Origin of the sequence: Chromobacterium haemolyticum DSM 19808, assembly GCF_000711885.1 — a bacterium.
GTDB classification, from domain to species: Bacteria; Pseudomonadota; Gammaproteobacteria; order Burkholderiales; family Chromobacteriaceae; genus Chromobacterium; species Chromobacterium haemolyticum.
Genome location: NZ_JONK01000004.1, coordinates 279,684 through 333,186 on the forward strand (window position 1 = coordinate 279,684; position 53,503 = coordinate 333,186).

General features: G+C 60.4%; 64 protein-coding genes and 2 tRNA genes (2 of these 66 only partly in view). 17 read left to right on the forward strand and 49 right to left on the reverse strand.

Annotated elements, in window-relative coordinates; translation table 11 throughout:
• The 6 genes from glyS to mpl all read left to right on the forward strand — a co-directional run.
• Positions 1–359 carry the final stretch of a glycine--tRNA ligase subunit beta gene (gene glyS / locus BR71_RS03395; protein ID WP_043632588.1) on the forward strand. Its footprint begins 1,702 nt before the window's first position, so 359 of the gene's 2,061 nt are visible here — the last part of the coding sequence; its start codon lies beyond the left edge, outside the window; the stop codon is at positions 357–359.
• Positions 360–408: 49 nt separating this feature from the next.
• On the forward strand, positions 409–954 hold the full coding sequence (gmhB, locus tag BR71_RS03400) for a D-glycero-beta-D-manno-heptose 1,7-bisphosphate 7-phosphatase (protein ID WP_019103520.1): 546 nt from the start codon (positions 409–411) through the stop codon (positions 952–954).
• Positions 955–980: 26 nt separating this feature from the next.
• Complete coding sequence (locus BR71_RS03405; RefSeq protein ID WP_019103521.1) at positions 981–1,757, forward strand: lysophospholipid acyltransferase family protein; 777 nt, start codon at positions 981–983, stop codon at positions 1,755–1,757.
• A complete protein-coding gene (locus BR71_RS03410) occupies positions 1,717–2,427 on the forward strand; it encodes a M48 family metallopeptidase (protein ID WP_244269580.1) in 711 nt (236 codons plus the stop codon). Before BR71_RS03405 ends, BR71_RS03410 begins: the two co-directional genes overlap by 41 nt.
• A 526-nt stretch (positions 2,428–2,953) precedes the next feature.
• The gene (locus BR71_RS03415) at positions 2,954–4,363 is read left to right on the forward strand and encodes a sodium:proton antiporter (RefSeq protein WP_043632591.1); all 1,410 of its coding nucleotides are present in this window, start codon (positions 2,954–2,956) and stop codon (positions 4,361–4,363) included.
• A gap of 133 nt (positions 4,364–4,496) precedes the next feature.
• Positions 4,497–5,876, forward strand: a complete 1,380-nt coding sequence (mpl, locus tag BR71_RS03420) for a UDP-N-acetylmuramate:L-alanyl-gamma-D-glutamyl-meso-diaminopimelate ligase (RefSeq protein ID WP_043632854.1) — start codon at positions 4,497–4,499, stop codon at positions 5,874–5,876.
• Between the two features lie 79 nt (positions 5,877–5,955).
• Here mpl and BR71_RS03425 read toward each other — a convergent pair whose 3' ends face one another.
• Together BR71_RS03425 and aceA are read right to left on the reverse strand one after the other, a co-directional pair.
• On the reverse strand, positions 5,956–6,510 hold the full coding sequence (locus BR71_RS03425) for a flavodoxin family protein (protein ID WP_019101048.1): 555 nt from the start codon (positions 6,508–6,510) through the stop codon (positions 5,956–5,958).
• Positions 6,511–6,771: 261 nt separating this feature from the next.
• Positions 6,772–8,070 carry an isocitrate lyase gene (aceA, locus tag BR71_RS03430; protein ID WP_019101049.1) on the reverse strand — a complete coding sequence of 433 codons (1,299 nt, stop codon included), beginning with the start codon at positions 8,068–8,070 and terminating at the stop codon, positions 6,772–6,774.
• Between the two features lie 463 nt (positions 8,071–8,533).
• On the opposite strand from aceA, the gene grpE reads away from it, so the two are divergent.
• The 6 genes from grpE to BR71_RS03460 all read left to right on the forward strand — a co-directional run bounded on the left by grpE (position 8,534) and on the right by BR71_RS03460 (position 15,586).
• Entirely contained in the window at positions 8,534–9,082 is a 549-nt protein-coding gene (gene grpE / locus BR71_RS03435) for a nucleotide exchange factor GrpE (protein WP_043632594.1), read from the forward strand.
• Between the two features lie 116 nt (positions 9,083–9,198).
• Positions 9,199–11,130, forward strand: a complete 1,932-nt coding sequence (gene dnaK, locus BR71_RS03440; RefSeq protein WP_019101051.1) for a molecular chaperone DnaK — start codon at positions 9,199–9,201, stop codon at positions 11,128–11,130.
• A 143-nt stretch (positions 11,131–11,273) separates the two neighbouring features.
• A complete protein-coding gene (gene dnaJ, locus BR71_RS03445; RefSeq protein ID WP_043632597.1) occupies positions 11,274–12,395 on the forward strand; it encodes a molecular chaperone DnaJ in 1,122 nt (373 codons plus the stop codon).
• Between the two features lie 273 nt (positions 12,396–12,668).
• Positions 12,669–14,180 carry an alanine/glycine:cation symporter family protein gene (locus tag BR71_RS03450; RefSeq protein ID WP_052370295.1) on the forward strand — a complete coding sequence of 504 codons (1,512 nt, stop codon included), beginning with the start codon at positions 12,669–12,671 and terminating at the stop codon, positions 14,178–14,180.
• A 151-nt stretch (positions 14,181–14,331) separates the two neighbouring features.
• Positions 14,332–15,336, forward strand: a complete 1,005-nt coding sequence (gene hemB, locus BR71_RS03455) for a porphobilinogen synthase (RefSeq protein ID WP_043632600.1) — start codon at positions 14,332–14,334, stop codon at positions 15,334–15,336.
• Between the two features lie 61 nt (positions 15,337–15,397).
• Entirely contained in the window at positions 15,398–15,586 is a 189-nt protein-coding gene (locus tag BR71_RS03460; protein ID WP_043632603.1) for a hypothetical protein, read from the forward strand.
• On the opposite strand, the gene BR71_RS03465 is transcribed toward BR71_RS03460, so the two are convergent.
• A complete protein-coding gene (locus BR71_RS03465) occupies positions 15,583–16,362 on the reverse strand; it encodes a DODA-type extradiol aromatic ring-opening family dioxygenase (protein ID WP_043632606.1) in 780 nt (259 codons plus the stop codon). The two genes, BR71_RS03460 and BR71_RS03465, sit on opposite strands and share 4 nt — an antisense overlap.
• 667 nt (positions 16,363–17,029) lie before the next feature.
• Positions 17,030–18,010, reverse strand: a complete 981-nt coding sequence (locus BR71_RS03470; protein ID WP_043632609.1) for a recombination-associated protein RdgC — start codon at positions 18,008–18,010, stop codon at positions 17,030–17,032.
• Positions 18,011–18,103: 93 nt separating this feature from the next.
• Here BR71_RS03470 and BR71_RS03475 point away from each other — a divergent pair.
• From BR71_RS03475 to BR71_RS03485, 3 genes are all read left to right on the forward strand, one after another.
• Positions 18,104–18,180, forward strand: a tRNA-Pro gene (locus BR71_RS03475).
• 153 nt (positions 18,181–18,333) lie between these two features.
• Positions 18,334–18,409 (forward strand) — tRNA-Thr (locus tag BR71_RS03480).
• A 337-nt stretch (positions 18,410–18,746) separates the two neighbouring features.
• Positions 18,747–19,499: a class I SAM-dependent methyltransferase gene (locus BR71_RS03485; RefSeq protein ID WP_052370296.1), complete on the forward strand. Its 753-nt coding sequence runs from the start codon at positions 18,747–18,749 to the stop codon at positions 19,497–19,499.
• Positions 19,500–19,640: 141 nt separating this feature from the next.
• Here BR71_RS03485 and BR71_RS03490 read toward each other — a convergent pair whose 3' ends face one another.
• The 3 genes from BR71_RS03490 to tadA are packed head-to-tail and all read right to left on the reverse strand — an operon-like array spanning position 19,641 to position 21,482.
• On the reverse strand, positions 19,641–20,054 hold the full coding sequence (locus tag BR71_RS03490; protein WP_043632611.1) for a DUF2721 domain-containing protein: 414 nt from the start codon (positions 20,052–20,054) through the stop codon (positions 19,641–19,643).
• Positions 20,054–20,710: a L,D-transpeptidase gene (locus BR71_RS03495; RefSeq protein ID WP_043632614.1), complete on the reverse strand. Its 657-nt coding sequence runs from the start codon at positions 20,708–20,710 to the stop codon at positions 20,054–20,056. The genes BR71_RS03490 and BR71_RS03495 overlap by 1 nt, the downstream gene beginning before the upstream one ends.
• Before the next feature lie 4 nt (positions 20,711–20,714).
• Positions 20,715–21,482 carry a tRNA adenosine(34) deaminase TadA gene (tadA, locus tag BR71_RS03500; protein ID WP_052370297.1) on the reverse strand — a complete coding sequence of 256 codons (768 nt, stop codon included), beginning with the start codon at positions 21,480–21,482 and terminating at the stop codon, positions 20,715–20,717.
• Positions 21,483–21,553: 71 nt separating this feature from the next.
• Here tadA and BR71_RS03505 point away from each other — a divergent pair, with 71 nt between their 5' ends.
• Complete coding sequence (locus BR71_RS03505) at positions 21,554–22,531, forward strand: hypothetical protein (protein WP_043632617.1); 978 nt, start codon at positions 21,554–21,556, stop codon at positions 22,529–22,531.
• Here BR71_RS03505 and BR71_RS03510 read toward each other — a convergent pair whose 3' ends face one another.
• The 17 genes from BR71_RS03510 to BR71_RS03580 form a co-directional block, all read right to left on the reverse strand.
• Positions 22,532–22,813: a hypothetical protein gene (locus BR71_RS03510; RefSeq protein ID WP_019103536.1), complete on the reverse strand. Its 282-nt coding sequence runs from the start codon at positions 22,811–22,813 to the stop codon at positions 22,532–22,534.
• Positions 22,810–23,199: a phage holin family protein gene (locus BR71_RS03515; RefSeq protein WP_043632621.1), complete on the reverse strand. Its 390-nt coding sequence runs from the start codon at positions 23,197–23,199 to the stop codon at positions 22,810–22,812. Before BR71_RS03515 ends, BR71_RS03510 begins: the two co-directional genes overlap by 4 nt.
• A 3-nt stretch (positions 23,200–23,202) precedes the next feature.
• Positions 23,203–23,520, reverse strand: a complete 318-nt coding sequence (locus BR71_RS03520) for an ElaB/YgaM/YqjD family protein (RefSeq protein WP_019103538.1) — start codon at positions 23,518–23,520, stop codon at positions 23,203–23,205.
• Between the two features lie 136 nt (positions 23,521–23,656).
• Positions 23,657–24,964, reverse strand: a complete 1,308-nt coding sequence (locus BR71_RS03525; RefSeq protein ID WP_019103539.1) for an MFS transporter — start codon at positions 24,962–24,964, stop codon at positions 23,657–23,659.
• A 356-nt stretch (positions 24,965–25,320) separates the two neighbouring features.
• A complete protein-coding gene (locus tag BR71_RS03530) occupies positions 25,321–25,653 on the reverse strand; it encodes a hypothetical protein (RefSeq protein WP_043632624.1) in 333 nt (110 codons plus the stop codon).
• A gap of 37 nt (positions 25,654–25,690) precedes the next feature.
• Positions 25,691–26,188 (reverse strand): hypothetical protein, encoded by a 498-nt coding sequence (locus BR71_RS03535; protein WP_043632627.1) that lies wholly within the window; start codon positions 26,186–26,188, stop codon positions 25,691–25,693.
• A gap of 1 nt (position 26,189) precedes the next feature.
• Complete coding sequence (locus BR71_RS03540) at positions 26,190–26,621, reverse strand: lysozyme (protein ID WP_043632630.1); 432 nt, start codon at positions 26,619–26,621, stop codon at positions 26,190–26,192.
• Positions 26,618–26,830: a hypothetical protein gene (locus tag BR71_RS03545; protein WP_043632632.1), complete on the reverse strand. Its 213-nt coding sequence runs from the start codon at positions 26,828–26,830 to the stop codon at positions 26,618–26,620. The genes BR71_RS03540 and BR71_RS03545 overlap by 4 nt, the downstream gene beginning before the upstream one ends.
• Complete coding sequence (locus tag BR71_RS03550; RefSeq protein ID WP_052370298.1) at positions 26,814–27,551, reverse strand: hypothetical protein; 738 nt, start codon at positions 27,549–27,551, stop codon at positions 26,814–26,816. The genes BR71_RS03545 and BR71_RS03550 overlap by 17 nt, the downstream gene beginning before the upstream one ends.
• A 56-nt stretch (positions 27,552–27,607) precedes the next feature.
• On the reverse strand, positions 27,608–27,895 hold the full coding sequence (locus BR71_RS03555; RefSeq protein ID WP_043632635.1) for a hypothetical protein: 288 nt from the start codon (positions 27,893–27,895) through the stop codon (positions 27,608–27,610).
• 64 nt (positions 27,896–27,959) lie between these two features.
• Positions 27,960–28,676 (reverse strand): hypothetical protein, encoded by a 717-nt coding sequence (locus BR71_RS23980; protein WP_156038777.1) that lies wholly within the window; start codon positions 28,674–28,676, stop codon positions 27,960–27,962.
• A 9-nt stretch (positions 28,677–28,685) separates the two neighbouring features.
• Positions 28,686–30,230, reverse strand: coding sequence for a phage tail protein (locus BR71_RS24590; RefSeq protein ID WP_208854829.1), 1,545 nt, complete (start codon positions 30,228–30,230; stop codon positions 28,686–28,688).
• A 7-nt stretch (positions 30,231–30,237) separates the two neighbouring features.
• On the reverse strand, positions 30,238–30,837 hold the full coding sequence (locus tag BR71_RS03560; protein ID WP_043632638.1) for a YmfQ family protein: 600 nt from the start codon (positions 30,835–30,837) through the stop codon (positions 30,238–30,240).
• 6 nt (positions 30,838–30,843) lie between these two features.
• A complete protein-coding gene (locus tag BR71_RS03565; protein WP_043632641.1) occupies positions 30,844–31,980 on the reverse strand; it encodes a baseplate J/gp47 family protein in 1,137 nt (378 codons plus the stop codon).
• Positions 31,980–32,414 (reverse strand): phage GP46 family protein, encoded by a 435-nt coding sequence (locus BR71_RS03570; protein ID WP_043632643.1) that lies wholly within the window; start codon positions 32,412–32,414, stop codon positions 31,980–31,982. The genes BR71_RS03565 and BR71_RS03570 overlap by 1 nt, the downstream gene beginning before the upstream one ends.
• Positions 32,415–32,416: 2 nt before the next feature.
• Positions 32,417–33,025 carry a phage baseplate assembly protein V gene (locus BR71_RS03575; protein ID WP_043632646.1) on the reverse strand — a complete coding sequence of 203 codons (609 nt, stop codon included), beginning with the start codon at positions 33,023–33,025 and terminating at the stop codon, positions 32,417–32,419.
• Positions 33,022–34,107: a phage baseplate assembly protein gene (locus tag BR71_RS03580; RefSeq protein WP_043632649.1), complete on the reverse strand. Its 1,086-nt coding sequence runs from the start codon at positions 34,105–34,107 to the stop codon at positions 33,022–33,024. The genes BR71_RS03575 and BR71_RS03580 overlap by 4 nt, the downstream gene beginning before the upstream one ends.
• A 32-nt stretch (positions 34,108–34,139) precedes the next feature.
• Here BR71_RS03580 and BR71_RS03585 point away from each other — a divergent pair, with 32 nt between their 5' ends.
• Entirely contained in the window at positions 34,140–34,448 is a 309-nt protein-coding gene (locus tag BR71_RS03585) for a hypothetical protein (protein ID WP_043632652.1), read from the forward strand.
• Here BR71_RS03585 and BR71_RS03590 read toward each other — a convergent pair.
• From BR71_RS03590 to BR71_RS23990, 25 genes are all read right to left on the reverse strand, one after another.
• On the reverse strand, positions 34,429–35,871 hold the full coding sequence (locus BR71_RS03590) for a DNA circularization protein (RefSeq protein WP_043632655.1): 1,443 nt from the start codon (positions 35,869–35,871) through the stop codon (positions 34,429–34,431). The two genes, BR71_RS03585 and BR71_RS03590, sit on opposite strands and share 20 nt — an antisense overlap.
• On the reverse strand, positions 35,868–38,012 hold the full coding sequence (locus tag BR71_RS24595) for a hypothetical protein (RefSeq protein ID WP_043632658.1): 2,145 nt from the start codon (positions 38,010–38,012) through the stop codon (positions 35,868–35,870). Before BR71_RS24595 ends, BR71_RS03590 begins: the two co-directional genes overlap by 4 nt.
• A gap of 144 nt (positions 38,013–38,156) precedes the next feature.
• A complete protein-coding gene (locus BR71_RS03600; protein WP_052370300.1) occupies positions 38,157–38,432 on the reverse strand; it encodes a phage tail assembly protein in 276 nt (91 codons plus the stop codon).
• Positions 38,432–38,803 (reverse strand): phage tail tube protein, encoded by a 372-nt coding sequence (locus BR71_RS03605; RefSeq protein ID WP_043632661.1) that lies wholly within the window; start codon positions 38,801–38,803, stop codon positions 38,432–38,434. Before BR71_RS03605 ends, BR71_RS03600 begins: the two co-directional genes overlap by 1 nt.
• Positions 38,804–38,857: 54 nt before the next feature.
• Positions 38,858–40,354: a phage tail sheath subtilisin-like domain-containing protein gene (locus BR71_RS03610; protein ID WP_043632665.1), complete on the reverse strand. Its 1,497-nt coding sequence runs from the start codon at positions 40,352–40,354 to the stop codon at positions 38,858–38,860.
• The gene (locus BR71_RS03615) at positions 40,351–40,542 is read right to left on the reverse strand and encodes a DUF2635 domain-containing protein (RefSeq protein WP_043632668.1); all 192 of its coding nucleotides are present in this window, start codon (positions 40,540–40,542) and stop codon (positions 40,351–40,353) included. The genes BR71_RS03610 and BR71_RS03615 overlap by 4 nt, the downstream gene beginning before the upstream one ends.
• A 3-nt stretch (positions 40,543–40,545) precedes the next feature.
• The gene (locus BR71_RS22715; RefSeq protein ID WP_052370301.1) at positions 40,546–41,082 is read right to left on the reverse strand and encodes a hypothetical protein; all 537 of its coding nucleotides are present in this window, start codon (positions 41,080–41,082) and stop codon (positions 40,546–40,548) included.
• Between the two features lies 1 nt (position 41,083).
• Positions 41,084–41,410, reverse strand: coding sequence for a head-tail joining protein (locus BR71_RS03625; protein WP_052370302.1), 327 nt, complete (start codon positions 41,408–41,410; stop codon positions 41,084–41,086).
• A gap of 2 nt (positions 41,411–41,412) precedes the next feature.
• A complete protein-coding gene (locus BR71_RS03630) occupies positions 41,413–42,459 on the reverse strand; it encodes a major capsid protein (protein WP_043632674.1) in 1,047 nt (348 codons plus the stop codon).
• A gap of 66 nt (positions 42,460–42,525) precedes the next feature.
• On the reverse strand, positions 42,526–43,197 hold the full coding sequence (locus BR71_RS22720; RefSeq protein WP_081862528.1) for a head decoration protein: 672 nt from the start codon (positions 43,195–43,197) through the stop codon (positions 42,526–42,528).
• Between the two features lie 27 nt (positions 43,198–43,224).
• Positions 43,225–43,896, reverse strand: a complete 672-nt coding sequence (locus BR71_RS03640; RefSeq protein ID WP_052370304.1) for a hypothetical protein — start codon at positions 43,894–43,896, stop codon at positions 43,225–43,227.
• A gap of 16 nt (positions 43,897–43,912) precedes the next feature.
• Complete coding sequence (locus BR71_RS03645; protein ID WP_043632677.1) at positions 43,913–44,776, reverse strand: S49 family peptidase; 864 nt, start codon at positions 44,774–44,776, stop codon at positions 43,913–43,915.
• Positions 44,773–46,281: a phage portal protein gene (locus BR71_RS03650; RefSeq protein ID WP_208854830.1), complete on the reverse strand. Its 1,509-nt coding sequence runs from the start codon at positions 46,279–46,281 to the stop codon at positions 44,773–44,775. The genes BR71_RS03645 and BR71_RS03650 overlap by 4 nt, the downstream gene beginning before the upstream one ends.
• Before the next feature lie 152 nt (positions 46,282–46,433).
• Positions 46,434–46,688, reverse strand: a complete 255-nt coding sequence (gpW, locus tag BR71_RS25090) for a gpW family head-tail joining protein (protein ID WP_208854831.1) — start codon at positions 46,686–46,688, stop codon at positions 46,434–46,436.
• Positions 46,689–46,696: 8 nt separating this feature from the next.
• The gene (locus tag BR71_RS03660) at positions 46,697–48,766 is read right to left on the reverse strand and encodes a phage terminase large subunit family protein (protein ID WP_043632686.1); all 2,070 of its coding nucleotides are present in this window, start codon (positions 48,764–48,766) and stop codon (positions 46,697–46,699) included.
• The gene (locus BR71_RS03665) at positions 48,705–49,295 is read right to left on the reverse strand and encodes a hypothetical protein (RefSeq protein ID WP_043632689.1); all 591 of its coding nucleotides are present in this window, start codon (positions 49,293–49,295) and stop codon (positions 48,705–48,707) included. Before BR71_RS03665 ends, BR71_RS03660 begins: the two co-directional genes overlap by 62 nt.
• A gap of 94 nt (positions 49,296–49,389) precedes the next feature.
• The gene (locus BR71_RS23275; protein WP_081862529.1) at positions 49,390–49,839 is read right to left on the reverse strand and encodes an HNH endonuclease; all 450 of its coding nucleotides are present in this window, start codon (positions 49,837–49,839) and stop codon (positions 49,390–49,392) included.
• A 4-nt stretch (positions 49,840–49,843) separates the two neighbouring features.
• Entirely contained in the window at positions 49,844–50,470 is a 627-nt protein-coding gene (locus BR71_RS03675) for a hypothetical protein (RefSeq protein WP_208854832.1), read from the reverse strand.
• Positions 50,471–50,602: 132 nt separating this feature from the next.
• Entirely contained in the window at positions 50,603–50,776 is a 174-nt protein-coding gene (locus BR71_RS23985) for a hypothetical protein (protein WP_156038778.1), read from the reverse strand.
• A gap of 15 nt (positions 50,777–50,791) precedes the next feature.
• Positions 50,792–50,992 carry a hypothetical protein gene (locus tag BR71_RS03680; protein WP_043632695.1) on the reverse strand — a complete coding sequence of 67 codons (201 nt, stop codon included), beginning with the start codon at positions 50,990–50,992 and terminating at the stop codon, positions 50,792–50,794.
• A gap of 2 nt (positions 50,993–50,994) precedes the next feature.
• Positions 50,995–51,129 (reverse strand): hypothetical protein, encoded by a 135-nt coding sequence (locus BR71_RS24945; protein ID WP_279625724.1) that lies wholly within the window; start codon positions 51,127–51,129, stop codon positions 50,995–50,997.
• 106 nt (positions 51,130–51,235) lie between these two features.
• Positions 51,236–51,763 carry a hypothetical protein gene (locus BR71_RS03685; protein ID WP_043632699.1) on the reverse strand — a complete coding sequence of 176 codons (528 nt, stop codon included), beginning with the start codon at positions 51,761–51,763 and terminating at the stop codon, positions 51,236–51,238.
• Between the two features lie 28 nt (positions 51,764–51,791).
• Positions 51,792–52,256, reverse strand: a complete 465-nt coding sequence (locus BR71_RS03690) for a RusA family crossover junction endodeoxyribonuclease (RefSeq protein WP_043632702.1) — start codon at positions 52,254–52,256, stop codon at positions 51,792–51,794.
• The gene (locus BR71_RS03695) at positions 52,253–52,834 is read right to left on the reverse strand and encodes a hypothetical protein (RefSeq protein WP_043632705.1); all 582 of its coding nucleotides are present in this window, start codon (positions 52,832–52,834) and stop codon (positions 52,253–52,255) included. Before BR71_RS03695 ends, BR71_RS03690 begins: the two co-directional genes overlap by 4 nt.
• Positions 52,821–53,503: the 3' portion of a hypothetical protein gene (locus BR71_RS23990; RefSeq protein ID WP_156038782.1), read on the reverse strand. Its footprint extends 220 nt past the window's final position; 683 of the gene's 903 nt are visible here — the last part of the coding sequence; its start codon lies off the right edge, out of view; its stop codon occupies positions 52,821–52,823. The genes BR71_RS03695 and BR71_RS23990 overlap by 14 nt, the downstream gene beginning before the upstream one ends.

Below are 53,503 nucleotides of genomic sequence, written 5' to 3' on the forward strand. Positions count from 1 at the left end.
AGGCCTTGCCGGAAGCGTCCGCGCTGGCCGCCGCCAACAAGCGGGTGAAGAACATCCTGAAGAAGGCCGAAGGCGAAGTGGGCGCGGTGAATCCCGCGCTGCTGAGCGAAGCGGCCGAGCAGGCGCTGTTCGCCGCCGTCGAGCAGCTGGCGCCGCAGGTGGACGGCCAATTCGCCGCCCGCGATTTCGCCGCCGCGCTGACCCAGTTGGCTTCGCTGCGCGCGCCGGTGGACGCTTTCTTTGACGGCGTGATGGTGATGGCGGACGACGCCGCGGTGCGCAACAACCGCATCGCCCTGCTGGCGCGTCTGGCCGGCTTGTTCAACCGCGTGGCGGACATCTCGCTGCTGGCGGAGTGATTCGATGGGGCGGCCTGCGGCCGCCCCGGCGCTCTAGACGGGGACAACCGTGAAACTAGTGATACTCGACCGCGACGGCGTGATCAACGAGGACCGCGACGATTTCGTCAAATCGCCGGCGGAGTGGGTGCCGATCGAACACAGCTTGGAGGCGATCGCCAACCTGACCCAGTCCGGCTGGCGGGTGGTGGTGGCCACCAATCAATCCGGCATCGGCCGCGGGCTGTTCGACATGCAAGCGCTTAACGCCATGCATGAGAAAATGCACAGGCTGGTGGGCCAGGCCGGCGGCCGCATCGATGCGGTGCTGTTCTGTCCGCACGGCCCCAGCGCCGGCTGCGACTGCCGCAAACCGTTGCCGGGCATGGTGCTGGAGATTGCGGAGCGCTTCAATGTGAAACTGGACGGCTTGCCGCTGATCGGCGACAGCCGCCGCGATCTTGAGTCGGTGGCGGCGGTGGGCGGCTTGCCCATCTTGGTCAAGACCGGCAAGGGGGCCAAGACGCTGGCCGACGGCGAGCTGCCGGCCGGCACCCTGGTGTTCGACGATTTGTACGACGCCGCGGAATATCTGATCGATTCCCGCGAACGTTGACTTCAGAAAAGGATAGTGTTCCAAGCATGCTGAGTTTATGGCTTCGTAACCTGCTGTATTGGCTGGTGCTGATCATCATCACGCCGCTCTTCTTCTTTCTGCTGCTGCTGTCCGCGCCGCTGCCGCGCCGCGCGCGCCATGTGTTCGGCGTCAGCTGGGCCTTGAGCCTGTTGTGGATGCTGGAGCACGTGATCGGCTTGAAATACAAGGTGCTGGGCGCGGAAAATCTGCCTGAGCAGCCGTCGGTGATCTGTTCCAAGCACCAGTCCGGTTGGGAAACCTTGGCCTTGCAGAAGATTTTCCCGTGGCAAGTGTACGTGGCCAAGCGAGAGCTGACCTGGATTCCGGTATTCGGCTGGGGTTTGGTGCTGATGAACCCCATCATCATCAACCGCTCCGACCGCGCCAACGCCAACCAGCGTCTGCTGGAGCAGGGCTTGGAGCGCAAACGCCACCGTTTCTGGATCACGGTCTTCCCGGAGGGCACTCGCACCAAGCCGGGCGTGGCGGGCAAATACAAGCTGGGCGCCGCGCGCATGGCCAAGCAGTTCGACATGCCGCTGGTGCCGGTGGCGCACAACGCCGGCGAGTTCTGGCCGCGCAACGCCTTCCTGAAATACCCCGGTGAAATCACCGTGGTGGTGGGCCAGCCCATTGTGCCGAGCGAAGAGCTGGGGCCGGAGGCGATGATGAAAGAGGCCGAGCAGTGGATCGAGGCGCGCCAGCGCGAGATCGGCGGCGTCGGCCCGTTTGCGGACGAGGATGAAAAGCGCAAGCGTCTGGCTGCGTCTGCCGCTGCCTGACGGCGAGGTGGATGTGGTGCTGACCCGTCGTCCGCGCAAGAGCGTGGGCATTAGGGTGAGCGCGGGCAGGGTGGAGCTGGTGGCTCATCCGGCGGTTAGCGCCGCCCGTCTGCGCGAAGTGTTGTTGGAGCGTCGAGACTGGATCGCCGGTCATGTGGCGCGACAGAGGCTAGAGCGGCGGCAAGCCGAAGATCTCAGCCAGCTGCGCTGGCGGGGGGAAGCGCTGCCCATCGTGCTGACGGCCGGCGTGAGGCGCACGGCCAGACTGACGGCGGAAGGGTTGATTGTTACCGGTATCGAGCACGGCGACGCGGCGGCCTTGAAGCAGGCGGTCCGCCGTTTCTTCAAGCGAGAGGCTGCTTTGCGGTTTCCGGCTCGGATGGCGGAACTAGCGCGCGGCTGTCGTCGCCAGCCCTGCGGCCTGCAGCTGTCGTCGGCGCGCACGCGTTGGGGCAGTTGCACCGCCGCCGGGATCATCCGGCTGAACTGGCGCTTGCTGCAAGCCCCGCCGATGGTGCTGGACTATGTGATCGCCCATGAACTGGCCCATCTGGAACACATGAACCATTCGCCCGCCTTCTGGGCGGAGACTGCGCGTCTATACCCGGACTGGCAGGCGGCACGGCGTTGGCTGAAGCTGCGCGGCGCCGAGCTGTTCCATTTTGATTAATGAATAAAGAACCGGTTCATGATCTTGCTAGCTAAGGCGAGACAAGGCGAAAATGGTTTCGAAATGCTCATGTACCGTATGTACACTCCGCTTTCTCAGCCATTTTCGCCTTGTCTCGCCTTAGCTCGCGAGATTGTGAATAGGCCCTAAGCATTCTTGTTCGAGGTCCCTTGAACAACTTTCAAGACAAGGCCGGCGGCAATGAGCCGCCGGCCTTGTTTCATCAAATGCTTAATTAGCGTGGCAATTGCGCAAAAACTCTTGGTTCCGATTCCGGTTTTCCTTGTCCGGACTGCCCGAGTTATGGGACGATGTAACGCTTTGTAACCGTTCTGGCCGAAACGGAGGCGCCGCTTCCACGGAGACGAGATCCGCGCCGGCCTGACGGCTAAGCGTCAGCGCAACGGCATCCGGCTGCCGTTTCGCGTCGATAACACTGCCGGAATCCACTCTTTGCATAGCCTGCCCTCACGCGGCGCAGGCGATGGCGCTTTTATCAATGGGCGTCATGCCCTCGGGAAGATAGATGACCAAAAAACTCTTTAGCGCCGCCGCGCTGGCCCTGCTGCCGACGCTGGCGCAAGCCGCTGAACTGGACGGCGCCACCTTGAGCCTGGCCTGGGGACTGCCGTTTGCCGGCATTTTGCTGTCCATCGCGCTGTTCCCCATATTCGCGCCGGGTATCTGGCACCACCACTTCGGCAAGATCACCGCGGTCTGGACCGTGCTATTCCTGGCGCCCTTCGCGGTGGCATATGGCCTGGGCACTTCTATGGCGCTGATCGTTCACGCCCTGTTCGCCGAATATATTCCCTTCATCGTGCTGCTGTTTTCGCTGTACACAGTGTCCGGCGGCATTCTGGTGTGGGGCTCGCTGCACGGCTCGCCTAAGCTCAATACCGCCATCTTGGCGATCGGCACCGCGCTGGCCTCCATCATGGGCACCACCGGCGCGGCGATGCTGTTGATCCGCCCCTTGCTGCGCGCCAATGAAAAGCGCAAGCACAATGTGCACGTGGTGGTGTTCTTCATTTTCCTGGTGGCGAATATCGGCGGCGGCCTGACTCCGCTGGGCGACCCGCCGCTGTTTCTCGGCTTCCTCAAGGGCGTGAGCTTCGGCTGGACGGTGCAGCACATGGCGCTGCCGGTATTGGTGTTGTCGCTGGCGCTGCTTGCCATTTTCTACGTGTTGGACAGCTATCTCTTCAAGAAAGAAGCCCAGGCGGGCACGCTGCCGGAGGTGGATCGCTCCAAGGACAAGCCGATCAAGCTGCATGGCAAGCGTAATCTGTTCCTGCTGGCCGGCATTGTCGGCGCGGTGTTGATGTCCGGCGTTTGGAAGCCGGGCGTGGAGTTCGACATCATGGGCACGCATGTCGAGCTGCAGAACATCATTCGCGATCTGGCACTGATCGGCCTGGCCTTCGCCTCGCTGTGGATCACTCCCAAGCAAGTGCGCGCCGGCAACGAGTTCAACTGGGATCCCATTCTGGAAGTGGGCAAGTTGTTCGCCGGCATCTTCGTCACCATCGGCCCGGTGATCGCCATTCTGCGCGCCGGCGCCGACGGCCACTTGGCCGGCCTGGTGCGCATGGTGTCCGATGCCAACGGCCAGCCGGTGAACATGATGTATTTCTGGATGACCGGCATTCTGTCCAGCTTCCTGGACAATGCGCCCACCTATCTGGTGTTCTTCAACCTGGCGCATGGCGACGCTCAGGTGCTGATGGGCCCGATGGCGGACACCCTGCTGGCGATCTCCATGGGTGCTGTGTTCATGGGCGCCAATACGTATATCGGCAACGCGCCCAACTTCATGGTCAAGGCCATCGCCGAGCATCGTCATGTGAAGATGCCGAGCTTCTTCGGCTATCTGGGCTGGTCCTGCGCCATTCTGTTGCCCTTGTTTGTGCTGATGACGCTGATTTTCTTCTGAACCCGCCGTCCTGTTGTAGACAAAGCCCGCTGCCGCGGGCTTTGTCTTGTTCGAGCCGGAGGGCATGGATGTCGGCCCCGCCGCTTTCCGGTATGCTTGCCGTTTTGCCGTTTTCAATACGCTGAACCAAACTATGCACATCCATATCCTGGGCATTTGCGGCACCTTCATGGGGGGCATCGCCGCTATCGCCAAACAGGCCGGCCACAAGGTCACCGGCTGCGACGCCAATGTATACCCGCCGATGAGCACCCAGCTGGAAGCCATGGGCATCGAGCTGATCCAAGGCTTCGGCGCGGAGCAGGCCGACATCGGCGCGGACATCTTCGTGGTGGGCAATGTGGTGACGCGCGGCAAGCCGCTGATGGAGGAAATCCTCAATCGCGGGCTGCCTTATATCTCCGGCCCGCAGTGGCTGGCGGAAAACGTGCTCAAGGATTTATGGGTGCTGGCGGTGGCTGGCACTCACGGCAAAACCACCACCAGTTCGATGCTGGCTTGGATCTTGGAAGATGCCGGCCTGGCGCCGGGCTTCCTGATCGGCGGCATTCCGCAGAACTTTGGCGTGTCGGCGCGCCTGCCTGGCGCGCCGCGTCAGGACGCGGCGAGCGTCAGCCCCTTCTTTGTGATTGAGGCTGACGAATACGATACCGCCTTCTTCGACAAGCGCTCCAAATTCGTCCATTACCGGCCGCGCACCGCAGTGTTGAACAACCTGGAGTTTGACCACGCCGACATCTTCGCCGACCTGACGGCGATAGAAACTCAGTTCCACCACCTGGTGCGCACCGTGCCGGGCCAGGGCCTGATCGTCAGCAATGGCCGGGAGGCGAGCTTGGATCGGGTGCTGGAGCGCGGCTGCTGGACGCCGGTGGAGCGCTTTGGCGCGGACGCCGGCTGGCAGCTGGGCGCGCTGGAGGACAATGGCCATTTCGATGTGCTGCTCAACGGCCAGATTCAGGGCCGGGTGCGTTGGGATTTGATGGGCGAACACAACCGTCTCAACGCCTTGGCGGCAATCGCCGCCGCTCGCCATGTCGGCGTGGCAGTGAGCCAGGCCATTGATGCATTGTCGCGCTTTCAAAACGTAAAGCGGCGTATGGAGGTGCGCGGCGTGGCGGCCGGAGTCACGGTGTACGACGATTTCGCCCATCATCCCACCGCCATCGCAACCACCCTGGCCGGCCTGCGCCACAAGGCAGGCGGGGCGCGCATCCTGGCGGTGCTGGAGCCGCGCTCCAACACCATGAAGCTGGGCACGATGAAGGCTGCGCTGCCGGCCTCTCTGGCCGATGCCGACCTGGTGTTCTGTTCCGCCGCCAATCTGGGGTGGAACCCCGGCGAGGCCTTGGCAGAGCTGGGCGACCGCGCGCAAACCTTCGACAATTTCGACGCGCTGCTGCAAGCGGTGGTGGCCGCGGCGCGCCCGGGCGACCATGTGCTGGTGATGAGTAACGGGGGCTTCGGCGGCATTCATCAGAAGCTGCTGGACCAACTGGCCATGCGCGGCTGAGCGACAAGCGTCGACGCAAGAAAGGGGGCCGTTGGCCCCCTTTGTCTTTTACGACGCGGAGTTTATCGTAAACAGGTTCTTAGCCGCGCAGTTTGGCGGCAATGCCGGCCACGCGCTGGCCGTAGGCCTTGGCGGTGTCCAGATCGCCCTGCGGGATTTCGTCGACGCTGGCGTCGGACGGCGATTGCACCAGCAGGCCTACCGAGCCGCCCAGATTGTTGATGTCCTCGCGGCTGGCGTTCTTGGCGTTGCTGGGCAGCAAGCCCAGGCTGACCCACAGACCGCCGTGCTGAGAGGCCAGGGTTTGCAGATAAATCAGCGAAACCTGTTTGTCGCCGTTCAGGCTGGCGCTGTTGGTGAAGCCGCCGAACACCTTGTCCTGCCAGCCTCGTGTGAACCAGACTTTGGAGCTGGCGTCGGCGAATTTCTTGAACTGCCAGCTTGGGCTTCCCATATACGTGGGCGAGCCGAAAATGATGGCGTCGGCGCTATTTAGCAGATCCCAGGCGCCGGCGGGCAGATTACCCTCGGCGTCAATGGCCAGCAATTGCGCACCGGCGCCTTCGGCGACATGCTGGGCCACTTGCTGGGTGTGACCGTAACCGGAGTGATATACAACGACGACTTTCGCCATGGCGAGCCTTTCATATTGCCGTGAATTAACAAAGGCCCGCAGCGAGGTGGGCCTTGTGCAAGTATTGGCGATGATGGTGAATTGAAAAAGCGTCGTCGGATAAATTAATTATTTAGTCGCATTAAACAATCTAGACGGCTTGACGCATTTTCGGTATCGCGAGCCGTGGGCTTGAAAAGTAGCTTTTCGGCGCAGCGGCAGGTCAATAAAAACGCCCACGGCAAGGTGGGCGTTTTCTCGGCTTGAAGCCTGTGCCGCGGCTTAGTGGAACTGCTCTTCCTCGGTGGAGCCTGTCAGCGCTGTGACGCTGGATTGGCCGCCCTGGATCACGGTGGTGACGTCGTCGAAGTAGCCGGTGCCCACTTCCTGTTGATGGGATACGAAGGTGTAGCCGCGTTCGCGGGCGGCAAACTCCGGCTCCTGCACTTTTTCAACATAGGCGGACATGCCGCGGGCAACATAATCTTGCGCCAGGTCGTACATGTTGTACCACATGTTGTGAATGCCGGCCAAGGTAATGAACTGGTACTTATAGCCCATCGCACCCAGTTCGCGTTGGAATTTAGCGATGGTGGCGTCGTCCAGGTTCTTCTTCCAGTTGAAGGACGGCGAGCAGTTGTAGGCCAGCAGTTTGCCCGGATGCTTGGCGTGAACCGCTTCGGCGAACTTCCGTGCGAATTCCAGATCCGGTGTACCGGTTTCGCACCAGACCAGATCGGCGTAGTCGGCATAGGCGATGGCGCGGCTGATCGCCTGTTCCAAGCCTTTCTTGGTCTTGTAGAAGCCTTCGGCGGTGCGCTCGCCGGTCAGGAAGGGACGGTCGCGCTCGTCGCAGTCGCTGGTCAACAGATCGGCGGCTTCGGCGTCTGTGCGGGCGATCACCAGAGTGGGCACGCCGTAAACATCGGCTGCCAAGCGCGCGGCGATCAGTTTCTGCACGGCTTCCTGGGTCGGGACCAACACCTTGCCGCCCATGTGGCCGCATTTCTTCACCGAGGCCAATTGGTCTTCGAAGTGCACGCCGCCGGCGCCGGCGCGTATCATCGCCTTCATCAATTCATAGGCGTTCAGCACGCCGCCGAAACCGGCTTCGGCATCCGCCACGATAGGGGCGAAGTAGTCGATGAAGCCGGCGTCGCCTTGCGCCACGCCCTTGGAATGCTGGATTTCGTCAGCGCGGGTGAAGGCGTTGTTGATGCGCTCCACCACCTTGGGCACAGAGTCCACCGGATACAGCGACTGGTCCGGGTACATCGCCGAGTATTCATTGTTGTCGGCGGCCACTTGCCAGCCGGACAGATAAATGGCTTTGACGCCGGCCTTGACCTGCTGCATGGCCTGACCGCCGGTCAGCGCGCCCAGACAGTTGATGTAAGGCTCGCTGTGGAGCAGGCCCCACAGTTTGTCCGCGCCGTTGCGCGCCAACGAGTACTCAATCTGCAGCGAGCCGCGCAGTCGTTCCACATCAGCGGCGCTGTAGCCGCGCTTGATGCCTTTCCAGCGGGGATTTTCGTTCCAGTCTTTCTGGATGGCTGCAATGCGTTGTTCGCGAGTCGTCATGCTAAAGCCCTTCTCGATACGTTTCTGTGCGCGCCGGCAGGCGCCGGCGTCCTCATTAAGCGATCTGTTTCATCCGGTTTTTCCGGATTTTCTTGCGGCCGGCCCTCATGGCGCCGGCTCGGCATGCCCGCCGCTCAGACCCTGTGGATAGAGGGCCGCCCGGCAGTGCACTTGCGGGTGTGGCTCAATTATTAGCACAAAAAAAAACGCTTGTGTGCAGTGCAGCACAAAGAAAATTGTTGATTTTCAAAAGCTAACAGCAACTTTCCTAAAACGAATATTGCGGCTCGCTCAAGCGTTTGCTTTTAGAAAATAAAAGTCCGCAAACGCACATCCGCGTTTGGCAGCCTGGGCGCGGCGGTCTGAAGCGGTTCAGTCGTTTTCAGGACTTGAATTCCGCGATGAAGCCCCTACCTTGAGTCGGGACTATTCGTACCGCTGAATCCAAATCCGAGGAATTGCCATGCAGGACAAGCAAAACATCGCGGCAGACGCCGTGGACAATGACAATATCGACGCAACGGTGGCGGAGCAGGCCGTAGAGCAAGAACTGAGCGCAGAGCAGCGGATCGCCGCTCTGGATGCGGAAGTGGCCGAACTGAAGGACGCATTGCTGCGCGCCCGCGCCGATCTGGAAAATCAGCGCCGCCGCGCGCAGGAAGACGTCGCCGCCGCGCACAAGTACGCGATCACCAAGTTTGCCGGCGAGTTGGTGTCGGTGAAGGACTACCTGGAAATGGCCTTGCTGGATCAGAGCGGCCAGATCGACACCCTGAAGATGGGCGTGGACATGACGCTGAAGCAGTTGGTCTCCGCTTTCGACAAGGCGCAGATCAAGGACATCGCCCCTCAGGCGGGCGACAAGCTGGACCCGCATCAGCATCAGGCGATGAGCGCGGAAGAGGCCGACGCCGAGCCCAACACCATCGTGCGAGTGATGCAAAAAGGCTACCAAATCTCGGACCGCGTGCTGCGTCCGGCGATGGTGGTGGTGGCTAAGGCGAAAGCATAAAAAAGGGCGGCGTGCTCCTCTTGAAATAATGGGCATAGCCAATACCTATTGAGACAACAGGCGGTCGCTATCGAACAAATGGCCGCTGAAACGAATTAAGATAAAGGAACTTCGACATGGGTAAAATCATTGGCATCGACTTGGGCACCACCAACTCCTGCGTATCGGTAGTGGAAGGCGGCAACCCGAAAGTCATCGAGAACGCCGAAGGCGCTCGCACCACCCCGTCCATCATCGCTTACATGGACGACGGCGAAATCCTGGTCGGCGCGCCGGCCAAACGCCAGGCCGTGACCAATCCGCGCAATACTATCTACGCCGCCAAGCGCCTGATTGGCCGCCGCTTCGAAGATAAGGAAGTGCAGAAAGACATCGACCTGATGCCTTTTGAAATTCTGAAAGCCAAGAACGGCGACGCCTGGGTGAAAGTGCGCGACCAAGAACTGGCCCCGCCGCAAATCTCCGCCGAAGTACTGCGCAAGATGAAGAAGGCCGCTGAAGATTATCTGGGCGAGGAAGTGACCGAGGCGGTGATCACCGTGCCGGCTTACTTCAACGACAGCCAGCGCCAAGCCACCAAGGACGCCGGCCGCATCGCCGGTCTGGAAGTGAAGCGCATCATCAACGAACCGACCGCCGCGGCACTGGCTTTCGGCCTGTCCAAGCAGGAAGGCGACCGCAAGATCGCGGTGTACGACCTGGGCGGCGGTACTTTCGACGTGTCCATCATTGAAATCGCCGATGTGGACGGCGAGCACCAGTTTGAAGTGCTGTCGACCAACGGCGACACCTTCCTGGGCGGCGAAGACTTCGACCAGCGCGTGATCGACTACATCGTGACCGAGTTCAAGCGCGAACAGGGCGTGGACCTGAAGAACGACGTGATGGCGCTGCAGCGTTTGAAGGAAGCCGCGGAGAAAGCCAAGATCGAGCTGTCCAGCGCGACTCAGACCGAGGTGAACCTGCCTTACATCACCATGGACGCTACCGGCCCGAAACACTTGGCGATGAAGATTACCCGCGCCAAGTTCGAAAGCCTGGTTGAGGACTTGGTGGAGCGCTCCATCGAGCCGTGCCGCGTGGCGCTCAAGGATGCCGGCCTGTCGGTCAACGACATCTCCGACGTGATCCTGGTCGGCGGTCAGACCCGCATGCCCAAGGTGCAGGAAAAGGTTAAAGAGTTCTTCGGCAAGGAGCCGCGCAAGGACGTGAACCCGGACGAAGCCGTGGCTGTCGGCGCGGCGATCCAGGGTTCGGTACTGTCCGGCGACCGCAAGGACGTGCTGCTCTTGGACGTGACCCCGCTGTCGTTGGGCATTGAAACCCTGGGCGGCGTGATGACCAAGCTGATCCAGAAGAACACCACCATTCCGACCAAGGCGTCGCAGGTGTTCTCCACCGCCGACGACAACCAGACCGCGGTCACCATCCACGTGCTGCAAGGCGAGCGCGAGAAGGCTTCCGCCAACAAGAGCCTGGGCCAGTTCAACCTGGGCGATATTCCGCCGGCGCCGCGCGGCATTCCGCAGATCGAAGTGGAGTTCAATATCGACGCCAACGGTATTCTGCATGTGTCGGCCAAGGACAAGGCTTCCGGCAAGCAGGCCAACATCACCATCCAGGCTTCTTCCGGCTTGTCCGAAGCCGAGATCCAGCAAATGGTGAAGGACGCCGAGGCCAACGCCGAGGAAGACAAGAAGCTGCACGAGCTGGTCACCGCGCGCAATCAGGCGGAAGGCCTGATCCACAGCGTGAAGAAATCTCTGGCCGAGCACGGCGACAAGATCGACGCTGCCGAGAAGGCCAAGATCGAAGACGCGGTGAAGGCGGCCGAGGAAGTGGCCAAGAGCGAAGACAAGGCCGCGATCGAAGCCAAGACCGAAGAACTGGCCAAGGCCAGCCAGAAGCTGGGCGAAATCATGTATGCCCAGGCTCAGCAGGCTGAAGCCGGCGCCCAGCAGGGCGGCGCGGACGCGCAGGCGGGCAAGCAGGAAGACGGCAACGTCGTCGACGCCGAGTTTGAAGAAGTGAAGAAAGACAAGGCTTAATCGCCAGCCGATGTCTTGACGCCTGATGACCGGGCCGGGCCCGCCGGAGTGTTCCGCGGCTCGGACCGGTCATTGGCGTATGGTGGCCGGCCGCGCAGGGGGCTTGCTTCCCGTGCAGGCTGAATTTTGAGAGAGACAGGAACATGTCCAAGAAAGATTACTACGATGTGTTGGGCGTCAATCGCGACGCCTCCGACGACGACATCAAAAAGGCTTACCGCAAGCTGGCGATGAAGTATCACCCGGATCGCAATCCGGACAGCAAGGAAGCGGAAGAGAAGTTCAAAGAGGTCAAGGAAGCTTACGAGGTTTTGTCTGATAGCCAGAAGCGAGGCGCGTACGACCAATTCGGCCACGCCGGGGTGGACCCGCAGGCTGGCGCAGGCGGCGGCGCGGGCTTCGGAGGCTTCGGCGATTTCGCAGATATCTTCAGCGACATCTTCGGCGGCGGACGCTCCGGCGGCGGCGGGCGCTCCAACGTCTATCGCGGCGCGGACCTGCGATACAACATGGAAATCTCGCTGGAAGAAGCCGCGCGCGGTTGCGAGAAGCAGATCCGCATCCCTTCGCATGAAGAGTGCGAAGTCTGCCACGGCAGCGGCGCCAAGCCCGGCACCCAGCCGAAGACCTGCACCACTTGCGGCGGCCACGGCCAGGTGCGGATGAGCCAGGGCTTCTTCTCCATTCAGCAAACCTGCCCAACCTGCCACGGCACCGGCAAGCAGATTTCCGATCCCTGCACCAGCTGCCACGGCGCGGGCCAGAAAAAGACCAACAAGACGCTGAACGTGAAGATTCCGCCCGGCGTGGACGAGGGCGATCGCATCCGCTTATCCGGCGAAGGGGAACCGGGCCAGAACGGCGGCCCGTCCGGCGATCTCTACGTGGTCACCCACATCAAGCCGCACCCGGTGTTCCAGCGTGACGGCATGGATCTGCATTGCGAGATGCCGATTTCCTTCTCCACCGCGGCGCTGGGCGGCGAAGTGGAAATCCCCACGCTCGACGGCATGGCCAAGGTCAAAATCGCGGCGGAAACCCAGAGCGGCCGAGTCTACCGCTTGCGCGGCAAAGGCGTGAAGGCGGTACGTGGCGCCGATTACGGCGACCTGCACTGCCATGTGGTGGTGGAAACCCCGGTCAAGCTGACCGATCGCCAGAAAGAGCTGCTGCGTGAATTCGACGCCATCAGCCAGGGCGACGTGGCGACTCATAACCCGCGTTCCAAGTCTTTCATGGACAAGCTGAAGGATTTCTTCGGCTAAAGGGATATCCGAGCGGCCCCCGCGGGCGTCGGCGCAAAACGGCAAGCGAGAGAGCTTGCCGTTTTTTTTGTTTCATCATTTTGTCTATTGGTCAAATGTTTTTGGGTAACTTGTTGTAATGAGCGTTTTTTTAAAATGAATTATCTGGAGGCTTCCGGTCTACGGCCTTATCTTGGAGGGGCTCCGGAACCCCGCTCCGGGGCGAGAACATAAAAATATCCGGGTGTCCGCCGTTAGGCGAAGCACACCCGGCTTCGCTCAAAGGAGAGTTTCATGGATGCATTCGTCAACGCCGCCAACGGCGTTATCTGGAGCCCGGCACTGATTTACCTGTGTCTGGGCGTGGGGCTTTACCTGTCTGTGCGTACGCGCTTCCTGCAGTTGCGCCACTTCAAGGAAATGCTGCGGCTGATGTTCAATACCGAGAGCACCTCCAGCGGCGTGTCCTCGTTTCAGGCGCTGGCGATGACCTTGGCCGGCCGCGTGGGCACCGGCAATATCGCTGGCGTGGCCACCGCAATTACTTTCGGCGGCCCGGGCGCCATCTTCTGGATGTGGATGGTGGCCTTTCTCGGCGCCAGCTCGGCCTTTGTCGAATCGACGCTGGGCCAAGTCTACAAGGAGAAAATAGACGGCCAGTACCGAGGCGGGCCGGCTTTCTACATCGAGAAGGGGCTGGGCATGAAGTGGTATGCCTGGCTGTTCGCCATCACCACCATTGTCGCCACCGGCGTGCTCTTGCCGGGGGTACAGGCCAATTCCATCGCCGCCTCGCTGGATACCGCCTTCGGCATCGCGCCCACCGTCACCGCCGCGGTCCTGGCCATCATCCTGGGTTTCATCATCTTCGGCGGGGTCAAGCGCATCGCGCTGTTCGCCGGCGCGGTGGTGCCGTTCATGGCCCTGGGTTATATCATCGTCGCCTGCGTGATCATCGCGCTGAACATAGAGCAACTGCCCGGCGTGATAGCGTTGGTGCTGAAAAGCGCCTTTGGTTTTGAGGCCGGCTTCGGCGCCATTCTAGGCCTCGCCATCCAATGGGGGGTGAAGCGCGGCGTGTATTCCAACGAAGCCGGTCAGGGCACCGGCCCGCATGCCTCCAGCGCCGCTGCGGTGTCGCATCCGGCCAAACAGGGCCTGGTGCAGGCCTTCTCGGTCTATATCGACACCCTGTTCGTCTGTTCCGCCACTGCTTTCATGTTGCTGATCACCGGCCAATACAATGTGCAGGGCCCGGAGGGCCAGGCCATGTTCACCGGCATCGCCGGCGTGGCGGCGGGGCCTGGCTATGTGCAGATCGCGATGGAAAGCATCATGCCGGGCTTTGGTTCCATCTTCGTCGCGCTGGCGCTGTTCTTCTTCGCCTTTACCACCATCGTCGCCTACTACTACATCGCTGAAACCAATATCGCCTACATCAACCGCAAGATACAGCTGCCTTGGCTGAGCTTCGTGTTGAAGATCGCGCTGATGGCGGCCACGGTGTACGGCACGGTCAAAACCGCGGATCTGGCCTGGGGGTTGGGGGATATCGGCGTGGGCCTGATGGCCTGGCTCAACATCATCGCCATCATCCTCATGCAAAAACCAGCGCTGGCCTGTCTGCGCGATTACGAAGCGCAGAAGGCGCAGGGCTTGGACCCGGTGTTCCATCCGGAGAAACTGGGCATCGTCAATGCCGCCTACTGGGAAGGGCGGCGCGCGGAGGATAATTTGGCCGCGGAATTGGCGGCGAAGGCCAGTCACGAGGGGGGGGAGGGCAAGCTTGCTCCGCGTGAGAGCTGAGCCAAGGAGGATGCGGACGGCGCCGGTGTCGGCGTTGTCCGCAGGCCGGGCGTGCAAAATTCAGAACACTCTGTTTTGCCGGCCGGCATCCGCTGCGGGGCGGCGGCAACAGGCGTACAATGGCCGGGCTGATCCTTCTAATGGAATTGTCATGATTTTCGCCAATCGTTATTTTCCCGCCACTCGCATGCGTCGCATGCGCAAAGATGAATTCTCCCGCCGCTTGATGCGTGAAAACGTGCTGACCGCCAACGATCTGATCTATCCGGTATTTGTGATGGAGGGACAGAACCGGGTGGTGGAAGTGCCGTCGATGCCGGGCGCGCCGCGCCAGACGCTGGACAAGCTGTTATACACCGCCGAACAGGCGCTGGAATTGGGCATCCCGATGCTGTCGCTGTTTCCGGTGATCGAGTCCGGCAAGGACAATAGCGCGCAAGAGGCTTACAACCCCGAAGGCTTGGTGCCGACCGTGGTGCGCGAGTTGAAAAAACGCTTTCCCGAACTGGGGGTGATGACGGATGGCGCGCTGGATCCCTACACCATTCACGGCCAGGATGGGGTGATGGACGACAGCGGTTACGTGCTCAACGACGAAACCACTGAAATCCTGATCAAGCAAGGCCTCTGTCACGCCGAGGCCGGCGTGGACATGTTCGGCCCGTCCGACATGATGGACGGCCGCATCGGCGCGATTCGCGAGGCTTTCGAGGAGGAAGGCTTCATCCACACCAAAATCCTGGCGTATTCGGCCAAGTACGCATCCGGTTTCTACGGCCCGTTCCGCGACGCGCTGGGCTCATCCGGTAATCTGGGCAAGGCCGACAAGAACAACTACCAAATGGATCCGGCCAATCTGGACGAAGCAATCCAGGAAGTGGCGCAGGACTTGGAGGAAGGCGCGGACGCGGTGATGATCAAGCCGGGCATGCCTTACCTGGACGTGATCCGTCGAGTGAAAGATACTTTCCGGGTGCCGACCTTTGCCTATCAAGTGTCTGGCGAATACGCGATGTTGAAGGCCGCGTTCCAGAACGGCTGGCTGAACGAGGAAAAGTGCATGCTGGAAAGCCTGATCGCGTTCAAGCGCGCCGGCGCCGACGGCATCCTGACCTATTTTGCGCTGGACGCTGCGCGCTTGCTGCGTCAAGGCTAAACGCAGGAAGGCAAGCCATCGCGCCCCGGCTCAGACCGGGGCGTTTTGCATGGGAGCGGATATGGATTTGATGCATTCCACCCTGTTCTGGGTGATCATCGCCGCCGCGCCAGCGGTGACGGCGCTGGGTATTCTGATCCGGTTGGCCAGGCGCGAGCCGCCGCCGGAGCTACCGGCAAGCGTCAAGCCGCTGGCTTGGGACGATGAGGATCAAGACGGCGATGCTGGGCCGCCGGCGGCGGGTGGCTAGTCGAAGCGCCAGCTAGCCATGGACAGATTGCCCATGCGCCAGTCGTCGTGCAGTTTGGAAGCCTTGGTGTCGCGGCCCCCGGCGCCCAGCGCAATCCACAGAGGGGCGATGTGCTCGTCGCTGGGATGGTTGCGGCGCGCGTCGGGGGCCAGCCGCAGCCAGTCCGTCAATGCTTCATGCGCGCCGGTTTCCAACTGCAAGTCCAGCCAATCCCGGAAAGCCCGCGCCCACGGAGCCGGTTCCGAGCCTTCCGGCGCCAGCGCGCGCAGATTGTGAGTGTAGCTGCCGGAGGCGATGATCAGAACACCCTCGTCGCGCAGCGGGCGCAGCGCTTCGCCAATGCGCATCAACTCGGATGCGGGCGCCTGATGCCGCAGCGACAGATTGACGATGGGAATATCCGCTTGCGGATACATCAGCATCAGAGGCGTCCAGGCGCCGTGATCCAATCCTCTTTGTTCGGTGCTTTGAGCGGGAAGACCGGCCGCGGCGAACAATTCATGCAGACGCGCGCAGAGCGGCGCATCGGTGCGTGCCGGGTAGCTCAGGCGGTATAAGGCCTCGGGGAAACCGTAGAAGTCGTGAATGGTTTCCGGATTCGGGCTGTGGTTGACCACCAGGCCGCGAGTTTCCCAGTGCGCGGAAACGATGACGATGGCGCGAGGGCGGGGCAGCTCCGTTCCCAGTCGGGAGATGAAGTGACGGCTTGGGCTGTCTTCCAGCACCAAGGTTGGGGCGCCGTGCGAGATGAACAGCGCGGGTAGGCGAGCGGTCATGACTGAAGCTTTCATTCAAGAGATGCTTCAGCTTAAGCCACGCCGATTCTCTGATAAACCGCAGTTTATTGGTTTTATTGTTTACTCTTTGGAAATAATTTGGCGGAGGGGCGGCTAGGCGGAGATCGGATGCCGGACCTAACTTAATCCGGCAAGCAGGATAGCGCAGCCCGCAATGAAGATGAGGAAGCCCGCGATGCGTCGCCAATTGCGCCTGCCTTGCCTGCCGGTAAGCGGCTGCCGCTTCAACCTTCTGAGCTGTTGTCGATACATGGTCATTTGACGCTCCTATATTCGAATGATAATCATTATTGTTTGAATGTCAAAATAAACGCTCCTGTGTGGAGCGGCTGGAGCTGAGATGGATCTGCAATTGGCAGGCGGGTCGCGAAAACCTGCGTATTCCTCAGAGGGGGCAGTGCTTATTGCAGCCAGGCGAAGTTGGCGCACAATTCCAGCCAGAACGCTTGCCAGTTGACCGGTTTCATCGGGGGCTCCGTTGCTAGATTGTCTTCAGTATCGCTCAGCGGTTTTTATCAGTGAAATTGATTGTTTTTTGTTTTTGGTTAGCCAGGCGCTATGAGCGTGGGGCTCAAGAAATGAAGTTGTGAGAATGGGGGAGGAAAATGCGCCCCGCAAGCGCTTCGTTTGCGGGGCGGGTCAGGGATCAATCCCAGGGGACTTCCGCCGAGTTTTCAACTACGGCGGCAACCGTGCTGTTTGCCGCGGGTGAGACTGTCGGGCTGGATGCTTCTTCCAATCCGCCCAGGGCGGCGACCAGGGCGTCTACCAGTTCGCCCAGTTCTTCGCTCATCAAGGTGAAGGTGGCTTCGAACAGGCTTTCTCTATCATCGCCCGCCTGGCTGGCTTCATCCTGCAGCAGGTCCAGGAATTGCAGCCGCTTCAGCTGCAGCATGTCGGTCAGCTGGAAGCGGATTTTTTCCTGCCAGATCAGGCCTACCCTGGTAACTTGCTTGCCGGTGGCAATGTGCTGACGGATTTCGTCCGCGGTCAAGTCGATGCGCGCGCAACGGACCACCGCTCCGTTTTCTCCGCTGTCCTTCAATTCGCAATCCGAGTCCAACTCAAAACCGGCAGGGGCTTCGCCGGCCGCCAGCCAGTCCGTCATCGCGGTGTGCGGAGCGATCTTGGTGCGAGGCAGCGCGGCGGGGAAAGGCGGCAAGGCTTCGCGCAGCTTGGACACCAACGCCTCCGCCTTGCTGGCGGCGGCCGAATCCACCATTAGCCAGCCGCGGCGCGTGTCCAGATAGGCGCTCATCCTGCTGCTGCGCACAAAGGCGCGCGGCAGCAGGTCGTCGGTGATCTGCTCTTTCAGCGCCAGCTTTTCCTTGCGGCCCACCTTGCGCAGCTCTTTGTCTTCGATTTCCGCGACTTTCAGCTCGACGAAATCGCGGATCACCGACGAGGGCAGCACTTTGTCCTCGCGGCGCAGCGAGACCATCTGGCAGCCGCGCACTGCGTAAACCGGCGCGTCCAGATGGTTGGCGGCGGGCACCCAGCCCTCGCTGAACCAGTCCAGACCCATGCAGTGTTGGAATGGACGCTTTTCCAGCGCGGCGGAAAGTTGCTCGTTGTTAGGGGCGTCGTCTTGATTCAAACGGTAAAAAGATAGTTGCCTAAACCACATATTTGTTCCATAATGCGCGTCCTCTGATGCCACAGATTGTACCGCAGCCAAGACGGCAGCGGGGCGGTTTTCAGACAAGCTTTGGATGGTCGTCGGAGTGTAGCTTAGCCTGGTAGAGCGCTACGTTCGGGACGTAGAGGCCGGAGGTTCGAATCCTCTCACTCCGACCAGATACAAAAACATGAATTCAAATCTTTGAATTCAGGGTTTTTGCATTAAAGCGCGGATAAATTAAATCTGATATTTGGAAACGCGCGCCGCCCCTTTTCAAATCGATGGAAACTGTTTATTATTACGCGCTCTGCTTCAGGGCGGAGTGATGTGCCGGTATAGCTCAGTTGGTAGAGCAGCGCATTCGTAATGCGAAGGTCGGGGGTTCGACTCCTCTTACCGGCACCACAATCCTCTTCTGAAACTGCAATGAGCCCGCTGTCGCGGGCTTTTTGCATTTCCGGCGGCCATTGCTGTTGGTTTCTTCATTCCCGCCTGTTTCATTTGCGTTGGTGCGCTTTGAAATTCCTGCCACGGATGCCTTTGCGACGGCTGGTGATCGCATGTCGAATATGATATAAGCATTTTATCGGCGGGCGTGCTGAATGAGCGGCCCTACCGGTGCCGACGACGACTTGAGAATGCGCCTGGGCTGAAATATATTGTGAACGTCTGTTATGACGAATGGACATGACGGTCTAGGCTGTCATCTAATGGAAAGCTACAGCAATTGTAGAGAGCGAACATGCTATCCAATTCCGTTGCTACTTTCAGCCTGTATTCGGATTTATATGCCCGGTTTCGTCCGGCTTATCCAGAGGCCTTGTATCAGTGGTTGTTGCCGCAGTGCTTCGAGCGTGAACGGGCCTGGGACTGCGCAACCGGCAACGGCCAGACCGCGGTGAGGCTGGGGGAGAGCTTTGCGCGGGTAGATGCCACCGACATCAGCTCCGCGCAACTGGGCCAAGCCGAGGCGCATAATCAAGTGTATTACCGGGAGTGTCCCGCCGAGGTCACGCCCTTTGACGACGCCGCTTTCGACTTGATCACGGTATCGCAGGCGCTGCATTGGTTTCATTTCCCATCGTTTTGGCCGGAGGTGGTCAGGGTGCTCAAGCCGGGCGGGGTATTCGCCGCTTGGGGCTATCATCTATGCCGGGTTTCCCCCGAGGTGGACCGCGCCGCGGCGATTTTGACTTCCATTATCGAGCCGTTTTGGTCTAGCCGCTGCCAGATTCTGTGGGACGGCTACAGTACCGCGGGTTGCCCGCTGCCTACGCTTGAAACGCCGGAGCTGGCGATTAGCTGCGATTGGACGCTGGAACAATACCTGGGTTTTCTCAACACGCTTTCCGCCAGCAAGCTGTGCAAGCAGACTTTGGGCGAGCATGTGCTGGACGATGCCTCTGGCCGCATCGCCCGGGCCTGGGGCGATGGCGGGCAAGCGCGTCAAGTGAGCATGCCGTTAAGCTTGCTGGTGGCGCGGTGCCCAGCGTAAAGCCGTTCATGTTTTTGCGAGCAAAAGCGAGACGAGGCGAAAACGAGCGAAAAAGCGGAGTGGTCGAGGGGTGCATGAGCATTTCGAAGGTGTACTCACCGTGTAACGCTCCACAACGCGTAGCAGATCGTAAACAGGTTTTTAGCGGTGCTTGTCGTATTCCGCCTGTAGATCGGAAAGCAGGATGTTGAGCGCGTCCGACGAGCGCAGTAGCTCTATCAAGGACACGGCCAGCGAGCAGATCATGCACAGCAAGCTGATGCCGAAAGTCAGCTCCCCCCAGGCCTGCCAGCCGGTATAGACCTGAAACATCGCCACGGTACACAGGAACAGGCTGGCGATGCCCAGGCACTGCATCCATTTGATCAAGGTGATGCGAGTGCGCAAATTGCCGATCTGGCGCAGGATTTTTGGATCCTGGCTGTCGCGGTACTCCTCATACAGATTGCGAATGATGCCGGCTAGGCCGAGAAAACGGTTGGTATAAGCCAGCAGCAACAGGGAGATGGCGGGAAACAGCAGGGCGGGTGTGGTCAGGGTCAGCGCGGAATGCATCAGGCGTTCTCATCAATCAGGACATCAATGCCGTTGTCGGTGGCGTCGAACAGTTCGATTACGTCCGGGTTTTTCATGCGGACGCAGCCGAGGGAGCTGGGGGTGCCCCAAGGCACATGGTCCCCGGCACCGTGAATGTAAATGGCTCGATTATAGCTGTCTACCTCGCCGCCTTGGTTCTTTCCTGGCTCTTCGCCGCAAAGCCACAGGATGCGGGTGAGGATCCAGTCCTTGGTAGGATACTGTGCGTGCAGTTCCGGCGTGTATTTCCAGGGCGTCACTTTGCGGCGAAAAATAATGGTATTGGCCTCTACGCCGGCGCCGATGCGTTCGCAGACCCGATGCCAGCCGCGAGGCGTCTGATAGCTGCCGCTGGCTTCTCCCACGCCGTTGCGCGCGGTGGATACCTGGTATTCGCGCTGCAGCAGGCCCCAGCCGTCGTAATGACGCAGGGTTTGGCTGCGTACGCCAACCAGAATCCAGGGCGCGCCGTAATGGCGAGGATTGGGGCGGGTGTCCAGCAAGGGCGCGGCGCTTTGCTGGCCAGCAGCGAATGCCGCCGCCGCCAGCGGGTCCACTGTCAGGGAGGCGTCGTCTTCCATGCCCGCGGCGAAAGCGGATGCGCTCAAGGATAGGACGAGCATCAGTCGCAGCATGGCATCAGCCTTTCCGACGGGTTTGGAAAAACGCCGTCAATGGTTGCACGCAGGCCTCCGCCTGCTGCTTGCCGAACACCGCGGCGTGATGATTGAGACGGCTGTCTGCGAAAACGTCCAGCACGCTGCCGGCGGCGCCGGTCTTGGCGTCCGGCGCTCCATAAATCACGCGAGCGATGCGGGCGTGCATGATGGCGCCGCTGCACATCAGGCAAGGTTCCAGCGTCACGTATAGATCGCAGCCGTCCAGGCGGTAATTGCCCAGCTGGCCGGCCGCATCGCGCATGGCCATGATTTCTGCGTGGGCGCTGGGGTCATGCCGGCCTATAGGTTGATTGTAGCCGCGTCCAATCACTTCGCCTTGTCGGACAACCACTGCGCCCACAGGAATCTCGCCTTCCAGGCCGGCCTGGGCGGCCAGTTCCAGGGCTTGGGTCAGATGGAGGGCGATTTCGGTGTCGGACGGCGGCGCGGCCACGGGCGGGTGCGCGGCGAGTTGTCGCAGCAAGGCGTCTTTGGCCTCGTCCCCAAGCTGGTTCCAATGAATGCCGCGGCAGGCGGCTTCCAGCGCGAACAGCAGTTTGCGGGTGGCGGTGTGCCCGCGGCTTTTCAATTGCAAGAAAGCCAAGACGGGGCCCCGTTGCCGCAGGGTGTCGGCGTCGATAATGCCGATTTCGGCGAGCCAGGCGATGGCCGCGGGCGGCAGTGGGGGCGAGGCCAGCGGCGAACTGATCGCGATGGTCTTGGCGGACGGGAGGGGTTTGTCTTGCATGATGTCGATTTTAGCGTAAAGAAATCCCTTTCACGGCCGATAGAATGTCATAACCATAGGTTTTTTCTTATATGCCCGTGATAAAGCCCTATTCCGCCTCCTATACGCCGTCCCAACCCAAGTCATCGGCCGGCCGCGCCGCGGCAGCTTCTTTCGCCGAATCCGCTGCGGCCCAGGCGGCCTCCCCTACAGCTTCCTTGCCGGCCAGTCCGGCGCAACAGGCGCGTCAGCAGCTGCAATCTTCTTTGCAGCAAAGCTTGGGTAAATTCATGCAGCAACTGAAAGTGACTTTGCGGCCATTGCCCAAGCGTTCGCCCGAAGTGGATGGCATGCAAAAGGAGATGTTGAAGAAGAAGGTGGACATGCTGCTGAAGATGGCGCAGATGGCGGGCCGAGACAAGGCCAGCCTGAAAGCGCTGGCGGGGGAACTGGCCCGCGCGGTCAAGGAGTTGAAACAGTTAGTGGCCAGCATGACGCAAAACGCAGCCGATTCCATGATGTCGGTGAGCGTAGGCGGCGACGCGGAGGCGGCAAGCGCGGCCGCCTCGGATGCGGCGGTGCCCGAACCGGCGGATGCCGGCGGAGACGCGTCCGGCGCCGCGGCCCAGGTTCAGGCTCAAGCCGCCGCAGCCGAGGATGAGACGCGGCAGGCTAAGGACGGGGCGGGGGAAGCGTCCTCGGCCGCCGGCGCGCGAGGCGACGAGGCTGCCGCCAACGGCGACAAAAACGCAGGGGGCGTGGCTCGCGACGATGGCGCCGCGCCGCGGACGGGGGGCGGTAATCCGCTTTCCGGCGGCAATCCGGTGGCGGGAGACCCGGTGATCCAGGACATCATGATGAAGCTGAAGCAGCTGCAAAACTGGCTCAAGCAGCAGACGCGCCAGCTGCAAGCGGATCAGGAACTCCGGAAGATGATCAAGGAGATGGACAAGGACATGGTGGGCATCGAGAAGATGCTGGCGACTGGAGAAATAGCGGAGAACGGAGAGATGGACGTTCAGGTCCACGTTGAGGCGGAGGCCGGCGCGGGCGTGAACGTCCAGGCTTGATCAGCGGCTGCGCCAGAGCCGGCGTCCCAGTTGCCATAGCGCCCATAGCCGCGCGCCGGTGCCAAGCCAGGATTGCAGTCGTCCGCCGGGCGGCAGCAGGCTGCCGAGCGTGGCCAGAATCTTGCCGAGGCCGCGCTGCCGGCTCCAGGCCTTCAAACCTTCCCCGGCGGCGCCTAGAGGATGGCGCCGCAGAGTATCCAACTCCAGGCGCAGTTTGACTCTGAGCGCTTCGCCCTTCATCACCAGCAACTGTTTCTTGATGGCGCGGTCCCTTGGGTTCACGGAGCGTCTCCTCCACCCAGAGCTGCCCAGTCCTTGCGCACTTCTTCCAAGGTGGTGGCGAAGGCCGGTCCTTGGTCGCGAAGACGTCGGCGCAAGCTGAAGCCCAGCCAGGCGCCGGCGCCGCAGAACGACAGTGCGCAGACGGTGAGGACCCAGGCGCGCAGAGTCGGCGGAGTCAGCGTCCAGACCAGCAGCAGCCCAGCCGTCAGGCCTACGGCGATGAGAATCAGCGCCAGCATGCCGGTGAACAGGCTGCCGATGATGTCGTCTTTCAGTTCCTGGGCTTCAAGCGACAGCAACTCCGCTCGGGTCAGCAGCAGGGAAGCCACCCCGCCGGCGAAGGAGCGCAGGCTGCCGGGACGGGGTGGGGATGGGCGTTGCGGCATGCCTTAGCGGCGGGAAACCAGCATGCCCAGCAGGAAGGCGACGCCAGCGGCGATGCCGATCGATTTCCAAGGGTTTTCATGCACGTATTGATCTGTCGCCTTGGCGGCGACCTTGGCCTTGCCGACCACCACTTGTTCGGCATCCAGCAACTTGGCCTTGGCCACTTTCAGTTTTTCGCTGACGCGCTGGCGGATTTCCTTGCTTTTCTGGCTGCCGTCGTCCAGCGAGGCGTCGATCAGCTCTTCGGTGCTGACCAGAACCTGGCGCACGTCATCCAGTAATTGTTCTTTTTCCTTGGCGATTGCAGCGGCATTGGACATAAAGATCTCCTGGTGAAAATGAATGGGAACTCCGCGATGGCACGGCTCTCGCGGCGCAGCAATCAAGCTGACTACCATCAACCTATCAGGCTGGGCCAGTGACGTCAAACACTGGATTTGACCGATTTCGACTGCGTCAAATCCGGCTATAGGCTGCGTTTTCCCAATGTGGAACGCTAGGCGCGCGGAAGCGGCTGGCCGCGAACAGGCCGACGCCGCCCATGGCCAGGCCGAACCAGGCGGAGACCCAGGGGCTCCAGGGTGCGGCGGCGATCAGCAGCAGCGGCGCGGCGCTGGCCCATAGCGAATAGGCGATGTTGTAGGTGACGGCGATGCCGGACACGCGGATATCCGCGGGGAACAGGCTGATCATCGCCGAAGGCACCACGCCGACGATGCCGCAGCATAAGCCGGCGATGGCGTAGGCGACGCCGGGCCAGCGCCAGCCGCCGATCAGGCTGGCGTAGAGCAGGCCAACGCCCACGGGTAGCAACAGACTGTAGAGGATCAGGCTGTGCAAAGGGCCGACACGGTCTGTAACGCGGCCGGCGATCACGCAGCCGATGTTCAGAAACACGATGCCGAGGCTGCCTAGCGCGAAGGCATCCTTGGCCGACCAGGCGAAGTGTTGCTGCAGCAAGGTGGGCGTTACCACGACCGGGATTATTACAGCGGAGGTCAGCACGCAGGTCAGCAGCGCGGCCGGCAGCAGTGTGCTCCGGTGAGAGCGCAGCACTTCCAGCAGCGGGTAGGCGCGTTCCTGGCGCTGAGAGCGCAGGGACAGGAATACCGGTGTTTCATTCAGCCAGCGGCGCAGCCAGACGCCGAACAGGCCCAGCGGGCCGCCGAGCAAGAACGGAATGCGCCAAGCGTAATCCTGCATTTGCTGCGGGCTGAAGATTTCGGCCAGCAGGGTGGCGGTGAGCGCGCCCAGCAGGTAGCCCATGGTCAGGCCGGCCTGAAGCAGGCCCAACGCGTAGCCGCGGTGGCGGGCCGGAGCGTGCTCGGCGACAAAAGTCCAGGCGCTGGGCACTTCGCCGCCCACCGCCGCGCCTTGCAGCAGCCGCAGGCATAAGAGCAGCAGCGGCGCGAGATAACCGATCTGGGCGTAGGTGGGTAATAGACCGATCAGCAGACAGGGGCCGGCCATCATCAGCATGCTGAGGCTGAACATCCGTTTGCGGCCCAGGCGGTCCGCAAAGTGGGCCATCAGCATGCCGCCCAGCGGACGAGCCAGATAGCCGGTGGCGAAAATGCCGAAGGTTTGCAGCAAGCGCAGCCATTCCGGCATTTGCGGCGGGAAGAACAGGTGGCTGAGCGTGGCGGCGAAGAAGGCAAAGACGATGAAGTCGTAGATTTCGAGCGCGCCACCCAATGCGGCCAGTCCCAGGGTGCGGTAGTCGGTGCGTGAAAGTGCGGCGGCAGGCGTGGAGATGGCGTTCATGAGGGTTCGGGGGCGACGGCGGAGGAGGGGCTGGGGTCGGATTCAATGCACGCCGACAGTGGCTAGTCGGGGGGCTCGGATCTGCTTAAGGCAATGCGAATATGGTGATATGGCAAACATGCCGCCAGTTTAGCGCGTGTCGGGAAATGTGGCGATAGTCAATTGCATTTTAACGGCATAAATGACACCGGACATGGACAAGAAAAAACCCCGGCGCTGGGCCGGGGTTGATAGAAAGGCGCTTATTCCCACTCAATTGTGAATTGAAGGGCTGTAATCATTGCTGGGTAATGATTGTCGGTAGGTTTGAAAATAACTATACCGTCAAATATACCGTCACCAAAGAAATGTACCTATCAATATGGCTTGGCCGGCCTGCCACCCATCGCCTCATGATACCTCTCTTTTATCGCAGCTTGCAGCAATGGCACCTCAGCCATTTTCAGCTGACCTGGCAATCCAAGTCCGCGATATCTCTCCAGCAATCTATCCGTCTCACCAATCAGCATCAGCATCCACGTCGCCAACTCAAGCTGCCGCCCATCGGCAGGGAACAGGTCGCCGGCCAGAGGCTCAACGCCACGAAACGACGCGACGATCCGCGCACCTTGCCTGAGCGTCAGCGCCTTACTCCGGCACAGGTGGTCAAACGCGATTGCCGCGCGCTCAAGGATCTCTTCGGGGGGCATGCTGGAATCCGGTTGTGGCCAGATTCCAGCATAGACATCACTCGGCACGGTCGGCGGCCAGGATCACCTGGCAGGCGCCGAGTCCTTTTGCAGCTTTGTCGGAGTCGCTGGCGATTGAGTACTGCTCAATCCCAAATCGCTCAAGAGCAGCTGCAAGTTTTTCTCGCTGCGCTCCAGAAAATTCGGCGCTTGCTTCTCCATTACGCTGGCCGGCGCCGGCGGAAGCTTCGGGCAGATTGCCTCCGGCGGCGCGCTGGTCGCGCAGCCGGAGCTGAGCGCGCAGACGAGCAATAGAGCCCTGCAATTCAACTTTTCCATTCTCCAATCCCTCCTGATATGCGGCCGCGGCGGATGCGTCGCTCTTGGCCGTGCTCTGTTCCTTTGCCCGTGCTGCTTTCTCCGCAACAACTACCGTTTCAGCAGCCGCTGCGCGCTGGCTCGCCGCGTCACGCTCAGCAACGACCGCGCGATAGTGCCAGCCGGCAGCTGCAACGGCCGCCAGCACAATGCAGGCGATGATCAGTCTCAAGTTCATCTCATTTCCCCAGAAACAGTGCTTGCTCAGCGGCGCGGCGCCGGGTGAGGCCTGGCAGTTCCTTGCCGCCTGCCTTGTTCCAGCGCGGGAACTGGGCGGCCGCGCCGGCGTAGTCGCCAGCGTTGAGCAGTCGCAGCAGCGTAGAGCCTTGCAGCGCGCCAAGACCCAGGTTGAAGCTGAAGCAGACCAACGCATCGAACTGGTTCTGGTTCAGTGGCACCTGAACCAGCCGGGTGACGCCGCTTTCAAAGCGGTTCAGGTCGCGCGCCAGCAGCGCGTCGGCCTGGGCCTGGGTGATGACCATGCCCGGCGTTACGTCCGGCCCAGTGTGGCCGTAGCCGATGGTCCAGATGCCCACCGAGTCCTGGTAGGCCTTGAGGCGTAGACCTTCAAAGCCTTGGATCAGCTTGATACCGTTGGCAGATGTTTTCATTGCGGCTTCGCCCCCATCTTCTTGCCCAGGCCCAGGCCTGCGATCAGCGCTCCGGCGCCGATACCGTAGCCCTGCAGATCAAACGGCTTTCCTTTGACAGTGCAGTAGATCTGCAAGCCAAGACCGATGACGGTTGCGATGCCGCCCCAGATGTAGGCCGGTTCCAACTGACCGTTATCGTCTGTGATCGCTTCAAGCAGCTTTGACATGGGTAACCTCATGAGTGGAAATAGTGGAAATAGAGGCGGCTCGGTGCTGGGCCTCAAGAACATCTGGAGAGAAAACGAATCCATCGACGAAGGGGAAGGCCTGCAGGAGGAAGATCGGGCCGGTGACTTCATGCGCGCCATGGTTTTTGCCGCGGTGCAGGTTCTCGTGCAGCCAGATCATTGCCTGCGGGCTGTCGACGAATGTTTCCGGATTGGACGGATCGAATGCCTCAAAGTCAAAGCCGCGCCACTTGAAGAACAGGATGATCCAGTAGATCAAGAAGCCTTCGACCGGCGCCATTTCGCCGGTGGGTAGCCACGTGTAAGGATCGCGCACGGGAAATTCTTTGACGGTACCGAGGGCAATGCCTTTCACCGTGCACCAGTCGACGGCATTCTGAAATGCCCACTCCAAAAACCCGTGATGGGCCTCCAGCTTCACCCTTTGGCCAGTCAGAGCGCATCGCACGCCAGCAGCTTTTCCTTCGCGCTTGGTTTTGATAAATGTGGGCGACTCGGTGCGGCCGTCATGGTCTGGGTAGTAGAAATCCTCATGCACGGCGTCGGTATGTTCATGCTCATTTGCCGGCGCGGCGATGCGATTTGCAAGCTCAACCATGCGCTGGTGCTGTGGTGATACGGCAGGCATAGTCTGCATTGCCTCGCCGACGCAGCGGCTGCATGCTTTTTCGATGTCTAGACCGTGGCGGCATTTTTCCATGCTGTGGCTCCACAAATAAAAAAACCGCCAGAAGGCGGTTTTAAGTGACGAATGATTTAAGCCTTATCGGCTTTTCCGTCTAGCTTCCCGTCAATGCGGTCAAGCTTCAGGAACACAGCATCAATGGCTTTGCTAAGCGCTTCTATAGCTTTGCTTAATTCGTTGCTAGTGACGTAATGCTCGGCAACATATAATTTGTGCGCAGCAAGTTCTTTTTGCAATTCAGCTATTTCAGCACTGTTTTTCCTGCTGTCATCTTTCGAGCTGTTGAATAAGTACCAAACAACTGTTCCAGCGCCGCCGGCCGCAGTACATCCAATTGTTGCGAGAGAAGCCCAGTCCATTTATCCTCCGCGGGCGTAAAAAAAACCCGCGCGCGGCGGGCTGTTTTCTAATTTATGTACCGGATCAGTTCCAATTAACCGCCTGTACGGCTGCCACCGTTTTTGCGGCCTGGACTTGCTGCACCAGCGTACTGTACTGTTGCTGCTGCGCAGTGCGCCATGCATTCAAGTCTGCAAGCACTTGCAGCATCTGCGCCTGTGTGTGCTGCACAAGCGGCGGGTTTTGCATCTGTGCTGGGCTGCAGTAGATGTAATACGCGGACGGCGGGTTACTAGATTGACTTGCTGCAAACTGAATTTGCAGGTTGATCTGATCTGTTTGAAGCGATCCGTAATGGTTGGGTTTCCCCAGCGCGCTAGATATGAATCCGGCAGTGATGGCAGACTGACATGCAAATTGCAGTATCTGGAGCTGAGATTGCACCGCAGCTGTTAGAGCGCCAGGACCTACTGACCACTTGTCTTTTGACCACACTCCAAACGGCGGCGGAGGCAGTGGAGTCGCAGCAAGGCTCTCCAGCGTATCACCAAGCTCGGCACAAACTGGCTGCGCCGTCGCAGTACTCCAGAGCGGGACGCCACGAAAGTCTGGCACAAGTGTCCACGCGCCTGCGGCATATACAGCAGATTGGTTGCCTGAAGCTTCTGGCGGGGCTTCTTCTGTTGAGTTTGCGGGCATCAGCCAGACTACGTTTTTGTCTAATGGCGATTGAAATGCCGTTGTTTCGCCGGCGAAAATGCCCGTCTTCGGGTCATATGAATATACGGTTTTTGCAGGCACACTATCTCCTTAATATTTGATGCATGCGAGTAGCGCCACGTTCACAGGACGGTTTTCACTTGCAGTCGGGACGACACGAGAGACATCAAAACCCATTAACGACGGACCAGAATTAGGACCCGCCCCGTCTGCGATTGGGAGTGAATAATTGTTGCCGTTTATAGTGAACGGCCCGGTGGCCGTCACTTGTTCGCCTAGGAACTGCGAAACACCGCCAGGAGTTGAAATCGAGCCTGTTATGTTCCGAATGGCATCATTTTGCCAGCTTCCTAAAGTTCGACCTGGGTCTACGTTGCGCCCATTATCTACTCCGCGCAAAAACACCCCTCGCAAATCCGGGACGTTAAATGTCGTTGATCCGTCTCCGGCGCCGTGGGTTACTCCAATTGCACTGAAAAGATTTGCGTATGTTGATCGCGAAATTGCGGAGCCGTCCGCAGCAATCCATCCGGTTGGCGGGGTTGATCTAGCAAAATGAACCACACTGCCAGGCGCAATAACTGCACTGGTAGCACTGTTCAATTGGCTAAGGTTCACTGCATGGGAATTTTGAGTTGCATTTGCAACAGAAAATACTTGAGTGGCAGAGCCAGTTAATGCCGCAGCATCAGTGATGCCAAAGCCAGCCAGAGTTGTTGGTTTATTTGTTATGTCACCCCAAGCATTAGCGTCAAGCCGTTTCCACGACGACCATGCTGATTTTGCCCAGCCCCCCCTATACCAAACCTCTCCACTGTTTGCCATGTATAGTTGGCCGATGGCGTTAAATTCAAAAGCATTGGCAACCAGTAATACCCCGTATCGATAAGCGCTCGGCATGTTTGCGCCGCTGCCATTTTGCACATCATAAACTCCTGGGGATGTGAGAGTATTCCAGTCTTGAGTCGTAATCCCCACAGAATTCTTCAAAGGCAGTGCGTCAGTAATTCCGTATCCCGCCAAGGTAGTAGCAATGCCAGCTTTGCTGGATAGGGCGCTGTTAAGCTGCCCTAAATTAACAGCATGGCTATTTTGCGTTGCAGCCGCCACCTGCGAAGCCCCGCCAGTGCACACGAGAAGAACGTATGAGCCGCCAGAACCAACACTGCTATTCCACTGAGCCCAGCAGTCGCCATTAGCGGCAATCTCACCGCCCTGTAGGGCGGAGTGCGCGCCACCGACAAAAGGAACCGATCCGATGCCGTCGTTCAGCGTGCTGGCGCCTGTGTTTGCCGTTTTGGCCTTAAAGCGGATCACCTGGCCTTCGGTTCGAGAGGTAAACGCCGGCGTGAAATTGACAACGTAGGTGTTTGCCGTGCCGGTATCCAGCGCGAACGGCGCGCCTTGGGATTGAATCGCGAGCGCAAGTTGATTCAATTTCCCTTTCGTCAAAGTTTGCCCACTGGCGCTTACCGCATTACACAACTCCATCATGACAGTGTTGAACCACTCTGCAGGGACAATGGTCGGCGCCTGACCTGTTGCCGGATTGCCATCCGTAAAAAAACCCGGCGTTCCCGGGTTTGATATGGTTGGCAGTTGCGTTGCCGCAGTAGAGTTGTCGATCTGGAACATGGTTTCCTCACATGGAATATCTGAACTGCAGGATGGTGTGAGCTGGTGCAATGCGTTGCAGAATGGACTGCAGAATGGCATTACCCCAAACAGAAAGCGGTTCGCCCGATGCGCTGGCGCCGGCAGCGAAGTGGTTTATGGTGTTGCTGGCAGCGGTGATGGACCAGGTATGGTGCCAATCCACTGAGCCAACCGCCTGGCCGCTACTACTTTGCCCACAACGGAATGGCGCGTAATTGGTGACGGTAATGGAAAACCCCAAGCCAGCGGCCACCGACTGGTAGTACGCCGCGGACTGGCCGCCCGTGGCGGTCAGCTTGGCTACAACCTGTTGGCGCCTACCGGCAATCGTGGTTGCAAGCCCCAAGATCGGATCGGGAAGGCCCAGCGCGGCTTCCCATTCGGGAAGAAGTTCTGTTGACGATGCCGGGAACGCGTCCACCAGCAGGTTGTTGATCCGGCTATGGGTGCGGCCGTAAATCTGAGCTAGTGCCAGCGCCACCTTGGACTGCACAGCATTTGGATCGTGTGGCCACACACGGCCGCGCGGCAGCAAACGCTGCAGCGCGCCTTGGTAATCCAGGGCGGTGTAATTGGGGAGCGGCATAGAACCTCACTGCCAGGTGATAGTGCCCAACACAGGCAAATTGCCTACCGGGCTGGTAATGTCGGAGCCGGACGGCGAGACTACGATAAAGTCGCTAACGCCTGAAACCGTGGAGATGGCGGACCAGATCAATTGCAGCTGGATGGTGCCGCCAGGCCTTCCGTACTGAAAGAAAACTCCGGATATGGCCAACGCGACGGCAGCTTGTGACGCCATCGGCACCCCTTTGATTGTGAACGGAACGGACTGAGCAATAGGCGCCACCACGTAAACCAGCGCAGTCACGGGTTGTAATGGCGCAATCGAGTTGGCGACCATGAGCTGATCACCCGTAGCCACCACGCCACGCGGTATCCCGCCCGGCCCCTGGTCAAATTGGGATACCCCATTACTTCCCACCGGGAACCCTCCATTTGCGGATTCCGCGCCATCCAGCATGACGTACACCACCACCGTGCCGGCGCCGAATCCATTCGGCGCGCACCACGCGCGCGTGACGCCCGGCACTGCCAGCGCCCACATCTCATAATCGCTACGCGCGCCGCCCTGCGGAGTGGATTGCCACGCAGAAAGCACGCGGGCGCGATACGCTTCGTCATCTTCTAGATCTGCGCCGCCGGTCAGCGACGTGGCAGCGGAGCCGGCGGCTTGAATACCCGGCACAGACTGAGCAAGCGAGAGGAGTGTGCCAGCAGGGGCATTGCCTACTGCGCCCACTAATCCAGCCGGGTCGGCGACGGCGGAGATCGGAACGGTTACCGTGCCACTCGATCCGACCGCGCCGTCACTGGTGACGGTATATTGCTGGCCATCGCCACGATTGATTAGTGTGCCGGCCGGCAATGTTTTGTTGACTTGCCCCGGGAATGTTGCAGAGCCGCTGGCTACGGTGGCCGGTTTGATGTAAACACCCTTCATCGCCCCCCAGCCCTGCAAGAACTCTCCAGTAGCGGTCCACGGCGTGGATTGCTTGGCTACAAAGTCGATGTAGTCGTAATGGCCATAAGCCATGGCCGCCTGCGCGGCAGCCATTACGCCCAGGTTGCTGAACCGCAGCAGGCCATCGCCTCCGGGCACGGTGGCGGCAATATCCTGCGCCACCTGCTGGCGCAACGCGGTCAGTGTTGGTTTTGCATAGGGCATCAGTTCACTCCGTTCCAGGCCCACTTATATTGCAGGGATGTGCGCGCGCCGGCACTGTTGTAGGCCACAACCTGGGCGCCCAGCGTGGATGCCGCAACCCACTGCACCGTGATATCGAATTTGGCCACAACGCCATCATCGATGAGCCATTGCAGGGCCTCGGCGATATAGTCGCGCGCGCGATTGGCTGTCTCACGGGTTTGTTTGGCACGCTGCAGCAGCCATAGCCGCGAACCGATCGGTTTTGCATCGTCCAAGCACCAGCCTCTCGGGTCGCCACTGCCATCAGGCACGGCGTCATCCGGACCCGCGATGCGATCAGTGAACAGGCTGATCAGGATTGCGGACTGCAGATCATTGCCTGATAGCAGTCCTGGCCCCGCTTGGGCCCAGTCGCCATGCGTGCCGGCCACCCAGATTGTGGAGATATCCATGCCTACTCCTGTTGGTTGGGGTGTTGGGTGGTGACCGTGGATCCACCGCTTTGAACACCCTGTACGGCATGGTCGTGGCCGTTGTAGATGGCGCGCATCTGCGCCATGGAGTGCGCATTGCTGCCTGCATTGTCGGTGATGTCGCCCCCGGCCTTGATCTGTCCGCTGACATCCAGTTCGGGAGTGTTCAGCTGGACCTTGGTTGCAGCATTGACCGTCACTGTCGGCGCGTTATTCACGATCAGCGGCAGGCCGGCGCCGTTGATCACGATGCCGGACCGGGTCAAATAGACCGACTGACCCTGGTTGTCGAAGATCGCCACTTCTCCGGGTTGAAGCCCCTTCATCCGGCTGCCTTGGTGATTGGTGGCCACCACCACGCCGTTGTTGCAGTCCCCCTGCGGGAACAGCACGATGGCGTCCGTGCCCACCGGTGGGTGACTGGTAAACCCGAACTCAGCCGCGCGGCGCAAGTGGTCTCGTGTTTCGTCTGCGCCAAACTGCACCTGCAGGATTTGGATGGGTCCTGCGTCGTTGGCCGGCGCCGATATGCGTCCGCGCCCCAGCAGCATCCAGATGCGGCGTGCCAGGCGCTCAATTTGCTGAATCATGACTTGCCTCCATTGGCCACGCCGGCGACAACATCGCGCTGAGTCGGGAACAGGTTCACCGGCTGTACCGAAAAAGCCTCAGGCGGCATCAGCACCAAATCAGCGTGTGTGCCGGTGGCGTCACGCCGATAAGTCACATCCGATACCAGCCAGTTGACGCGTGGTACATGAACCGTCGGCGCGGTCAATGTCACTATCGTGTTGGGCTGCCACAGATTGCCGGCATCGTCGCGCCAACTATCCACTGTCACCGTTGCTTGCAGGCTCCGGCCGGCGCGGCGCGCCGCTTCCCAGTTGGTTCTAGCCTTGGTGATCTGGTAGTCGGTTGTGTCACCGGTTTCGGCAATGATGCTGCGCACGCGCAAGCGTGGCACTCCGGGATCCGTGACGATGGCAATCACATCCGGGCCCGTGCCGGCATCGCTCATCGTGTCCATCGGTAAGCTGCGGCCAATGTATTGGCTGAACCGCTGCGACATAGACCAGCGCATGGCGATGGACTCGATGTTGACGCCCTCGGCGAGGACGGGATAACGCTGGCCGGCTGCTGGGTGCATGGCTTGCGATAGACGCAGCGAACCGTCAGGGCTTTCGTAAATCAGCATCTGGCTGTTGCGCGCCACCGGCTCCAGGATGTTGTAAGGGGTCTCGCCCCACTGAAGTTGCCACACCGGGACCGCCGCGCCGGCGCCCACGTCGGATGTCACATCGATCCCGTATGGCGTGGCCAGCTTGATGGCCATCGCCAGTGGGGTGATGTTGGTCATCTGGCAGCCCTGGTAGAAATGGCTGCAGTCCACCAGGTCCTGGCATTTGCCGCGTCCGCTCACGGCGATGGAGTGAGTCGACGCATTCAGCGTGGGTGTGAAATCATCCACATACCCTGTCACCACCACATCGGTGCCCAGCAGCACCTGCACCGGATCACCTGGATAGAGCAGCAATTTCCCAAACTCGCCGGGGAAGCGCTCGGTCATGCTGATATTAAAGCCAGAAGGAAACCGCTCAATCCCGCGAACGACGGTGATCGATGTCCATCCCGATATGCGTTGTCCATTGGTAACCAGGGTAAGATCGTCCATACTCTCAACTCGATGTCATGACGGAGGCCGCAATGATTGGATTTTTGTTGGTAATGGTGATGGCTGACGGATGGCAAGGTGGCGTGGTGCCGCAGGGAATCTACAAGACCGAGGCCGAATGTCAGCAGGCTGGCCCGCGCTGGGTGCTCCACAACAACAACATCGGCCACCCCTCAACGTTCTACTGCCAGAAGAAGGTGGTACCCAAAGGGCAAAGATGGAGCGAGGAGGGGATCACGCCGCAGATGCGCGAGAAGTGGTCAAAGCAGCAAGCCGAGAAGTACAAAAACATTACCTACCCCATGCCGGAAAATCCAATTTCTACTGAGCCAGCGCCTTGAACTGCGTCGGCATGAACAGCGGATGGATGGCGCCGGCTTGTTTCGCCAGTTCCGTTGCGCGCGCTGGGTCACGATACAGCCGCTGGGCCAGCACCATCGATGGCATCGGCTGCGGGATCGCCACTTGCGTGATTCGCGCCAACGACCCGCCTCTTGCCGTCAAATCCGCAACCACCGCAGTGCGTAAATTGCGCAACGCCAGATAGCTGGCCATATCCCCCGCATCCGCAGCTGCTACCGCCTCGTTTTCCACCAACAGACCAACCCGTGCCCGCAATGCTGCTGCGTCGTCATAGCTAACCGGCTGATAGTCGGCGACCGATCGGCACACACCAATGACCGACGCGCGGCGCATCATGGTCACGGTCAGTTGCTGGGCCGTGGTCATGGCTTTCCCCATGGGTGAGGTGTCGATGTTTTGCGGCATCGGCATCTGATGCAGGGCGGTCAGCACATTGATTGCGTCCATGGGGCTGATGCAGGACGCACATAGAGCCTGAACCGATTGCGTTACCGCGGTCGGCAACGGCTGGATGGCGGATGCCTGAGCACCCAGTCGGCCAGCGGCTGTTGCCACGGCGCCAGCGGCTACCGCGACGGTTTGACGCTGCACGGCACTGGCGGCGACTGCTCGGCGGGTGGGCGAGGGGGTTGGGCTACTGGGTGCAGCCACTCCGCGCGGATCACCGTAGCGATTGGCAAAGCTGTCCATGCGCTGCAGTTGGCCCGCAATGCCAGCAACCGAGTTGTAAATGCTCTTGGCTGCATTGACCACCTGGTTGATCCGAGTGACCCATTGCGCGGCGACATTGACCACGGCTTGCACCACGGCGACGCCTTGCTTCACCTGACTGATCAGCCCGGCCACAAAATCAGCCTCAACGGACAGGCCGGCCTGGTCCGCCAGGTCGCGCAGCCAACTGGCGGTGTCCTGCTGCTCGCCCGGAAATTCGCGGTCTCCGGACTCGATGAACTGCATCGACAACTCGACATAGCGCCCCTGGTCCCAGCGCTCGGACACGCGCATCGGCCCCAAACTGACGTAAAGCGTTCCCAGTGTCGGATGGACCAGCTCGCCGCGGCCTTCCTGCTCGGCGGCGGCGATCATCTGTTGCATCTGGCTGATGACATCGTCGCCAACCAGGAAGCCGATCATGTTGATGCGCCGGCCGCGCCGGCCCATGTCCTCCACCCACAGCACATCGCGGTTGGGATACTCGTGTTCGGCCAGCCGGCGACCGAACTCCCCATCGGAGGCCAGCACCGCAAACGGAATGCCGCGGTAGCTGGCCGGGCGCAGTTGATCCCAATATGACTGGCCACCCAGCCCCAACGCATTGGTTAGTTGGCCAGCAGCGGAGACAACGCCATCCAGCGCGCCGGCGGCTCGGCTGACTGTGTTCAAGACGTCTTGGAAACTCATGGCGTTATCATCTCCGGCATCGGGTAGCTGTATCGCGGGGTATTGCTCGCCACCGCAGGACCTCCCGTTGCTGTGGCGCGCGCGCCGGAGGGCAGGCCGCTGACCGCCACCTGGACCTTCATGTCGGAAAGTTTGGTGACCGCATCTTGCAAGGACTTCAGCTGCTCAAGCAGCATTTTCTGCGAAGGCTCCACTACCGCGGCATTGCCCGTGACGACCGAGGAGGCGGCCGCGACAGGAGAGGCCAAGGGCTTGACCGCCTTTCCACTTCCGGACCTTCCTGTGTATGTCACCGCCGACGCAGCGGAAGCTTCCAGCATTTTTTGGGAGTATGGATTGTTGCCGTTCTCGTGAACGATCATGGCATCCATCAGCGACCGAATCACCTCGGGACGGCTCATGTCCAGCGCCTGGCTACCGCTAACCCCCATGCGCTTGGCCACTGCCGAAACATAGGCCGCTGTGTTGTTCTCGGAACTCGGCGCCCATTTCTGCACAATGTCGCTCACAGAGTTAAGCCCGGAGTTGGAGTAGCGCTTGAGCTGCTTCGCCATTGCATCCAGCCCGGCTTGCGGTGAATTGAAAACGGCAAACCGGCCGCCAGCGCCGCCTTCTTTGACGGCGCCGGCCTGGCCAACGAACTGCAGGTTGCCTGGGTTATTGTTGCGGATTCCGCGCGGCATGGCTTTTGTGCTCTGCGCCTTCTGGGGCGGTTCCGGCTGCGCCGCCTGCTTCAGCTTCTGGCCGGGCGTGGCGGGTGCCTCCTCATCTTCCTTCCATCCTGCTGGCTTGGCATTCGGGTTCTCCTTGATGTAACGCTTTATATACTCCAGCGCTTTCTCATCTCCGAACTCTAGCTTGGGCTGGTATGCCTTTTTTGCCTTGTCCTTCAGGTCAGCGAATTCCTTGCTTTGCAGGTCAAGACCATGCCAGCTTCTCGACCCAATTCCATAGCGCTTTTGATTGGCCAGCACCATCGCGTTTTCACCGACGTTCAGCTCATCGGACTGCAGCAGCAAGCTCAGGCCAAGGGAGATGCGGCTCGCGAGTTCGCCAAAGAATGGCAGCGTCGCGCGGGTGATCTTGTCCAGGCCGGCTTTGGCTGCGGACTGACTGGCCGCGGTAGTAGCTTCGCCGGCGACGGCCTTGCCGAGGTTGGTGGCCACAGACGAGATCAGGCGTTCACCTAGGCTGGACATCACCTTCTTGACCGCCCATGCGCCGCCGAGTCCCACGCCGGCCACGCCGGTCAGCGTCATGCCGGGATGCTCCGATAGCATCTTGGCTGCGCCCTCCATAATCTTGCCGTAGATCGGGCCCACATAATCGCCCAGCCAGTTGCTGGCGCGCTGATGCCCAAGGCCGGCTTCACGTTCGCTGCGCTTGGCTGCGTCGGCCTCTTTCAACTTCTCCGGCGATTGGACGGCGCCCATCTGCTCGGTTTTACGCATGTCGTCTTCCAACTTCTTGCGCCCATCCATCAGCATCGGCATCAGGCCTTGAACCCCAAATTGGTCAGCGATCATCGCCTTAGTTTGCGGGTTCATCTTGGGGTTCGACATCACCTGGGCCAAGTCCTTCAGCGCGGCAGAGGTGTCGATCGCGCCATCCTTGGTGCGGCGGATGGTGATTCCCAGGCGGTTGAGCATGGCCAGCGCGGTCATATTCCGGCCATTGGCCGCATCGTTGAGCGTGGTGCCCAGTGCGCCGATGCCGCCGTCCAACTGCTCGGCCTCAATGCCGGCCAGCTTGGCGGCGCCACGCAGCTTTTGCAGCTCGTCGGTGCCAACCCCGGTCATTTGCGCGGTGCGCAGCACGGAGTTGCCATAGCTGGCCCAGCTGCTGGCGGAGGCGGTGATGCCGGCAACAATGGCGCCGCCGGCGATGGCTGATACCGGCGCCGATAGGTTGCTGGCGGTATTACCCAGCGCGCTGCCAACGGACTGGATTTTCTTGGCCAGGCCCTCAAAGCGCTGGGTGACCCGCTGCTCAAGCTGGGATTTGGACAGGTCGTCGACCTTCTTGCCAAGCGCCATTTTGGCGGCGAACTTCCCAAGCCGGCCTTCCAACTTCTGGATTATCGGGCCGGCCTGGTCGTCCGCGGTGATGCGGATCCGGAATTGATTGTCAGCTGCCGCCATCACACATCCTCAGCATTTGCGATCGCCACCAAGAAAGGCGCGACCAGGTCAGGCCCCAGGCATCATGAGGCCCCCAGCGGTAAAACCGGGTGACCTCGGCCACGATGTCCATCCAATTGGATGGCAAGGAGCCCTCCGGGGCGATCAGACAAAATTTGCCAGATACTCCTCCGCGGCCTTGTAGTCGCGCGCACCGATGCGGCCGATGGCAGCTACCGGGTGGCCGCTGACCAGCGAGATCAGAAACTTGCTGCCCGCGATATGGCCGTTCTTCTGGTACTCCTTGGAGAACTTTTCCAACTCGTCCAGTGTCGGCTCGCGCAGCTCAAGCACATGGATCTGTTCGCTGCCGAAATCAATCGGCTTGCGCAGCGTCAGCGTCAGCTCATCCGGCACTTCGGGTTTGTTTTCGTCCACCATCAGGCCTCCTCGACACTGGCGCTTTCCCATTTGACGTCGATGGTGCCTTCCACCGAATCGACTTCTGGGGATTCCACCGTCCACATGTTGCGGCCCACGATGTTTTTACCGTTGGCCAGCTGCAGGGTGACAGTGACGTTGGTCATCTGGTTGAGCTGAGCGACGGTCAGGCCGCCGCTATCGCGCAGCTTGGCCTTGATGTAGCCGGCCACCGGCTCTTCCTTGTAGCCATGCACGCCGTCCTTGCCGGTCAGCGTTTCACGTTTGACTTTGGCCGGGCTGTAGCCGAAGTCGCCGGCCACCAGATACGAGGTGCCATTGACGCTCAGCTGGCAGGTGCCGGCGAGCAGGTAAGTGTTGTCTACTGCCATGTTTGCTCCCAGAAATGCGAAACGCTGCCCAAAGGCAGCGCTCCATTGCGTGGCTTATAGCAGCCGGAATTGGTTGAGCAGCGCAAAGATGCGCAACTGGTTGATCAGCGTCGGCGGGAACAGCACATTGACGCGGCTCGGGTTGCTGGGGTCCAGCTGCACAACCAAGCCGGACTTGAAGGCATCACCGTTCTGTACCAGCCCTTGCGATTCCAACTGCCGGTACGCGGCCACCAGTTCGCCCTTGATGATGGAGGGCGTCACGATGTTGGAGCCTGGTGCGAACCGCGTCCCGTCGGCGGCCAGCTTCACCCGCGCATACTTGCTGGTGACCATGGTGCGCAGGAAGCGCATCACGTAGGCCAGGGTATGCAGCGTTTCCACTTCAAGGTAGCTGTTGTCGGGGTTACCGAACGCGTTTTTCTGGTAGGTGGTGATCAGGTTCTCGATGGCAACGGTGCCATCCTGAGCCACCGTGAATGTGCTGATGCCGTCGTACAGCAGAGTATTGCGGTCGGTCAGTTGGAAACGGCTTTGAACCGGCGGCGCCAGAACGCCGGCCAGCGGCACCGTCTGCAAGGGTTGGGCCGGGTCGGCGCGCGTGCTCACTGCCACGGCGCCGCCCAGCGCGGCCGCCCAGAGCCAGTTCGGCGTTGGGCTGTCGTTGAAGCCCATCACGGTTTCATGCTGATTGTTGCGGGTGACGCCGAAGGTGGTCAGCGCGCCCAGCGTGCCGCGCAACGCGGTGAACACGTGACCGTACAACTGTTTGGCGTAGCTCCAGCGGCCGGTTTGATCGTTCATGAACTGCTGCAGAGCCGACAGACTGGTGGTGTCGTTATACGGGCAGACGATGAAGTCAAAAGGCTGGTCGCCCAGGTTGGCCAAGGCCGCCGACAGACTGGGCGCGGTGGCGCCGCCGGTCAGCGCCGTGATCTGCACGCCTAGGCCTACCGGCATGGTTTCGCCGCCGATCGGCCCGAGGTAGTTCAGCCGCAGGTCGATGTCATTGCCACACGGTCCCTTGTTGACCGCCGTAATCGTCACCACCGCGCTGTTTGCCGTATTGGTGGCTTGCACCGGACAACCCGCGTCCGCGGACAGAGTGGCGGCGATGAATGTCGCGATTTGCGCCGGCGTTTGGGTGGGTAGCACCGGTATGGCATAGCGGATGCCGGCCACGTATAGATAGAGCGTACCGCCGGCGGTGGGCGCGCTGGCGATGGTGATGCTGCCGCTGGCGGCGGTGGCATTGCTGTCATCTGCCAGCGGCAGATACCAGACCTCGCCGAACTGGTCGTTCTTGCGATACCATGCGGTCATCAGCGCCAGCATGGAGTTGGGGCCGCCCACGGTTTGGGCATCGGTCACGCCCTGGCTGATCACCGGGATGTTCGGCACCGTTCCTGCCGTAATGGCGGCCGCAGTCACTTGGCCGATGATCAGTGCGCGCTGGTTGGCCTGCGCCGTGTTGGCGCGGCTATTGTCCAGTTCGGCATAGAACAGCGGTACCCGAATTTGCTGCGGGATGTTCTTAAACGGGATGGTCATTTGTCACCGCCTTTCTTGACGGATGGGGCTGCCTGGGCCGGAGCCTCCGGCGCCGCTTGCACGACATCGCCATCACGCAGACGGCGCTGCCAGTAGTCGGTGTCGGGCACCTCTCGGCCGCCGGCCGGCAACAGGTCAAGCAGGTCGGGGTCGCGGATGGCGAAACCGTCCTTGGGTTTGACGTACATGGATCACTCCTGAGGAATGTGAAAATCGAATTCGACCGGCGGAGTCACTCCATTTCCGGTGGTGGCGATGGCCGTGCCATTGATATCGGTGAGCGGCTGAGTGACGGGCAAGGCAAAAAGCTCGGGATACTCGAAGTCGAAACGCATCCAGGCTTCGCCCAGATGATCTCGCTGCTGGGCGCTGACCTCGATCTCGGTTTCCACCGCCAGCACTTGCTGAACCATGCGCAATACGGCGGAGTCAGTCAGTACTGCGTTTTCAATCTGATCACACAGCGTGTCCAGCAAACTCTCCACCTGACCAGCATTGCCTGCCGCCACCCTGGCGTTGACCGCCACCGTTGCGGTGGTCAGGAACTGCGGCGCGCCAACAGGGCCACGGCCCTGTTTTCGCTCCAGAGGGGTCTGCACCAGGATCAGAGGCATGCCTGGCGGGGTAACCGGCAGGTCGCGCGGGGCATAAACCTTCTGCCCCGCCAGGGTGTTCGCCGCCTGCAAAGCCGCTACCACCGCATTGCGCAATTGAGTGCGGTAAAGCATGTCAGCCTCCGGACACAAAGTTCAGCATCAGCTTGATGGCGCCGTGCCCATCGGGATGAACATCAGCCACCGAGTAGGTGACATTGGTCCGCAGAATGGTGATCTGGTCGCCCTGTTGCGGCGGAAACGGCAGCTCGGCCGCGCGGATGCCAAGAACCGGCTGGGCGGTGGAGGTGTAGATCGAGCTGCCCAAGCCGTCGACCGCGCGGTAGGCCTCATCGAACACCCCAGTGATGCCGAGAGACTGTCCGGTGACGGTGGTGTACGTCACCGGCTCGCCAAAAACACCTTGCAGAGGGGAGAGGACCATGGCGTCCCAGTCGATCACGATCAGCCCTCGGCGCGGCCGGACATCAGCACCTCAGGGCGGGTGCAGATGAACAGAGGGTAGGAGTAGGTCTCCATTTTCCACCACATGCGGCGTTGCTGGTCGAAGATCGGCAGCACGTACACCGGTTTGCCCGGAGTGTTCACCCAGTCCACCGTTTCGCCGGGCGCATTGGCTTCGCGGAAGATGCCGGGAGCACCTACCGGGAAGAATTTGACCTTGTCGTCGGGGATTTTGATCGTGGCGTTGTCGTCCGATCCGCGGTAGTTCCACCAGCGGATGCCGCCAAATTCGAACGAATCGAATGCACCGCCTTGGCCGTTGTTTCGCAACTCAGCAGCGTCGCTCCAGTTCAAGAAGGTGCGGATTACGTCCGGGTGGTTGGAGAACAGGTCATAAAAACCATCGCCGCAGAGGGCGTGAACACGGGTGCTGGAGGTGAACGAGCCTTGGGCCGCGCGCGCCATGGCACGGGTAATGCCGTTGCAGATCGGGCGGAGGGTATTGGCAGTGGCGGCTGCGAGATTGAACGCCACCTCCGGCGCCTGATTGATGCCGAACTCGTCGAACCAGTTGTACAGAACGCTGCCATCGCCAGGGTTCAGGCACAGGCCTTGTACAGCGGCCAGTCGCAGATATTCCTTGGTGTATTCCACCGATGCCAGCAGGCCGGTGGGGCCGGAGAGCCGACGGGCTACCTCGGTCTCCACTTGCATCAGCACCGATTCCTGGCCGAATTCACGGATGCCTTGCAGCTCCTCGGCATAGATGGTGTCATCGTGCATCAGGCGCGGCACATCGAAGTAGCGCATTTTGCGCTTCTCGGTGGTGCGCTGGGTGCCTTCGGCACCGCGCTCGCTAAACGGGATCAGCACCAGCTTGCCTTGGCGCTCTTCAACGGCCAGCGCTTTGGTGCGGATCGGATTGGGATCGAAAATGTCGAGTTCGCCCAGGCCGCTCGGTTGGTAGGGGTTGCGTTGGACAGCATCAGTCAGCGTGATGGCCGAGAACGCATCCTGGTGAAAGATGTCGAGGATATTGCCGGACATGGATCAGCCTTTCGGGAATTAAAAAAACCGCCCACTGGGCGGCTTTCCAAATAAGTGGTTTCGGTATCAGCGCACGAGAATGTGAGCTTGAGCCAGTTGAGAAACCGCGGCGGCCTGCTGGATCGGCGTGATACCCGCCGGCCAAATCAGCTCGGAACCGTTCACTTCCGCCAGACGAACAACGCCCAGGGCAGGTTTGGGCCCGGCGGTCACATCCTTGGAGGCAAACAGTACGCCTGCTGCCACTTGGGAGCCATCCGACGCTGTCGGGTTCAACGGGCGCCACTGGCCGGCGGTTCCTGGCGACGTGACGGTGATGCTGAACGAATCCCCTGCGGCAAACGCTTTGCTGCCCGCGGTCACGGTAAACACCATCCCATCTGCGTCGAAAGCGGTTCCGACCGGCTGGTCAACATTGTTGAAATTATTCGGGCCGGTGACGCTGAACACCGTCGGCGCCGTCAGGGTGACGGTGAATACGCCAGCCGGGGTGAAGCCGGTCTGAGGTTGAGTGCCGATGGTGAGCGTGCCATTGCCGACGTTGGCAGCACCAGCTGCAGCAGTTGCGGCCGGGGACGAATTGCTGGTTGATATCTGGCCCAGTACCGTGCCGGCCAAAACCATCTGGCCTCCGGTCAGCAGAATCTGGTCGCGCGATTGATGACCGGGCGCTTCCGAAACCATGAATCCGCCGTTATGCCACCACTCTTGCAGTGGGGCGACAGTAGGGTTTCCCATGTGTCTATGTCCTTTCGAATGGTGGAGTTATCGACGGGCCTTGGCAAAGGCGCGATCCCATGCGTTGTCTTGCACGGCCTTGCGACTGGGCGGGGCGCCATCGGAAGCGCCAAGCTGCGGGTTGCGCGCGGCGCGTCCTGCATTGCCGGCTGGAATGCCCGCCGGCGTATCGCGCAGCACTGCCAGTGCTTCGCGGCGGGTCATCGAGCTGTTGAACGCTAGGTTGGCGGCCAGAACCGGGTTGCGAGCAGCATTCTTGCTGCCGAAGATGGCGGCGCAGCGGGCGCGCTCGCGGCGACGCGCTCGGGCGACAGCGCTCTTGCCGCGCATCTCGTCCTCGTCATCCTCTGCATCCGGGTCGCTGTCGCGATCTTCATCCTCGTCAGCGTCCGGCTCTTCTGCGCGCTTGGCTTTCTTGCCGCGCTTACCTTTACCACTGTCGCGGTCGTCGTCGTCCAGGTCATCGTCCTCCGCGCGGCGACTGCGCTTGCGGTCGTCGTCGTCATCGTCCTGACCTTCTTCAACGCGCCGGCTGTTCTTGCGCTCATCGTCGTCCAGATCGTCGTCTTCGGCGCGGCGGCTGCGGTTGCGCTCATCATCGTCGCGGTCCTCCTCCTCTGCGCGACGTCCACGAGTGCCGGACACACCGGCGAGATGGGCAAAGGAAAGGCTGCCCGACAGGCGGGAAAGAAAAGACATAAATACCTCCAGATGTTTAGCCCAGCTTGGCCAGCAAGGCGCGGAATGCGGCGTCCGGCGCCATGACGGCGTCAGCAAAGCCGACTTTGACGCCAGCAGAACCCATAAAGGTGCCGGCCTGGGTGCTTCGAACAGCGCGGGCGGAAAGTCCCCGATTACGGGCGACGGTATCGACAAACAACTCACCCATCTCATCCACATCCGACTGGATGTCGGCCAGGGCCTCGGAGGAGAGCGGCCTTACATCGCTGCCGTTTGCCTTCTTGTTGCCGTAGTGAATGATGGTGACGTTGACACCGGCGGATCCGAGCGCCTTCGACATATCGACGTGCATGCAAATCACGCCAACGCTTCCAGTACCACCCGTGCGCGGAACGATGATTCGGTCGGTAGCACTGGCCAGCGCGTAAGCAGCGCTATAGGCGTTTTCAGTCAGAATCGACCAGATGGGCTTCTCGCCACGTGCGGCGTAGATGGCATCGGCAAGGTCAAAGCAACCCGCCACTTCGCCGCCAGGCGAGTCGATATCAAACACGATGCCATGCACCGAGTCATCCTCCAGCGCCAGGCTGAGGTTGGCTCGAATGCCGTCGTAGCCCGTCATGCCGGAATACGGAGACATGGTGCCCAATTTCTGCACCAGCGTGCCGCTGACCGGGATGACCGCGACGCCGGCAACCACTTGGTATGGTTTGTTCTCGGCCGGTGCGCCTGCGTCTCCATCCCAACTGTCCAACGCAACCACGCGACCATCTGCATGAAAAAGGCGAGCCAGGCCAAATCGGTCGGCCAACGCTGCCATGACTACCTCGGCTTTTTGCGGGGTAATGGCCAGCGGCACGTTGAATAGCCGCTGGGCCAGGTGAGGGTAGTTGATCATTGCGGGGTCGCTCTTTCTTCTGGGGTTGAGGCCTCGGTGGCGTCCGCGCCATACCACTTCGGCGCCGGGAGACCTGCGTCCTTGAACTTCTTGGCCTCTAGGGCGCGCTGGTCGATGACTTCCTCATAGTCGAGTCCTTGTTCAGAGCATTCCTTCTTCAAGGAAGAGAGAGCTGCATCCATTTTCAGGACAGAGCCCTGCGGCTCCTTGACCGGATCCACCCAACCGCGGCCCACGCTGAGCCAGTCACACCGCGCATACTGTGTCCGGAACTCCAGAAAATCAGGCGCGTTGCGCGGCAGGGGGAGGTCGCCGTTGTCCATCGCCTCGTGTAGCCAGGTGGCGTACATGGGCGACGCGGTGCCGATCTTGAACTCGGCACGCCGGCGCTCCAGTGTTTTCCAGCTTTCCAGTAGTGCCGCGCGTGCGGATGAGTAGTTGGTGCGTGACCAGTCCTGCGTGATCTGTTCCGCTGAAACACCGGAGGCGGCGGCAAACGTCAGCTGCATGGCTCGGACAAACTCACCGAACCCACTGTGAGGGTGTGCGGACGCTACAGTTTCAATGGATTCACCCGGTGCCAACGTGGGGATGCGCGCGCCATTGAGCATGACCGGCCGCGCCTCATGGAAGTCAGCGCGTAGGTCCTGATACGCCGAAAGCTCATCAGTGCCGTTGATCGCCTCCTCGACTTGTGCGGCATCGAATGGGCTTGTGATGTAAGTACCGAACGATGACGCGATAGTGGCCGCTTGCAATTCAACGCCGTAGTAGCGCGCCAGCATCTTGAAACGGCTAAGCACCGACGTAAAAATGCCAATGCCACGGTTCTGACCGGCTCGATCCCGTTCGAAATCGTGAATCACGCGCATCCAACCATCTTGGTCTTCGCGCTCGATACGCTCCCACTCGTTGGACTCGATTGCGTTGTACCAGTCGTTCTGGTGTGCTTTCCGGAGGTGATAGGCGATAGGCACGCCATCGTCGTCTATCTCAACTCCGTTTCGCAGGTATTTGGTATCCACCATCTGGTAAGGATTGGACAGGCGGTCCGGGTCCACTACCAGATAACAAGTGGCGTAGCGCGCACCGCCTGGGTACACACGATCCGGCTTCCAGTAGTTGACGATCAGGCTATCTCCATCCACCAGTTTGTGGCGCAATCCCAGCCGTAATTGTTGTGACACAGTCAATTGGCGTGATAGGTCGTTGTAGCGACCAATATCATCGGCAAATCCACGCCACAGCGCTTCAGTGGACCGCTGAAACTCATTGGCCCATTCCGCATCGAATGCCTTGATCCCGGTCAGCGTAGCCAGGGCACGGTAATCCGGCATGGCCGACAGGCGCATTGAGACACCGACGGTGTTGTCCAGGATGCGGGTGACCGCACCCTGGGCCAGTCCGTCGTTGCGCACCAGGTCACGGCTGCGCGCAACCATCCGATCGCGGAATTGGTTGATTTCCGCATCCGGCGAGCGAATCCACGGAAGCCAATCGCCCATCTCTTGCGTCGTCCAACTTGACGCGTCGTATGGGAATGCCGATGTCCCTGCCAGTGGCAGCCCCTCCGTCCGGATGGTTGACTCGCTAACAGAGGAGCGCGCCGGAGGAAGCGGGCGGCCATCCGATCCCAGTAGAGAGAGTTTGTTGTCCATTAGAATACCGGTCGGATGGGCCTGCGCCTCCTCATTCCCAGTGCATACATCAACGAGTTGATGTGCTGCTGCAACTGAGCCAAGTTGGCGCGGGTGTAGGTTACGGATTTGGTTCCATCGCCCTGTGTGTATGAATACGACTCACCCATGGAACCAGTGCTAAGGCGGTGAAGCGCAACTTGTGCCTCAGTCAGCCACTGCTGCAGTTGGGCCGGGGAAATGCCGGTGAAATTATTGGTTTGCGGCGTAAACACTTTGGCTCCTATGCCATGCGGCGGACGAGTGATCTAGGTTTAGAGGTCAATGGTTTTGCCTCCTCAGGAACAGAATTAGGAAGGACTGGCTGCTCTGCCCTTGAAGCGGTTGATGTTGAAAGCTGATTGAGCTTTAAGCCGAAGTGCAGCAAGCCACATAAAGCGCCATACGCGTAGACGCGGCAATCGCTCGCCTCGTTGGCCTTGTTGGATGGCTGCTCCCAAACCCGGTAACGAGCGCCGCCGACTTCTTTCACAACAATTCGCTCAGCTGTTAACTGGGCGAAATAGTTGATGTCTCGATCAGCAGGGAAATGCATATAGCCCGGGCCCGGCGCCTCAAGTTGAAGCCGATTCCTGATGGTGTCCTTTGCGGCGTTCACCCCCAAGATAATGGGGCGGAATGATGCCTTGGTTCGTGAGCGTGGGCGTTTGGTTGGCCATACAGGGTTTCTTTGCCCACTACGCGCGGATTCACCCTTGATAGCCCAGACCTTGCGCCCGAGACGAGCTTTTGCAAACTCGTATACCGCTTGGGTGTGATGGCCGCCTGAGTCGATACAAGCAGCCATCGCGCCAAACCCACGGCCATCATTGCGATGCCATATCCGTTTCAGATACTCATCCAGTTGCTTCTGGGTTTCGGGCTCACTCATTTCACCATCGATTACGTGGTAGTCGATGGACCAGGATTCTTCGTTGCGCCCCCAGCCCACAACCTCCATCTCCAAGCGATAGTCTTGGACGTCTACGCCAATCGTGATGACCGCGACACCCTCCGGCACTTCCGCGGGCCAGACTTCGCCGCGCGATACCAGCGCTTCCAGTCTTACCTCTTTGCCGGAGTGGGGCCGATGCGGTAAACCCATCTGGGTATTCCACCAGGCTTGCTCTCTGTCAGGGTCGCCTTTTGCGGCCAAGTACTTCGCGGCAATGTCAGATGGCTTATCTTTCTGCCAAGGGCTGAACAGCTTGCTGGCCTGGTAGCCCGCATGAGCGTTGTCTACACCCCAACTGCCGCATTCAGGGCACTTGGCGCGGTACACGGCGTGGCGCTCGCTTACCCACCAATCCCAGACCGACTCAACCGGGCCTTCCTTCTGTTTTGCCTGCTCATACAGATCCAGCGGAGAGTGCCGGTGACCGCAGCATTCAAATGGTCGAGTTTGGTGCCAGCGCACCGTTTGAAGGGCGCGCAGACGCTCGCCCTCTGACCAGCCGGCGCCACAGCAGTCGCAATAAATGCGCGCGGTTTTCGGAGCGTGCTTTCCGTCAGGCTTGTCCCAGTTGACGTGTTTGAAGAAGTCCAAGAAAACGCGGCCGCCGCAGTGCGGGCATTCGACCGAGGCTTTTCGTTGATCCGATTCCGCATAACTGTCGGCAATCCGGCTCTCATCTTCCAGGGTGGGAGAGCACGCACGCACGGAGAGCCAGTTGACGCCGAATGTCGCCGTCCTCTCTTCCGCCAGCGCGATAGGGTCGCCCTCGCGAGTAACCGGGTATTTGTCCACCTCGTCGGCCAGCAGGACACGGATGGGACGCCGCGCCAAGTTGTCAGGACTACCGGCGCCGGCCAGGGCCAAGAACCCACCTGGGAACGACTTGTAAAGCAGGGTTTCGTCAGCGTTTCGGGTTTTACCGCTACCAATCAGCTCCCGTAGCGCCGGTGTCACACGAATCAGCGGGCTTATGCGCTCTTTGGAAAACTGCTCCGCCGATTCCTCTTTGGGTTGCAACAGCAAGATGGGGCAAGGATCGAGGTGGGCGAAGTAGCCAAATACGTTCTCGATCAGCGCCGTTTTCATCAACTGCGTGCAGCACATTGTTGTGATGACGTGGACGCCTGGTTCTGTGACTGCAAGCATGGGGCCGCGGGCGACCTCTACAGTCGCGGTTTCCCAGTTACCAGATGTGCTGCCGGCTTCTTTTGCCAGCTTGCGGTATCTGTCCGCCCACTCAGGAACGCTGATACGAGGAGGAGGGGTCCAGCCATGCTGAAAGGACGCACGCAGTGCGTCAGCTTTCTGCGCTGAAGTCTCCCTCGGGTTCGCCGAGCTGTTGAATGTGCTTGTGGACATGCTCGGTCAATACCTCTGTTACCCGGTCGGCCTCCAGTCCGAGGTCGGCGGCAACAAGAGGCCCTACGCGGGCCGGCCAGTTAAGCCAGGCGTCGCGCGCCGCCCTGGCGCATTCAAAAAGCACCCCTTTGGCCAGACCCAGTTCAATCAACAGTCCGGACTTCTGTTCGTATTCCAGCTGGCGGAGCAGTGCGAGATAGTTTTCCTTGATGCGCAATGCCTCGGCATAGTCGCGATCCGGCGCCGCGCCACTGGCAATCATGCTGCGCGCAGTGTCCTCAATCGATAGATTCGCGTCGTCATCCGGTGCGAACTGCGAACTGCGAACACCCTGCGAACTGTTCGCACTTGTGTTCGCAGTGTTCGCACCCTTTGCATTGGCCTCTCGCCATGCAGTGCCGACCAGTCTTGAATCAAGCTTCCCACCGTCCGAAAGCACCAGCCGGCCTTGTTTTACGGCGCGGCGCACCAGTGTGTCGGAGCAATTTTCGCGGCGCGCAAATTCTCTGAGCGAGATCAGTTCAGACATGGGTGCGAACACCTTTCAGGACCTATAGCTGGGGAGGAATCGCGGCGCGCAATGCCCGTGGAACTCCTGCCCCACGGAAGGACCCGGGAGGATTTCAGCGCCTCTTTCTGGCCTCCTCACGCAGGGATGCCTTGCACGAACGACAACACAATGGCGTGCTTGCATGAAACGCTGCCACCTCCCGTTCCACTTCCACTCCGCAATGTTTGCAGGGGGCCGATACTGTCAATCGTCTTGTATTGAGAATGTTTTCACTACGAGAGACTGCGCGAAGATTGATCCGGCGGTTATCAAGTGGATTGTGATTGATGTGATCAACATCTCTCGTATCGGACCCGCATAGGCCCAATACCTCTCGATGCATCCTTAAAGTCACCCACCGGCCATCTCTCAATAAATTTCGCACCGCATATACACCGCTACCACTGCCATTTGGTTTAGCCTTCCAGCGCCATTGCGACAGGAAGGCATGCTGATCATCATCAATCATGGCAAAGCGATGTTCGCCTACTGCATATTTTCCGGTTAGCTCTATTTGTGCCATCTAATCACCTCGCTGACGCCAGGGCCTTGGCCAAGGCGCGCCCCATCTCGCGATTGAAGTGACGGTTGACCAGCGCCGCGGCCAGCTCGTGGTAACCCAGATGGGTCTCCACCGGCAGCGCGTCGCCGAACCTGATCAGCAGCTTGAGATGGCCGCGCTTGTCGTCCATCACTTCGTTCAATCCGCGCAGCTTCTTACGCTTGCCGGTCAGCAGCGTCACGCGCCGCGGATCAACAGGCCGTTGCCATACGCCATTGACGATACCGCGCTTGGTTTTCACCTTGCCGATGAAGATATCCGGCCGCGCCTTGAGCCTTGCCAGCGTGCCACGCGACAGTTGGCCGTAGGCGTTCTTCTTGATGTCCTTCGGGTTCAACAGCGCTCGCCCGTTGAGAACGTGCTGTCCGCCAGTCTCGTAGGGTGCGAGATACCGTGCTGCCTGGTCCTTAATGAAGACCATCGCCTCCTGGTTGCTCTTGCGTGCGCCGCGCATGCCCACGCTGTTGCGCGTGAACGGCGATGGATTTTTCAGCTTGTTGCGCAGTTGCTCCGTCTCGCCGGCTTGGACAATCTTGGCGACTGCTGTAAGCGCCTGAGCCGTGGCGAACGGCAGTTGGTCGCGGGCGGTCATGGACAGTTTGCGGCGCAGTTGCTGGACGTTGGTGCTGACGGAGATAAACGGCGCAGACATCGACGCCCCTCTCAGAATTAATACTTTTACTCAGTAGGGCCTTCGGTGGGCTCGGTCTGGCCCAGAAGGTGGTTATTTCATTGCCGACTTGATATCGTCAGCCAGGGACTCGACCACTTTGGCGCCCTCTTTGGCGACAGCCGCGACGGGCTTGGCCAATGCATCAGCTGCAGTGACGGCAACAGAAACTGGGGCTGCCACAACTTTAGCAGCGGCGGTGGCGATTTCTATCAGGGACTGAAACATAGGACTCTCCTGTGGTCACACCCGAACGAGCTCAGGTATCTTGTGGCGTGGGATGACGATGTAGTCGTCCGGCTGATTGCGCTCCAGATAGTCGAAGCGGATCGTCTTGGGCCCGATGACTGCAACGCGTGCTGCGCGGCCTGATGCCATGAGCACATGCTGCCCCTCGCGAAGGTGACAGGCGTCGAGGACTGCGCGGGTGTGTTCCATGTGCATGGCTATTCCCCTACCAGCAATGCCTTGGCTTGCTTCCACGTATCGGCGGTGCAGCTATCGATTTTCCAGAAGCCAGGATGGATGTGATCGTCAATCATCTGACGAATGCCATCGCTTTGCAGATACCATGTCATCACAGCAGGCCTCCAGAAACGCAAAAGGCCCACGCGAAAGCGTAGGCCTGGAATGCAAAAAGCCCGAACTGGACGTAGTTCGGGCTGCTGCAAAACAGTGTAGTTTTATTCACGCTGCAGCGCAAGTACTTCTGTGAAAAGCCTTGCTACGCGAGGCATTGCGGTACGTTGCATGCCTTACCAAATCCAGCACTTGGACCTCGATCACTGCGAGGGCAGTTGAGAACGCGCCGCTGAGTATGCGGAAGGCTTCCTGCTGGCGCCGGCAGATTGTGGGCTGTGACAGCATGTAGGTCTCGCCCATGTCGTCCTGGCTTCTGGCCATCTCCTGATCATTCGCCCAGCCGCGGGCGAGCTCCCGGCGCAGCGCGGTGGGCCAGCCACCCGGCAATAGCTTGGCGGCCTCGTTGACCGCCCTGATGTCAGCCGTGAAGTATGCAGCCAGCACCTGCTGTTCGCGCGCCGGCAGCCGTGCCACCTTCGCCAGGATGTCCACCGCCAGCATTTTCAACTCGTCCGGCGTCAACGAGCCGAACTCGCGCGGCGCCGCCTCTGCGAACTTCTGGACCTTCACCGGGATTGCCTCGGACATCTGAAACGCCCATCCCACCAAGCTCCTGACTGTGCTGAATTGCATATTGTCCCCGATCCAAAGTGTGTTGTTATCAGGCGGCGAACAGCGCGCCCTGTATCTGTGGCTTTGCCAACTGGGTGATGGTCACCACCACGCGGGCCGGCCCGTCCGGCTCCATCACTTCGCCGCTATCTCGCTTGATCAGCTTGTCGTCGCCGAATGCGATGCCCTTCAGCGCGTCGTTCAGCACCTTGCGAGCGTTGTCCAGGTCGATGCACTGGACGCTATCCCACCAGCCATCCGGATCTTTGGCGGACCGCCGGGCCCAGTCCTGCGGACGCTTGGCGTACAGCTTGATGTCGACCTGAACGCGGCCGCTGATTGGCGTTGTGATGCCGGCCATGTGTGCAATGTGCGCGACATGCGCCTTGTAGGCTTTGGCCTCTTCGCTGACCACCACCAGGGCGCGCTTGTGACCGCGAGGTGTGAACGAGCGCCAGTAGCGGTTCGCGCTGATCGGGTAGGGGAGGATCAGCTTGATTTGGCGAACGGTCATGCCGCGTCCTCCATGGGGTTGGTTTTCGTCAGGAACGGAACAAGGCTTTCCGGCACCGGCTTGCGCGAGTCTTGGATCGCTTCGGCAGCCATACGCTTGCCATGCATCCCGCCCTTGTAGACGCCTCGCGCGGTCTCGTCTGCGATCGCGTAGGCCCATTCCAGCTTGCGCACGTTGTCACTCGGGAAGCGCATGCTTCGCGCTGCGCGTTTGACCTGGGCGATCTGCACTTCGGCCTCCTCGCGGGTCATCTTCGGCGCCTCCAGCTGGGCCTGGTTGTACTCCGGCGCCGGCGGCCGGATGTCGCGGGAGCAGCAGGCGGTCAGGAACTCGTCGGCGCTCGGCGGGTACTTGAAGCTGCAGCCGAGGCCATGCTGGATATCGGCCTTGGTCAGGTTGCGCAGCTCGAATGCCCAGACGTCCATGGCCTCGAGCAAGCCAGGGTCAACGAGTTTGCCGCTGGTCGGGTCGATGACCTTCTCGCCGCCGTCCCTGAACTTGTCCACGAACGACGAGCCAAACCGGCCGCGAAGGGTGCGGAAAATCATGCGGATGGCGTTGGAATCAACGGAATGCATTTGCGGCCTCCAGGTACGGGACTTCTTCGCGGTATTGCGATCCAACGCCCAGCGCTGCGCAGTCAGCGGCCATGCTTGACTGCTTGGTCTGCATGCGGGAGTTGGTCACCTTGTCGCGGTCGGCGTTGAACTGGTGGGCGTCCAGCACCCACTTGCGGAACTTGGCCTGCCATGCCCTGGTGTCAGCGAGCGTTGTGCCGGCGGCCTGGTGGTGGGCAGTGAACTTGGCGAGCTCGTGATCCAGGTCGACGTTCATTGTCGTTGCGCTGGCGTTGGTCATGCGGTCGGGCTGGAGGTCGTCGGGAACGGGGATGCCGGTGCCGGTTGTTTGCTTGCGCGCGTCACTCACGAAAGAACCGTTAGGTTCTTGAGTAGAAGATGTAGATGTAGATGGACGTCCGCCCTCGTGCGGACGCGCACGAGAGGGTGAAGGGTTTGGTGATGCATCAATGCCATCACCATTGTCTTCACCAAAGGGGGGGTTAGGTGAATGGTTGGGTGAACATTCAGTGCCTGATCTTGCACATCGTTTGTACTCATCAATGACCATGCGCGACGAGTACCAAAGGGGGCCTTTGGTGATGTCGATCAGCGTAACCATTGGACCCTTGCGACGGCCAGAAACCGGGGTATAAGTTAGGGGCTCGGTGAGCTCGGTATCGCTGCCCT

What these genes read in the sequence shown, in the direction of transcription:
- BR71_RS24590 (WP_208854829.1), bottom strand. Translation starts at nt 30,230, where the DNA reads ATGTTCCAGATCGACAACTCTACTGCGGCAACGCAACTGCCAACCATA.
- BR71_RS03560 (WP_043632638.1), bottom strand. Translation starts at nt 30,837, where the DNA reads ATGCCGCTCCCCAATTACACCGCCCTGGATTACCAAGGCGCGCTGCAG.
- BR71_RS03660 (WP_043632686.1), bottom strand. Translation starts at nt 48,766, where the DNA reads ATGTCCACAAGCACATTCAACAGCTCGGCGAACCCGAGGGAGACTTCA.
- BR71_RS03530 (WP_043632624.1), bottom strand. Translation starts at nt 25,653, where the DNA reads ATGCCCCCCGAAGAGATCCTTGAGCGCGCGGCAATCGCGTTTGACCAC.
- dnaJ (WP_043632597.1), top strand. Translation starts at nt 11,274, where the DNA reads ATGTCCAAGAAAGATTACTACGATGTGTTGGGCGTCAATCGCGACGCC.
- BR71_RS03470 (WP_043632609.1), bottom strand. Translation starts at nt 18,010, where the DNA reads ATGTGGTTTAGGCAACTATCTTTTTACCGTTTGAATCAAGACGACGCC.
- BR71_RS23275 (WP_081862529.1), bottom strand. Translation starts at nt 49,839, where the DNA reads ATGGCACAAATAGAGCTAACCGGAAAATATGCAGTAGGCGAACATCGC.
- BR71_RS03585 (WP_043632652.1), top strand. Translation starts at nt 34,140, where the DNA reads ATGATTGGATTTTTGTTGGTAATGGTGATGGCTGACGGATGGCAAGGT.
- BR71_RS03690 (WP_043632702.1), bottom strand. Translation starts at nt 52,256, where the DNA reads ATGACCGTTCGCCAAATCAAGCTGATCCTCCCCTACCCGATCAGCGCG.
- BR71_RS03650 (WP_208854830.1), bottom strand. Translation starts at nt 46,281, where the DNA reads ATGGGCGATTGGCTTCCGTGGATTCGCTCGCCGGATGCGGAAATCAAC.
- BR71_RS22720 (WP_081862528.1), bottom strand. Translation starts at nt 43,197, where the DNA reads ATGGGAAACCCTACTGTCGCCCCACTGCAAGAGTGGTGGCATAACGGC.
- aceA (WP_019101049.1), bottom strand. Translation starts at nt 8,070, where the DNA reads ATGACGACTCGCGAACAACGCATTGCAGCCATCCAGAAAGACTGGAAC.
- BR71_RS03410 (WP_244269580.1), top strand. Translation starts at nt 1,717, where the DNA reads ATGAAAAGCGCAAGCGTCTGGCTGCGTCTGCCGCTGCCTGACGGCGAG.
- grpE (WP_043632594.1), top strand. Translation starts at nt 8,534, where the DNA reads ATGCAGGACAAGCAAAACATCGCGGCAGACGCCGTGGACAATGACAAT.
- BR71_RS03645 (WP_043632677.1), bottom strand. Translation starts at nt 44,776, where the DNA reads ATGATCAACTACCCTCACCTGGCCCAGCGGCTATTCAACGTGCCGCTG.
- BR71_RS03540 (WP_043632630.1), bottom strand. Translation starts at nt 26,621, where the DNA reads ATGAAAACATCTGCCAACGGTATCAAGCTGATCCAAGGCTTTGAAGGT.
- BR71_RS24595 (WP_043632658.1), bottom strand. Translation starts at nt 38,012, where the DNA reads ATGGCGGCAGCTGACAATCAATTCCGGATCCGCATCACCGCGGACGAC.
- BR71_RS03685 (WP_043632699.1), bottom strand. Translation starts at nt 51,763, where the DNA reads ATGCAATTCAGCACAGTCAGGAGCTTGGTGGGATGGGCGTTTCAGATG.
- BR71_RS03610 (WP_043632665.1), bottom strand. Translation starts at nt 40,354, where the DNA reads ATGACCATCCCGTTTAAGAACATCCCGCAGCAAATTCGGGTACCGCTG.
- BR71_RS03520 (WP_019103538.1), bottom strand. Translation starts at nt 23,520, where the DNA reads ATGTCCAATGCCGCTGCAATCGCCAAGGAAAAAGAACAATTACTGGAT.
- BR71_RS03680 (WP_043632695.1), bottom strand. Translation starts at nt 50,992, where the DNA reads ATGCACATGGAACACACCCGCGCAGTCCTCGACGCCTGTCACCTTCGC.
- BR71_RS03580 (WP_043632649.1), bottom strand. Translation starts at nt 34,107, where the DNA reads ATGGACGATCTTACCCTGGTTACCAATGGACAACGCATATCGGGATGG.
- BR71_RS03460 (WP_043632603.1), top strand. Translation starts at nt 15,398, where the DNA reads ATGGATTTGATGCATTCCACCCTGTTCTGGGTGATCATCGCCGCCGCG.
- BR71_RS03550 (WP_052370298.1), bottom strand. Translation starts at nt 27,551, where the DNA reads ATGGAAAAATGCCGCCACGGTCTAGACATCGAAAAAGCATGCAGCCGC.
- BR71_RS03555 (WP_043632635.1), bottom strand. Translation starts at nt 27,895, where the DNA reads ATGGACTGGGCTTCTCTCGCAACAATTGGATGTACTGCGGCCGGCGGC.
- BR71_RS03590 (WP_043632655.1), bottom strand. Translation starts at nt 35,871, where the DNA reads ATGAGTTTCCAAGACGTCTTGAACACAGTCAGCCGAGCCGCCGGCGCG.
- BR71_RS03665 (WP_043632689.1), bottom strand. Translation starts at nt 49,295, where the DNA reads ATGTCTGAACTGATCTCGCTCAGAGAATTTGCGCGCCGCGAAAATTGC.
- BR71_RS22715 (WP_052370301.1), bottom strand. Translation starts at nt 41,082, where the DNA reads ATGCTTTACCGCACTCAATTGCGCAATGCGGTGGTAGCGGCTTTGCAG.
- dnaK (WP_019101051.1), top strand. Translation starts at nt 9,199, where the DNA reads ATGGGTAAAATCATTGGCATCGACTTGGGCACCACCAACTCCTGCGTA.
- BR71_RS03425 (WP_019101048.1), bottom strand. Translation starts at nt 6,510, where the DNA reads ATGGCGAAAGTCGTCGTTGTATATCACTCCGGTTACGGTCACACCCAG.
- BR71_RS03450 (WP_052370295.1), top strand. Translation starts at nt 12,669, where the DNA reads ATGGATGCATTCGTCAACGCCGCCAACGGCGTTATCTGGAGCCCGGCA.
- BR71_RS03570 (WP_043632643.1), bottom strand. Translation starts at nt 32,414, where the DNA reads ATGGATATCTCCACAATCTGGGTGGCCGGCACGCATGGCGACTGGGCC.
- BR71_RS03485 (WP_052370296.1), top strand. Translation starts at nt 18,747, where the DNA reads ATGCTATCCAATTCCGTTGCTACTTTCAGCCTGTATTCGGATTTATAT.
- BR71_RS03605 (WP_043632661.1), bottom strand. Translation starts at nt 38,803, where the DNA reads ATGGCAGTAGACAACACTTACCTGCTCGCCGGCACCTGCCAGCTGAGC.
- BR71_RS03405 (WP_019103521.1), top strand. Translation starts at nt 981, where the DNA reads ATGCTGAGTTTATGGCTTCGTAACCTGCTGTATTGGCTGGTGCTGATC.
- BR71_RS23985 (WP_156038778.1), bottom strand. Translation starts at nt 50,776, where the DNA reads ATGTTTCAGTCCCTGATAGAAATCGCCACCGCCGCTGCTAAAGTTGTG.
- BR71_RS03630 (WP_043632674.1), bottom strand. Translation starts at nt 42,459, where the DNA reads ATGTCCGGCAATATCCTCGACATCTTTCACCAGGATGCGTTCTCGGCC.
- BR71_RS03675 (WP_208854832.1), bottom strand. Translation starts at nt 50,470, where the DNA reads ATGACCGCCCGCGACCAACTGCCGTTCGCCACGGCTCAGGCGCTTACA.
- BR71_RS03495 (WP_043632614.1), bottom strand. Translation starts at nt 20,710, where the DNA reads ATGCTGCGACTGATGCTCGTCCTATCCTTGAGCGCATCCGCTTTCGCC.
- BR71_RS03535 (WP_043632627.1), bottom strand. Translation starts at nt 26,188, where the DNA reads ATGAACTTGAGACTGATCATCGCCTGCATTGTGCTGGCGGCCGTTGCA.
- BR71_RS03525 (WP_019103539.1), bottom strand. Translation starts at nt 24,964, where the DNA reads ATGAACGCCATCTCCACGCCTGCCGCCGCACTTTCACGCACCGACTAC.
- BR71_RS03615 (WP_043632668.1), bottom strand. Translation starts at nt 40,542, where the DNA reads ATGTACGTCAAACCCAAGGACGGTTTCGCCATCCGCGACCCCGACCTG.
- BR71_RS03565 (WP_043632641.1), bottom strand. Translation starts at nt 31,980, where the DNA reads ATGCCCTATGCAAAACCAACACTGACCGCGTTGCGCCAGCAGGTGGCG.
- BR71_RS03465 (WP_043632606.1), bottom strand. Translation starts at nt 16,362, where the DNA reads ATGACCGCTCGCCTACCCGCGCTGTTCATCTCGCACGGCGCCCCAACC.
- hemB (WP_043632600.1), top strand. Translation starts at nt 14,332, where the DNA reads ATGATTTTCGCCAATCGTTATTTTCCCGCCACTCGCATGCGTCGCATG.
- tadA (WP_052370297.1), bottom strand. Translation starts at nt 21,482, where the DNA reads ATGCAAGACAAACCCCTCCCGTCCGCCAAGACCATCGCGATCAGTTCG.
- BR71_RS03695 (WP_043632705.1), bottom strand. Translation starts at nt 52,834, where the DNA reads ATGCATTCCGTTGATTCCAACGCCATCCGCATGATTTTCCGCACCCTT.
- BR71_RS03515 (WP_043632621.1), bottom strand. Translation starts at nt 23,199, where the DNA reads ATGCCGCAACGCCCATCCCCACCCCGTCCCGGCAGCCTGCGCTCCTTC.
- BR71_RS03545 (WP_043632632.1), bottom strand. Translation starts at nt 26,830, where the DNA reads ATGTCAAAGCTGCTTGAAGCGATCACAGACGATAACGGTCAGTTGGAA.
- BR71_RS03490 (WP_043632611.1), bottom strand. Translation starts at nt 20,054, where the DNA reads ATGCATTCCGCGCTGACCCTGACCACACCCGCCCTGCTGTTTCCCGCC.
- BR71_RS03505 (WP_043632617.1), top strand. Translation starts at nt 21,554, where the DNA reads ATGCCCGTGATAAAGCCCTATTCCGCCTCCTATACGCCGTCCCAACCC.
- BR71_RS03575 (WP_043632646.1), bottom strand. Translation starts at nt 33,025, where the DNA reads ATGATTCAGCAAATTGAGCGCCTGGCACGCCGCATCTGGATGCTGCTG.
- BR71_RS03640 (WP_052370304.1), bottom strand. Translation starts at nt 43,896, where the DNA reads ATGTCTTTTCTTTCCCGCCTGTCGGGCAGCCTTTCCTTTGCCCATCTC.
- BR71_RS03600 (WP_052370300.1), bottom strand. Translation starts at nt 38,432, where the DNA reads ATGGTGGACGAAAACAAACCCGAAGTGCCGGATGAGCTGACGCTGACG.
- mpl (WP_043632854.1), top strand. Translation starts at nt 4,497, where the DNA reads ATGCACATCCATATCCTGGGCATTTGCGGCACCTTCATGGGGGGCATC.
- BR71_RS03415 (WP_043632591.1), top strand. Translation starts at nt 2,954, where the DNA reads ATGACCAAAAAACTCTTTAGCGCCGCCGCGCTGGCCCTGCTGCCGACG.